Annotated in this window: 49 protein-coding genes and 2 pseudogenes (2 of these 51 cut by a window edge); 21 read left to right on the top strand and 30 right to left on the bottom strand. The window is 69.3% G+C overall.

Translation table 11 applies throughout. The annotated features are described in order from the left end of the window. On the top strand, window positions 1-1,165 hold the 3' portion of the coding sequence (locus tag ACQE3C_RS10080; protein WP_434539049.1) for an AMP-dependent synthetase/ligase. The gene continues 701 nt to the left of window position 1, outside the view; 1,165 of the gene's 1,866 nt are visible here — the last part of the coding sequence; its start codon lies beyond the left edge, outside the window; it ends in the stop codon at window positions 1,163-1,165. Here the strand turns inward: ACQE3C_RS10080 and ACQE3C_RS10075 are convergent. Together ACQE3C_RS10075 and ACQE3C_RS10070 are read right to left on the bottom strand one after the other, a co-directional pair. Further along, a complete protein-coding gene (locus tag ACQE3C_RS10075) occupies window positions 1,147-1,644 on the bottom strand; it encodes an NINE protein (protein ID WP_434539048.1) in 498 nt (165 codons plus the stop codon). The genes ACQE3C_RS10080 and ACQE3C_RS10075 overlap by 19 nt on opposite strands. A gap of 10 nt (window positions 1,645-1,654) precedes the next feature. Further along, window positions 1,655-2,431, bottom strand: a complete 777-nt coding sequence (locus tag ACQE3C_RS10070) for an extensin family protein (RefSeq protein WP_434539047.1) — start codon at window positions 2,429-2,431, stop codon at window positions 1,655-1,657. Window positions 2,432-2,541: 110 nt separating this feature from the next. Here ACQE3C_RS10070 and ACQE3C_RS10065 point away from each other — a divergent pair, with 110 nt between their 5' ends. Together ACQE3C_RS10065 and ACQE3C_RS10060 are read left to right on the top strand one after the other, a co-directional pair. Then, entirely contained in the window at window positions 2,542-3,714 is a 1,173-nt protein-coding gene (locus ACQE3C_RS10065; protein ID WP_434539046.1) for a CaiB/BaiF CoA transferase family protein, read from the top strand. Next, a complete protein-coding gene (locus tag ACQE3C_RS10060) occupies window positions 3,711-5,198 on the top strand; it encodes a carboxyl transferase domain-containing protein (RefSeq protein WP_434539045.1) in 1,488 nt (495 codons plus the stop codon). The genes ACQE3C_RS10065 and ACQE3C_RS10060 overlap by 4 nt, the downstream gene beginning before the upstream one ends. A gap of 35 nt (window positions 5,199-5,233) precedes the next feature. Here the strand turns inward: ACQE3C_RS10060 and ACQE3C_RS10055 are convergent. The 5 genes and pseudogenes from ACQE3C_RS10055 to ACQE3C_RS10035 form a co-directional block, all read right to left on the bottom strand. Continuing rightward, a pseudogene (locus ACQE3C_RS10055) lies at window positions 5,234-5,371 on the bottom strand (DNA-binding response regulator); the annotation flags it as partial. Window positions 5,372-5,446: 75 nt separating this feature from the next. Further along, window positions 5,447-6,760 carry a glutamate-1-semialdehyde 2,1-aminomutase gene (hemL, locus tag ACQE3C_RS10050; RefSeq protein ID WP_434539059.1) on the bottom strand — a complete coding sequence of 438 codons (1,314 nt, stop codon included), beginning with the start codon at window positions 6,758-6,760 and terminating at the stop codon, window positions 5,447-5,449. Next, window positions 6,760-7,758: a porphobilinogen synthase gene (gene hemB, locus ACQE3C_RS10045; protein WP_434539044.1), complete on the bottom strand. Its 999-nt coding sequence runs from the start codon at window positions 7,756-7,758 to the stop codon at window positions 6,760-6,762. Before hemB ends, hemL begins: the two co-directional genes overlap by 1 nt. Before the next feature lie 15 nt (window positions 7,759-7,773). Continuing rightward, complete coding sequence (locus ACQE3C_RS10040) at window positions 7,774-9,108, bottom strand: DUF222 domain-containing protein (RefSeq protein ID WP_434539043.1); 1,335 nt, start codon at window positions 9,106-9,108, stop codon at window positions 7,774-7,776. Between the two features lie 122 nt (window positions 9,109-9,230). Further along, the gene (locus ACQE3C_RS10035) at window positions 9,231-11,516 is read right to left on the bottom strand and encodes a RecQ family ATP-dependent DNA helicase (protein WP_434539042.1); all 2,286 of its coding nucleotides are present in this window, start codon (window positions 11,514-11,516) and stop codon (window positions 9,231-9,233) included. A gap of 63 nt (window positions 11,517-11,579) precedes the next feature. Between ACQE3C_RS10035 and ACQE3C_RS10030 the strand changes: the two genes are divergently transcribed. Next, a complete protein-coding gene (locus tag ACQE3C_RS10030) occupies window positions 11,580-11,861 on the top strand; it encodes a type II toxin-antitoxin system VapC family toxin (RefSeq protein WP_434539041.1) in 282 nt (93 codons plus the stop codon). On the opposite strand, the gene hemC is transcribed toward ACQE3C_RS10030, so the two are convergent. From hemC to hemE, 5 genes are read right to left on the bottom strand one after another with little or no spacing between them, the layout of a single operon-like run. Further along, the gene (gene hemC, locus ACQE3C_RS10025; protein WP_434539040.1) at window positions 11,848-12,738 is read right to left on the bottom strand and encodes a hydroxymethylbilane synthase; all 891 of its coding nucleotides are present in this window, start codon (window positions 12,736-12,738) and stop codon (window positions 11,848-11,850) included. The genes ACQE3C_RS10030 and hemC overlap by 14 nt on opposite strands. Continuing rightward, the gene (locus tag ACQE3C_RS10020; RefSeq protein ID WP_434539039.1) at window positions 12,735-13,943 is read right to left on the bottom strand and encodes a ferrochelatase; all 1,209 of its coding nucleotides are present in this window, start codon (window positions 13,941-13,943) and stop codon (window positions 12,735-12,737) included. The genes hemC and ACQE3C_RS10020 overlap by 4 nt, the downstream gene beginning before the upstream one ends. Window positions 13,944-13,955: 12 nt before the next feature. After that, complete coding sequence (gene hemQ, locus ACQE3C_RS10015; protein ID WP_434539038.1) at window positions 13,956-14,636, bottom strand: hydrogen peroxide-dependent heme synthase; 681 nt, start codon at window positions 14,634-14,636, stop codon at window positions 13,956-13,958. Next, the gene (hemG, locus tag ACQE3C_RS10010; RefSeq protein ID WP_434539037.1) at window positions 14,633-16,075 is read right to left on the bottom strand and encodes a protoporphyrinogen oxidase; all 1,443 of its coding nucleotides are present in this window, start codon (window positions 16,073-16,075) and stop codon (window positions 14,633-14,635) included. Before hemG ends, hemQ begins: the two co-directional genes overlap by 4 nt. Then, window positions 16,072-17,139, bottom strand: coding sequence for a uroporphyrinogen decarboxylase (gene hemE, locus ACQE3C_RS10005; RefSeq protein ID WP_434539036.1), 1,068 nt, complete (start codon window positions 17,137-17,139; stop codon window positions 16,072-16,074). The genes hemG and hemE overlap by 4 nt, the downstream gene beginning before the upstream one ends. 90 nt (window positions 17,140-17,229) lie before the next feature. Here hemE and ACQE3C_RS10000 point away from each other — a divergent pair, with 90 nt between their 5' ends. The 5 genes from ACQE3C_RS10000 to ACQE3C_RS09980 all read left to right on the top strand — a co-directional run bounded on the left by ACQE3C_RS10000 (window position 17,230) and on the right by ACQE3C_RS09980 (window position 21,841). Further along, a complete protein-coding gene (locus tag ACQE3C_RS10000; protein ID WP_434539035.1) occupies window positions 17,230-18,540 on the top strand; it encodes a glutamyl-tRNA reductase in 1,311 nt (436 codons plus the stop codon). A gap of 11 nt (window positions 18,541-18,551) precedes the next feature. Then, window positions 18,552-18,914: a rhodanese-like domain-containing protein gene (locus ACQE3C_RS09995; protein WP_434539034.1), complete on the top strand. Its 363-nt coding sequence runs from the start codon at window positions 18,552-18,554 to the stop codon at window positions 18,912-18,914. 86 nt (window positions 18,915-19,000) lie between these two features. Then, on the top strand, window positions 19,001-19,483 hold the full coding sequence (locus tag ACQE3C_RS09990; protein WP_434539033.1) for a sigma-70 family RNA polymerase sigma factor: 483 nt from the start codon (window positions 19,001-19,003) through the stop codon (window positions 19,481-19,483). Between the two features lie 1,026 nt (window positions 19,484-20,509). Then, window positions 20,510-21,076: a matrixin family metalloprotease gene (locus ACQE3C_RS09985; protein ID WP_434539032.1), complete on the top strand. Its 567-nt coding sequence runs from the start codon at window positions 20,510-20,512 to the stop codon at window positions 21,074-21,076. Between the two features lie 132 nt (window positions 21,077-21,208). Then, window positions 21,209-21,841, top strand: coding sequence for a hypothetical protein (locus tag ACQE3C_RS09980; RefSeq protein ID WP_434539031.1), 633 nt, complete (start codon window positions 21,209-21,211; stop codon window positions 21,839-21,841). Window positions 21,842-21,856: 15 nt separating this feature from the next. Here the strand turns inward: ACQE3C_RS09980 and ACQE3C_RS09975 are convergent, their stop codons facing one another. Next, window positions 21,857-27,349: a carboxyl transferase domain-containing protein gene (locus ACQE3C_RS09975; protein ID WP_434539030.1), complete on the bottom strand. Its 5,493-nt coding sequence runs from the start codon at window positions 27,347-27,349 to the stop codon at window positions 21,857-21,859. A gap of 118 nt (window positions 27,350-27,467) precedes the next feature. Between ACQE3C_RS09975 and ACQE3C_RS09970 the strand changes: the two genes are divergently transcribed. Together ACQE3C_RS09970 and thrC are read left to right on the top strand one after the other, a co-directional pair. Further along, window positions 27,468-27,749: a 4a-hydroxytetrahydrobiopterin dehydratase gene (locus ACQE3C_RS09970; RefSeq protein WP_434539029.1), complete on the top strand. Its 282-nt coding sequence runs from the start codon at window positions 27,468-27,470 to the stop codon at window positions 27,747-27,749. 9 nt (window positions 27,750-27,758) lie between these two features. Beyond that, the gene (gene thrC / locus ACQE3C_RS09965) at window positions 27,759-29,216 is read left to right on the top strand and encodes a threonine synthase (protein WP_434539028.1); all 1,458 of its coding nucleotides are present in this window, start codon (window positions 27,759-27,761) and stop codon (window positions 29,214-29,216) included. 30 nt (window positions 29,217-29,246) lie between these two features. Here the strand turns inward: thrC and ACQE3C_RS09960 are convergent, their stop codons facing one another. Beyond that, entirely contained in the window at window positions 29,247-29,489 is a 243-nt protein-coding gene (locus ACQE3C_RS09960) for a hypothetical protein (protein WP_434539027.1), read from the bottom strand. 406 nt (window positions 29,490-29,895) lie between these two features. Here ACQE3C_RS09960 and rpsF point away from each other — a divergent pair, with 406 nt between their 5' ends. From rpsF to ACQE3C_RS09930, 6 genes are all read left to right on the top strand, one after another. Beyond that, the gene (gene rpsF, locus ACQE3C_RS09955) at window positions 29,896-30,186 is read left to right on the top strand and encodes a 30S ribosomal protein S6 (protein WP_434539026.1); all 291 of its coding nucleotides are present in this window, start codon (window positions 29,896-29,898) and stop codon (window positions 30,184-30,186) included. A 125-nt stretch (window positions 30,187-30,311) separates the two neighbouring features. Continuing rightward, complete coding sequence (locus ACQE3C_RS09950) at window positions 30,312-30,836, top strand: single-stranded DNA-binding protein (RefSeq protein ID WP_434539025.1); 525 nt, start codon at window positions 30,312-30,314, stop codon at window positions 30,834-30,836. A gap of 87 nt (window positions 30,837-30,923) precedes the next feature. Further along, entirely contained in the window at window positions 30,924-31,163 is a 240-nt protein-coding gene (gene rpsR / locus ACQE3C_RS09945; RefSeq protein WP_434539024.1) for a 30S ribosomal protein S18, read from the top strand. Window positions 31,164-31,179: 16 nt separating this feature from the next. Further along, entirely contained in the window at window positions 31,180-31,626 is a 447-nt protein-coding gene (rplI, locus tag ACQE3C_RS09940) for a 50S ribosomal protein L9 (RefSeq protein ID WP_434539023.1), read from the top strand. 70 nt (window positions 31,627-31,696) lie between these two features. Further along, entirely contained in the window at window positions 31,697-32,356 is a 660-nt protein-coding gene (locus ACQE3C_RS09935; RefSeq protein ID WP_434539022.1) for an AzlC family ABC transporter permease, read from the top strand. Beyond that, a complete protein-coding gene (locus ACQE3C_RS09930; protein WP_434539021.1) occupies window positions 32,353-32,658 on the top strand; it encodes an AzlD domain-containing protein in 306 nt (101 codons plus the stop codon). Before ACQE3C_RS09935 ends, ACQE3C_RS09930 begins: the two co-directional genes overlap by 4 nt. Window position 32,659: 1 nt before the next feature. Here the strand turns inward: ACQE3C_RS09930 and ald are convergent, their stop codons facing one another. Continuing rightward, a complete protein-coding gene (gene ald, locus ACQE3C_RS09925) occupies window positions 32,660-33,781 on the bottom strand; it encodes an alanine dehydrogenase (RefSeq protein WP_434539058.1) in 1,122 nt (373 codons plus the stop codon). Window positions 33,782-33,884: 103 nt separating this feature from the next. Between ald and ACQE3C_RS09920 the strand changes: the two genes are divergently transcribed. Continuing rightward, window positions 33,885-34,373, top strand: coding sequence for a hypothetical protein (locus ACQE3C_RS09920; RefSeq protein WP_434539020.1), 489 nt, complete (start codon window positions 33,885-33,887; stop codon window positions 34,371-34,373). Window positions 34,374-34,557: 184 nt separating this feature from the next. Beyond that, window positions 34,558-35,412 carry an FUSC family protein gene (locus ACQE3C_RS09915; protein ID WP_434539019.1) on the top strand — a complete coding sequence of 285 codons (855 nt, stop codon included), beginning with the start codon at window positions 34,558-34,560 and terminating at the stop codon, window positions 35,410-35,412. A 211-nt stretch (window positions 35,413-35,623) separates the two neighbouring features. Here the strand turns inward: ACQE3C_RS09915 and ACQE3C_RS09910 are convergent, their stop codons facing one another. The 14 genes and pseudogenes from ACQE3C_RS09910 to ACQE3C_RS09845 all read right to left on the bottom strand — a co-directional run bounded on the left by ACQE3C_RS09910 (window position 35,624) and on the right by ACQE3C_RS09845 (window position 54,299). Next, window positions 35,624-36,415: a polyprenol monophosphomannose synthase gene (locus ACQE3C_RS09910; protein WP_434539018.1), complete on the bottom strand. Its 792-nt coding sequence runs from the start codon at window positions 36,413-36,415 to the stop codon at window positions 35,624-35,626. Window positions 36,416-36,495: 80 nt separating this feature from the next. Then, entirely contained in the window at window positions 36,496-38,103 is a 1,608-nt protein-coding gene (locus ACQE3C_RS09905; protein ID WP_434539017.1) for a peptide chain release factor 3, read from the bottom strand. A 66-nt stretch (window positions 38,104-38,169) separates the two neighbouring features. After that, a complete protein-coding gene (locus ACQE3C_RS09900) occupies window positions 38,170-38,694 on the bottom strand; it encodes a peroxiredoxin family protein (RefSeq protein ID WP_434539057.1) in 525 nt (174 codons plus the stop codon). A gap of 98 nt (window positions 38,695-38,792) precedes the next feature. Then, window positions 38,793-39,737: a cytochrome c biogenesis CcdA family protein gene (locus ACQE3C_RS09895; RefSeq protein WP_434539016.1), complete on the bottom strand. Its 945-nt coding sequence runs from the start codon at window positions 39,735-39,737 to the stop codon at window positions 38,793-38,795. Next, the gene (locus ACQE3C_RS09890) at window positions 39,727-40,041 is read right to left on the bottom strand and encodes a glutaredoxin (RefSeq protein ID WP_434539015.1); all 315 of its coding nucleotides are present in this window, start codon (window positions 40,039-40,041) and stop codon (window positions 39,727-39,729) included. The genes ACQE3C_RS09895 and ACQE3C_RS09890 overlap by 11 nt, the downstream gene beginning before the upstream one ends. A 47-nt stretch (window positions 40,042-40,088) precedes the next feature. Further along, window positions 40,089-40,409 (bottom strand): metal-sensitive transcriptional regulator, encoded by a 321-nt coding sequence (locus tag ACQE3C_RS09885; RefSeq protein WP_434539014.1) that lies wholly within the window; start codon window positions 40,407-40,409, stop codon window positions 40,089-40,091. Window positions 40,410-40,437: 28 nt separating this feature from the next. Continuing rightward, window positions 40,438-43,209, bottom strand: a complete 2,772-nt coding sequence (locus ACQE3C_RS09880; protein WP_434539013.1) for a heavy metal translocating P-type ATPase — start codon at window positions 43,207-43,209, stop codon at window positions 40,438-40,440. Between the two features lie 200 nt (window positions 43,210-43,409). Then, window positions 43,410-43,634, bottom strand: a complete 225-nt coding sequence (locus ACQE3C_RS09875) for a glycosyl hydrolase family 65 protein (protein WP_434539056.1) — start codon at window positions 43,632-43,634, stop codon at window positions 43,410-43,412. 110 nt (window positions 43,635-43,744) lie between these two features. Next, window positions 43,745-46,477, bottom strand: a pseudogene (locus tag ACQE3C_RS09870) (beta-phosphoglucomutase family hydrolase); the annotation flags it as partial. Window positions 46,478-46,521: 44 nt separating this feature from the next. After that, window positions 46,522-47,400 (bottom strand): DMT family transporter, encoded by an 879-nt coding sequence (locus ACQE3C_RS09865; protein WP_434539012.1) that lies wholly within the window; start codon window positions 47,398-47,400, stop codon window positions 46,522-46,524. A gap of 88 nt (window positions 47,401-47,488) precedes the next feature. Next, complete coding sequence (locus ACQE3C_RS09860; RefSeq protein ID WP_434539011.1) at window positions 47,489-49,960, bottom strand: heavy metal translocating P-type ATPase; 2,472 nt, start codon at window positions 49,958-49,960, stop codon at window positions 47,489-47,491. A gap of 64 nt (window positions 49,961-50,024) precedes the next feature. Next, complete coding sequence (locus tag ACQE3C_RS09855) at window positions 50,025-51,077, bottom strand: type II glyceraldehyde-3-phosphate dehydrogenase (RefSeq protein ID WP_434539010.1); 1,053 nt, start codon at window positions 51,075-51,077, stop codon at window positions 50,025-50,027. Window positions 51,078-51,157: 80 nt separating this feature from the next. Beyond that, the gene (locus tag ACQE3C_RS09850; RefSeq protein ID WP_434539009.1) at window positions 51,158-51,436 is read right to left on the bottom strand and encodes a metal-sensitive transcriptional regulator; all 279 of its coding nucleotides are present in this window, start codon (window positions 51,434-51,436) and stop codon (window positions 51,158-51,160) included. Between the two features lie 67 nt (window positions 51,437-51,503). After that, on the bottom strand, window positions 51,504-54,299 hold the full coding sequence (locus ACQE3C_RS09845) for a heavy metal translocating P-type ATPase (protein ID WP_434539008.1): 2,796 nt from the start codon (window positions 54,297-54,299) through the stop codon (window positions 51,504-51,506). 282 nt (window positions 54,300-54,581) lie between these two features. On the opposite strand from ACQE3C_RS09845, the gene ACQE3C_RS09840 reads away from it, so the two are divergent. Both ACQE3C_RS09840 and ACQE3C_RS09835 read left to right on the top strand, forming a co-directional pair. Then, window positions 54,582-55,391 (top strand): prolipoprotein diacylglyceryl transferase, encoded by an 810-nt coding sequence (locus tag ACQE3C_RS09840; protein ID WP_434539007.1) that lies wholly within the window; start codon window positions 54,582-54,584, stop codon window positions 55,389-55,391. A gap of 5 nt (window positions 55,392-55,396) precedes the next feature. Continuing rightward, window positions 55,397-55,831: a hypothetical protein gene (locus tag ACQE3C_RS09835; protein ID WP_434539006.1), complete on the top strand. Its 435-nt coding sequence runs from the start codon at window positions 55,397-55,399 to the stop codon at window positions 55,829-55,831. 79 nt (window positions 55,832-55,910) lie between these two features. Here the strand turns inward: ACQE3C_RS09835 and merA are convergent, their stop codons facing one another. Next, window positions 55,911-57,103 carry the 3' portion of a mercury(II) reductase gene (merA, locus tag ACQE3C_RS09830; RefSeq protein WP_434539005.1) on the bottom strand. It continues 247 nt past the right edge of the window, so 1,193 of the gene's 1,440 nt are visible here — the last part of the coding sequence; its start codon lies beyond the right edge, outside the window; its stop codon occupies window positions 55,911-55,913.

Raw genomic sequence — 57,103 nt, 5'->3', positions numbered from 1 at the left:
CAGCCTGAGCTTCCTGCCCTTGAGCCACGCGCTGGAACGGGCCTGGACCACCATCGTGTTCGCCCACGGCTGCCTCAACACCTACCTGCCCAACGCGCGGCTGGTGGCCGATGCGCTGGTCGAGGTGCAGCCGACCATGGTCGTCAGCGTCCCCAAGCTGTACGAGACCGTCTACCGCGTGGCCCACGAGAAGGCCGCGTCCTCACCGGTCAAGAAGCGCATCTTCGACTGGGCCTTCCGCGCCGGTGGGAAGGCGCAGCACGCCTACCGCAAGGGTCGGGTGCCCTCGTCCTGGGTGCGGACCCAGGTCGGGCTCGCCGACAAGCTGGTCTTCAAGAATGTGCGCACCGCGCTGGGTGGGCCGAAGACGGTGCTGGCCTGCGGTGGTGCGCCGATCCGCAAGGAGGTCGAGGAGTTCTTCTCGGCCGCCGGCATCCAGGTATTCACCGGGTACGGCCTGACCGAGGCGTCCCCGCTGGTCAGCTTCAACTCGCGCACCGCCTGGAAGATCGGCACCGCCGGGCGGGTGATGGCCGGTGGTGAACTGGCGATCGGCGCCAACGCCGAGGTCCTCTACCGCGGGCCGAATGTGATGGCCGGCTACTGGAACAACCCCGAGGCCACCGCCGACACGATCACCGAGGACGGTTGGCTGCGCACCGGTGACGCCGGTTACATCGACACCGACGGTTTCCTGGTGATCACCGACCGGATCAAGGACATCATCGTCACCCAGGGCGGCAAGAACGTCGCCCCCCAGCAGATCGAGGGGATGGTGCTGGCCGACCCGCTGTTCGAGCACGCCGTGCTGATCGGTGAGGGCCGTCCCTTCCTGACCCTGCTGGTGCGCCCGTCGATGCCGCAGCTGAAAGAGTTGGCCGAGCGGCTCGGCGTCAATACGAACCGGGACGAAGAGCTGGTCGAGCACCCGCAGATCATGGACGAACTGCGCGCCCGCGTCTCAGCGCTGACCGCCAAGCTGCCCAGTCACGAGCAGATCAAGGACCTGCGGGCCTCCATCGAGGAGTTCAGCATGGACAACGGCCTGCTGACGCCGACCCTGAAGGTGCGCCGCCGCGAGGTGGAGAAGAAGTTCCAGGCCGCGATCGACGACATGTACGCCAAGCTCGCCGAGATGCGCCGCGGTCAGGGGCGCAAAGGGTAGCCCTCGGCGTCCTTCGGCTCGCCGACGAGCATCATGATGCCGTCGATCAGCGGCCACAGGGCACCGATGCCGAAGGTCACCCAGGTCACCACGATCTGGGCGATCGCCAGGCCGTAGTGGCCGGTGTAGAACCGGCCCACACCGAAGCTGCCGAGGAAGATGCCGAGCAGGCCGGCGGCCAGCTTCGTCTTGGACGAGTAGGGCAGCCCCGTCTTCGGGTCGACGCCGTAGGGCGCTCCCGGGTGGGGCATCAGCGGTCCGTAACCGGCCGCCCCGTAACCGGGCGCCCCGTAACCGGGCGAACCGTAGGCGGCATAGGGGTTGTAGGCGCCGTAGGGCTGTCCCGGCTGCTGCGCGTAGGGATCACCGTAGGGGTCAGCCGACGGCTGGCCGTAAGGATCATTGCCGGAGGGATTGGCGGACGGCTGGCCGTAGGGGTCGGACTGGTACGGGTCCGAGGGCTGGTTCCAGTTCGACATGTCCCCCATGCTATCCCCGCGCCGTACCGCGGAGGAATCCATGCCAGCCCGCGGCTTCGGCCAGCGGTTCGTCCAGCCCGAGGCGTTGCTGCACCTCACGGACGGCGGCCCGCAGCGGGACGTCCCTCTGCTGGGTGTCGGGCACGTCCAGCCCGAAGACGTGGCGGCAGGCGTTGGTGAGCAGCTGCAGCTGGGTGCCCGAGCGTGGGTTGAAGCGGCTCAGGCCGTCGTGGGAGACCAGGTTGTCGACGTGGACGTGGTTGTGGTGGGCCTGGTCGAAGGTGTGGGTCAGCGTGTAGGCGAAGTGCAGGTGCAATGAGGCGGCGAGCCGCCAGTAGTCGCGCAGTTGGGCGGCGGTGCCCGGCCCCCACTGGTCGTAGCGCAGCGACACCTCACCGCCGGCCTGCACCACCCCGGCGATGTCGAAGGCCTGCCCGACCTGGTGGTAGGAGTGGCACTTGTCGACGTAGCCGCCGAAGTTCGACACCTGCTGCAGGGCCCCAAGCCCGGACAGGCTCGTCCACTCATCGGCCCAGGCCTCGAGCTGGCCCAGGAACCCCGGTTCCAGCCGGACCGGGGCACGGTTCCCGGTGTCGGCGTAGACCAGTTCGGCAGCCCCGAGGTGGGTGACGCTGACCAGCTCACCCGGGGTGCGGCAACCATCGCCGTCGGGCGGAATCGTGTCGGGCGGAATCGTGTCGGGGGGCACCGGGTCCGAGCAGCCGATGAGCAGGCTCGTACTGAGCAGGCCCGCGCCGCCGAGCAGCAGGGCTCGTCGGCTGGTCATGTCCCCACGCTAGCGAGGGTGACCAACTGGGCTCGAGATCGGATTGCTCGATCGCCTCTAGACTCACCCCCAAGAATGACCGTCAACGCCGACCCGACCAGGAGAGCCCTGTGACCAGCCCACTCGAAGACATCCTCGTCATCGACCTGTCCCGTGCCCTCGCCGGGCCCCACGCCGCCATGATGCTGGGCGACCAGGGTGCCCGGGTGATCAAGGTGGAGGCGCCGCAGGGCGACGAGACCCGCAGTTGGGGCCCGCCCTTCGTCGGCCCGGACGAGGACATCTCGACCTACTACCTGGCGGCCAACCGCAACAAGGAGTCGATCACCCTCGACCTGAAGAGCGATGACGGCCGGGCCGTGCTCACCGAGCTGGCCCGTCGCGGCGACGTGTTGATCGAGAACTTCCGCCCCGGCGTGATGGACCGCCTCGGGTTCGGCTGGGAGGACCTGAAGAAGATCAACCCGCGCCTGGTGATGCTGTCGATCTCGGGCTTCGGCCACGACGGTCCCGAGGGCGGGCGCCCCGGCTACGACCAGATCGCCCAGGGCGAGGCCGGCCTGATGTCGCTGACCGGGTCCGGCCCGGACGACCCGCAGCGCGTCGGCGTGCCGATCGCCGACCTGCTCTCGGGCATGAACGGTGCCTTCGGGGTGCTGGCGGCGCTGCACGAACGTGAACGCACCGGCGTGGGTCGCTACGTGCGCACCAGCCTGCTCGCTTCGGTGGTCGGCGTGCACGCCCTGCAGGGCACCGCCTACACCGTGGCCGGCAAGGTGGGCCGCGCACAGGGCAACCACCACCCGGCGATCGCCCCCTACGGCCTGTTCAAGGCCTCCGACGGCGCGGTGCAGATCTCGGTGGCCAACGACAAGCTGTGGCAGACCTTCACCGCCGAGTTCGGGCTCGACCCCAACGCCGAGGGCTTCGCTACCAACCCCGAGCGGGTGACCAACCGCGATGCGCTCATCGAGGTGATCAACGCGGCCTTCGCCGACTACACCGGGGCGGAGGTGCTCGAGAAGCTGTCGGCGGCCGGCATCCCCGCCGGCCGGGTGCGCACCCTCGACGAGATCTACACCTGGGACCAGGTCGCCAGCCAGCACCTGCTCTACGAGGTCGACCACCCGGTGCTCGGCCCCACCACGCTGCCCGGTTCGGCGCTGCGCTACGACGACTTCCCCTATTCCGGCGGACGCGAGCAGCCCCTGCCGCCGCCGCTGCTCGGCGAGCACAACGAGTCGGTCCGGGCCTGGCTCGGGCTGCCGGGGGAACGGTCATGAGCACCGCACGCGAGCTGATCGCCGAGGTCTTCGACGAGGGCAGCTGGACCAGCTGGGACGAGGCCCCGCTGACGATCGCCGAACCCGGGTCGTCCTATGAGGCCGACCTGGCCCGGGCCGGCGAGAAGTCCGGTGAGGACGAGGCCGTGCTCACGGGGGAGGGGACCATCAACGGGCACCGGGTGGCCGCGGTCGCCTCGGAGTTCTCGTTCATGGCCGGTTCAGTCGGGCTGGCCGCCGCCGAGCGGATCACCGCCGCCTTCGAGCGGGCCACCCGGGAACGGCTGCCGCTGTTCGCCGGTACCGCCTCGGGCGGCACCCGCATGCAGGAGGGCACCCCGGCCTTCGTGACCATGGTCAAGATCACCGCCGCGGTGGCCGAGTACAAGAAGGCGAACCTGCCCTACATCACCTACCTGCGCCACCCGACCACCGGTGGGGTGTTCGCGTCGTGGGGTTCGACCGGGCACGTGACCGTCGCCGAACCGGGGGCCACCATCGGGTTCCTGGGGGCGCGCGTCTACGAGGCGCTCTACGGTGAGAAGTTCCCCGAGGGCGTGCAGACCGCCGAGAACCTGTTCGAGCACGGCCTGGTCGACGCCGTGCTCGGGCCCCAGCAGCTGCGCGCGGTGGCCTCACGCCTGCTCGACATCATGGCGCCGATCTCGCACAAGGAGCCGTCGGTGGTGCCCGGGTTGGACGAGGGCCCGGCCAGCGACCTGCCGGCCTGGGAGTCGGTGCTGAAGTCGCGGCGTCCCGATCGTCCGGGTATTCGGACCCTGCTGCGGGTGGGCGCCCAGCCCTCACTGCCGCTCTACGGCACCGGCGCGGGGGAGCAGGACCGCTCGATGACCCTGGCCCTGGCCCGGTTCGAGGGCATGCCCGTGGTCGTGCTCGGCCACGACCGCCGCCACGAGTTCACCGATGCGCCTCTGCAGCCGTCGGGGTTGCGGGTGGCCCGGCGCGGGATGCGGCTGGCCAAGGAGCTCAACGTGCCGCTGATCTCGGTGATCGACACCAACGGTGCGGCGCTGTCGAAGGAGGCCGAGGAGGGCGGCATGGCCGGTGAGATCGCCCGCTGCCTCAACGACCTGGTCACCCTCGAGGTGCCGACCATCTGCGTGCTGCTGGGGCAGGGCACCGGTGGTGGGGCCCTTGCCCTGATGCCGGCTGACACGGTGATCTGTGCCGAGCACTCGTGGCTCTCGCCGCTGCCGCCCGAGGGGGCCTCGGCGATCCTGCACCGCACCCCCGACCGGGCTCCCGAACTGGCCGCCCAGCAGGGTGTGCGCTCACGTGACCTGTTGGCGGCCGGAATCGTCGACCGGATCGTCGCCGAGTTGCCCGATGCCGCGGACGAGCCGAACGAGTTCGCCCACCGGATGGCTGCCGCGATCAGCAACGAGGCGGCGGCACTGGTCGCGATGGACGAATCCGAACGGCTGGCGGCCCGGATGCGACGCTACCGCCGACTCGGGTTGTGAGGCCCGCCTAGAGCCAGCCGCGTTCGGCGGCGGTGTGGGGTGTCCTTCACGACGAAGCCGCTGGCACCGGCCTCGAGCGCCCTGCGCAGGTAGCCGGTGCGGCCGAAGGTGGTCACGATCAGCACCCGGCAGTCGTCGAGGCGCTGCACCTGGATGTCGAGCAGGCACACGTCGACGGCGTGCTTGCCGACCGCGGTGGCCCATCGGGCGATGTCACGAACCCGCCATGACAGATGTCACCCCCCGGGTCACTCCCTGCGGGCGGCGGCCTCTGCGGCGCGGGGGAGGGCCTGGACGACCCGGTCGAGGGCCCGGTTGTCGTGCGCGTCGGAGACGAAACAGACCTCGAAGGCGCTCGGCGGGAGGTAGACCCCGGAGCGCAGCATCTCGGCGTGGAACCTGGCGAATGCTGCGGTGTCCTGTCGTTTCGCGCTGGCGTAGTCGGTGACCGGTTCGTCGGTGAAGAACACCGAGAAGATAGTGCCGATGCTGTTGACCTGGTGGGGGACCCCGGCGGAGGTGAGCGCATCGGTCCAGGCCTGCTTGAGCACTTCGGCCTTGCGGTTCAGCCGGCGGTAGAGGGCGTCGTCCAACAACCGCAGCTGGGCCAGGCCGGCGGCGGTGCCGAGCGGGTTCCCCGACAGCGTGCCGGCCTGGTAGACCGGTCCGCTGGGGGCCAGCAGGTCCATCAGGTCGGCTCGTCCGCCGAAGGCGGCCAGCGGCAGGCCGGCGCCGATGACCTTGCCGAAGGCGAACAGGTCGGGCACCCAGCCCTCTTCGGCGCCGTCGATGCCCCAGTAGCCCTGGGCGGACGAACGGAAGCCGGTGAGCACCTCGTCACTGATCAGCAGCGCGCCGTGCTGGTGGGCGGTGTCGTGCAGGAACTTGTTGAAGCCCGGCGCGGGCGCGATGGCGCCCATGTTCGCCGGGGCGGCCTCGGTGATGATCGCCGCGACCTGGTCGGGGTGTGCGGCGAAGGCTGCCCGGACCGCGTCGGGGTCGTTGTAGGCCACCACGATGGTGTCGGCGGCGGTGGCTGCCGGCACCCCGGCCGAGCCGGGGATCGCGAAGGTGGCCGCCCCCGAACCGGCCTCGGCCAGTAGCCCGTCGGAGTGCCCGTGGTAGCAGCCGGCGAATTTGATGATCTTGTCGCGCCCGGTGGCGCCGCGGGCGACCCGGATGGCGCTCATCGTCGCCTCGGTGCCGGAGTTGACCAGGCGCACCTTCTCGACGGGCATGAGGGAGACGATCGCCGCGGCCAGCTCGGCTTCACCCGGTTGGGGGGCGCCGAAGCTCAGCCCGCGGCTGGCGGCCAGGTTCACCGCCTCGAGCACCGCAGGGTGGGCGTGGCCCAGGATGATCGGGCCCCAGGAGCAGACCAGGTCGACGTACTCGTTGCCGTCGACGTCGTAGAGGTAGGGCCCGCGGGCGTGGCTGATGAACGGCGGGGTGCCGCCGACGCTGCCGAAGGCCCGCACCGGGGAGTCGACGCCGCCGGGGATGAGGTGCTGGGCCTGGCCGAACAGTTCGGCGCTGCGCTTGAGCGGCTTGGGGCGGGCCATCATCGGGCCACCTGCCGGGGTTCGGTGATCCACCGGGCGGCCTCGATCGCGGCGTAGGTCAGGACCACGTCGGCGCCGGCGCGGACGAAGCCGGTCAGCGACTCCAGGATCGCGCGCTCCCGGTCGATCCAGCCCCGCTCGGCGGCGGCCTGGATCATCGCGTACTCCCCGGAGACCTGGTAGGCGGCCACCGGCACCGGGGACGCCTCGGCCACGCGGGTGAGCACGTCGAGGTAGGGCATGCCGGGCTTGACCATGACGATGTCGGCACCCTCGGCCACGTCGAGTTCGAGTTCCCGCAGGGCCTCGCGCAGGTTCGCCGGGTCCTGCTGGTAGGTGCGCCGGTCGCCGGTCAGCGAGGAGTTCACGGCCTCACGGAAGGGGCCGTAGAAGGCGGAGGCGTACTTCGCGGTGTAGGCGAGGATGGTGACGTCGGTGAAGCCCGCCCGGTCGAGGGCGCGCCGGATCACCCCGACCTGGCCGTCCATCATGCCGGAGGGGCCGACCAGGTGGGCGCCGGCCTCGGCCTGGGCGACCGCCATCTGGGAGTAGACCTCGAGGGTGGCGTCGTTGTCGACCCGGCCCCGGTCGTCGAGCACGCCGCAGTGGCCGTGGTCGGTGAACTCGTCGAGGCACAGGTCGGTCATCACCAGCAGGTCGTCACCGAACTCGTCGCGCAGCCGTGCGGTGGCGACATTGAGGATGCCGTCAGGGTCGATGGCCCCACTGCCGGTCGCGTCCTTGGTGGTGGGGACGCCGAAGAGCATCAGTCCGCCGATGCCTGCCTCGATCGCACGCCGGCCCTCGTCGACCAGGCTGTCCAAGGTGTGTTGGACCACCCCCGGCATGGAACTGATCGGTTGGGGCTCGCGGATGCCCTCCCGCACGAAGGCGGGCAGGACCAGCGCGGAGGGGCGCAGCGTCGTCTCGCGGACCAGTGCCCGCATCGGGGCGGACTGGCGCAGGCGGCGCGGCCGGATGGACAGGTGGTCGGTCATGGTCCCACGCTACCGTCAGGCGACCAGCCAGCTCTGTGACGGGGTCTGGAGCCAACTGAACCCCAGTGGCGTGGTCCAGACGAAGACACCCGGTGCGGGTTGGTGGAGTTTCCACCCGCCGAAGGTCTTGGCCCGGTGCACCTTGCGGGAGAGGGGGCCGAGGTTGTCGGCCCGGGTGAGGGGGTCGCCCCGAGTCGGTTCCCACGGGATCGTGTGGTCGAGGTCGAGCCCGGCGGAGCGCTTGGACGACCAGGGGAAGACCTCGTAGGGGTTGCGCAGGGTGACCGCCTGGCGCATGCGAGCGGGGACCTCGTAGGAGTCCACCGGGACGCCGTCCGCGGGGTCGATGACGGGTCGCACGCTGACCCGGTGGTGGCCCACCAGGTCTTTCACCCAGCGTGCCAGCACGGGGCCGACCTGCTCACCCCGCACGACGCCCTTGCCGCGACCGGCGGTCAGGTCGCTGAGGTGGAGCACCAGTGTGGCCTTCGGCAGCAGCTTGTCGGGATCGACGGTGACCCGGCCGCACTCATGGCCGTACTGCCCGGCCCGGCCGCAGTCGGTGGGGTTGTCGGGGTCGAAGTCCTGGGGGAGTTGGTCGACCAGGGAGGCCTGCAGCAACTGCAGTGCCCGGGCCGGGGTGGCCAGCAGCCCCAGCGCCACCGCCCGGAGGTTCTGGTGGTCGCCCTTCGCCCCGCCGGAGCGGACCACCTCGACGAGCCGGTCCAGCGTGCCGTCGAGCACCACGGCATCGGCGGCGGACATCGACCCGGAGAAGCTGGCCACGCCCTCCCAGGATTCATGGATCGTGACGTTGGTGTTCCTGAGGGCCCGCTCGCGATCGGTGTCGGCGACCTCGTCGAGCAGGTCGAGCACCCGGCCCTTGATGAACTCGCGCAGGCGACGCCAGGCCATGGTGGACCACAGGCCCGAGACCTCGGCGTCGAGGATGTCTGCCTGTTCGCGGGTGAGCCGATGGGTCAGGGTCACCACCTCGCGGGCGTGCCAGACGCGCAGGTCACCGGCCATGGTGGTCTTCCACAGGCGGGGCAGCCGGTGCTTTGCGCCGAGGGCGTGGCCGATCAGGCAGCGCGCCGACTCGTCGGTGAGGCGCAGCATCAGTGCGACCTCCATGGAGCAGAACTCCGAGACCGCCGGCGTGCCGTCGCCGCCCCAGTCGACCATCCGTTCCATGCCGTCCAGCACGACGTCCGGGTCGGTCGGTGGGGTGCTGTTCTGTTCCCCGAACTCGGCGAGCAGGCGGAACTCGTCGGCCTCGGCCCGGTTGCGTGTCGCGCGGGCCTCACGGATGGCCAGCAGGGTGGCCTGGGCTGCTGCCGAGCGTGCCATCTGCGCCTCCTGTGACCTGAGCGGGTCGGTTGAATCGAACTGTTGTACTATTCTAATGTCCAGGAATCCCCCACACAAGGGGTCCGGACGACGATTCCGACGATTCTTCCGGGAGGATCTCGTCAGCCGACCGATGCCAGGGCGAGCGGCAGCACGGCGGGAGCCCCGGCCTGACGCAGCAGTCGTCCGGCGACGGTCATGGTCCAGCGGGAGTCGACCAGGTCGTCGACCAGCAGCACCGGCCCCGCGAGCCCGGCCAGCCGGTCCGCCAGCGCCGGACCTACCCGGAACCGGTCCCACACGTCACGCACCCGGTAGGCGCTGTTGGTCGACCCGCGCAGCGGTTCGGCCGCCGGGTTCAGCTCGAGCGGGTCGAGCAGGTCGAGCCGACCGACCTGCGCGATGCCGGTGGCGAGCGAAGAGACCAACTGCGGACGACCCAGGCTGGGCACCCAGGTCACCGCGACCGGGCGCTCGTCCCAGCCCCACCCGGCCAACACCCGCACGACGGCCTTCGCCAGGTCGGGCGGTACGTCGGCGTCGACGGGGCGTCCGTCGCGGTCAGTGGCGAACAGCTCACGCAGCGGCCCGCCCCAGCCGAGGTCGGTCAGGCGCGCGACGGCGCGGCCCTCGTCCACGAGTTCGTCGGGTGACAGTTTGCCCTTGACGGGCTTGCCCTCGACCCGCACCCCCAGGGTGTCCAACCCCGAGGGCCACTGTGCGCGCGGCGGGATCGGGACCCCGACGTGGTCAATGCCGTGCTGGGCCTGTTCCAGCGCGGTGACGGTGATGTCGGTCGGGTACCAGGGCTCGGCGCAGACATCGCAGCGCCCGCACGGGGTCGAGGCGGGGTCGTCCAGCGCGTTGGTCAGGAACTCCATCCGACACCCGCCCGGGCCACCGGAACCCAACCGCTCATAGGCCAGCATCGCCTGCTGCTCGTCGACGCGCGCGGCGGCGATCCGTTCGTAGCGGTCGGCGTCGTAGGTCCACGGCGCCCCGGTCGAGACCCAGCCGCCGGACACGTTCTCGACCGCCCCGTCGACAGCCAGCACCTTCAAGAGCAGTTCGAGTGGGCTGCGGCGGATGTCGACCCGCGCCTCGAGTGCAGCCACCGACAGTGGGGTGGGGGAGTCGGACAGGGCAGCCAGGACCGCATCAGCCCGGCGCTGGGTCGGCATCGCGTTGGTGGCGAAGTAGTGCCAGATCTCCCGGTCCTCGATTCCGGGCAGCAGCAGGACGTCGGCGCTGGCGGTCGCGCGGCCTGCTCGTCCGACCTGCTGGTAGTAGGCGACCGGCGAACTGGGCGCCCCCAGGTGCACCACGAAACCCAGGTCGGGTTTGTCGAAGCCCATGCCGAGCGCAGAAGTGGCGACCAGGGCCTTCACCTCGTTCGCCTTGAGGGCCTGTTCCGCGGCTTCACGTTCGGCGGGGTCGGTGCGCCCGGTGTAGGGGAGCACCCGGTGGCCTGCGGTGGTGAGCAACTGGGCGGTGTCCTCGGCGCCGGCCACGGTGAGGCAGTAGACGATGCCGCTGCCGGGCAGCGAGTCCAGGTGTTCGGCCAGCCAGGCGAGGCGGCGGGCGGGCGTGCCGACGTCGAGCACCCCGAGGCGCAGCGAGTCGCGGGCCAGGGCGCCGCGCAGGGTGAACACCTCGTGCCCGCCGGCCGCCATCTGTTCCTCGACATCGGCGACCACCCGGGCATTCGCGGTGGCGGTGGTGGCAAGCACGGGCACCCCGTCGGGCAGTTCGGTGATCAGGTCGCGGATGCGCCGGTAGTCAGGACGGAAGTCGTGGCCCCAGTCGCTGATGCAGTGTGCCTCATCGATCACGAGCAGGCCGCAGTCGGCCACCAGCCGTGGCAGCTGTTGCTCCCGGAATCGCGGGTTGACCAGACGTTCCGGTGAGACGAACAGCACGTCGACGCTGCCGGCGTTGAGCTGTGCCTCGATATCGCGCCACTCGGTGACGTTCACCGAGTTGATGGCCGCGGCGCGCACCCCGGCGCGCTCGGCCGCGGCGACCTGGTCACGCATCAGGGCGAGCAGCGGTGAGACGATCAACGCCGGGCCGGAGCCCGCGCGGCGCTGCAGCAGCGCCGAGATGAAGTAGACCGCCGACTTGCCCCAGCCGGTGCGCTGCACCACCAGAGCCCGACGGTGATGGGCGACCAGCGCCTCGATGGCCTCGTACTGGCCCGGGTGGAACTCGGCGTCGGCGCGGCCGGTGAGGTCACGCAGCACTGCCAGCGCCTCGTCGCGCAGGCCCTCAGGGGAGCGCTGCACGGCGGTGGCAGGGCCGATGGGCGGCGTCTCGCGCGGCTGGTCGTCCGGCGCCCAGTAGGCATCGTCGGGCGGCAGGTCGTCGGGATCGGGCGGGGGCTCGCTCAACCAAGGGGGGTCGCTCATGGGCACAGCCTTTCACCCCGGTCTGACAAATGCGGCCGCGGAAGGCGGGGCTGTGGACAGGCATTGTCCACAGCAGGTGGTGGACATAAAGTAGACAGGGACGCAGCGCAGGCCAAACGCCTGCAGACCTGGCTCGAGGATGACCTGCTCGAGGTGTTCAGCGGACGACTTCTGCCGATTGATGTCCCGGTCGCACGACGGGCAGCCCAACTCCATGTTCCCAACCCGCGTCCGGCGCGGGATGCCCTGATCGCTGCAACGGCAATGGTTCACGGGCTGACGGTGGTCACACGAAACGTGGCGGACTTCGAACCGATGGGCGTGGCGCTGATCAACCCCTGGTGAGCACGACCCCGGCGCCGTCGTCGAGCAGTTGTTCTGCCAGTTGCGCGCCCACCTCGGCAGCGTCGCCGAAATCGCCGACCCGCTGGCCGGCGAACCGCACGACGCCGTCGCGGCTGATCGCCAGCCCGCGCAGGTGCAGTTCCCCCGACGTGACCTCGGCCAGCGCCCCCACCGGGGCGGTGCAACCGGCCTCCAGGCGCGACAGGAAGGCCCGCTCGGCGACCGTCCGCGCCCGGGTGGTCGGGTCGTCCAGTCCCGCCGCCAACCGAGCTGCCACCGAGTCGAGGTCATCGCTGCGGCACTCGATCGCCAGGGCACCCTGCGCGGCGGCCGGCAGCATGACCTCCGGGTCCAGATACTCGGTCACCTGCTCGGCGCGACCCGCTCTCGACAGCCCCGCCGCCGCCAGCACCACGGCATCCAGCTCGCCGATCTTCGACAACCGGGTGTCGATGTTGCCGCGCAGGCCGGTGATCTCCAGATCAGGACGAGCGGCCAGCAGCTGTGCGGCCCGTCGTGCCGAGCCGGTACCCACCCGCGCCCCCTGCGGCAGCTCGGAAAGCGCCAGGCCGTCGCGGGCGCACAGCACGTCACGGGGGTCCTCCCGTGGCGGCACCGCGACCAGCGTGATCCCGGGCGCCGGGGCGGTCGGCAGGTCCTTCATCGAATGGACGACCAGGTCGACCCGCCCGTCCAGCAGCGCATCGCGCACCGCCGAGACGAACACACCCGTGCCGCCGATCCGCTCCAGCGGGGCCAGGTTCACATCACCCTCGGTGCTGATGAACACCAGCTCGGCCGGCGCCCCCAGGGCATCGGCGATCATCTGCGACTGCGTCCTGGCCAGCACCGACGCCCGCGTGCCGATCCTGATCATGATCGGCAGTCGGCCGCCGAGTCGGCGCCGGCGACGGTCGGCCGCAGCTTCGCACCCACGCAGCAGGCGACGCCGCACACGTCCGGCGTGGCGGGGAAGCTGGTGACGGTCTCGACCGGCCCACGTCGTCCGAGTCGTTCCTCGACCAGGTCGACCAGCGCCGAGACGAAGCGGGGGTCGGTGCCGGCGGTGGGGGTCCGGACGAAGGCGAGTCCCAGCTCGGCCGCGGTCTCGGCGGCCTCGGTGTCCAGGTCCCAGATGACCTCGACGTGGTCGCTGACGAAGCCGATCGGCACGCAGACGACGCCCTTGCAGCCGGCCTCGGCAGCGGCCTCGATGGCGTCATTGATGTCGGGCTCCAGCCATGGCTGGCGCGGGTTGCCCGAGCGCGACTGGAACACGAATTGCGACGCCAGCCGCAGCCCGAACTCGGCCTCGACCCGGGAGTGCACCCAGTCGTTCGCGGCCTGGTGCTGGGCGACGTACCAGCCACCCGAACCGGGCACCCGGGTGTCCTCGGGCCCGGAGGCATCACCCATGGTGTCGGGCACCGAGTGGGTCGAATACATCACCACGATGTCCTCGGCGGCGACCCCGTCGGCCAGCAACCGGCGGACGCCGGCGATGACCCCGTCGAGCACCGGGGCCAGGAAGCCCTCGAGGTTGAAGTAGTGGCGCAGCTTGTCGATGCGCAGGTCATCGACACCGTCGGTGGCCAGCTCGGCCAGTGCGATGCCGAAGTCCTCGCGGTACTGGCGGCAGCCCGAGTACGACGAGTAGGCGCTGGTGGCCAGCCCCAGCACGACACGCCTGCCCTCGGCGTGGGCCGAGCGCAGCACATCGGTCGTGTACGGCGCCCAGTTGCGGTTGCCCCACAGCACCGGCAGGTCGATGCCCCGAGCCGCCAGTTCGGCCTCGAGGGCCGCCTTCAGCGCACGGTTCTGCTGGTTGATGGGCGAGACGCCACCCAGGGCCCGGTAGTGCGTCGAGACCTCTTCGAGCCGCTCGTCGGGAATGCCGCGCCCGCGGGTGACATTGCGCAGGAACGGGATCACGTCGTCCTGCCCCTCGGGGCCGCCGAAGCTCGCCAGCAGCAGCGCGTCATAGGGTGCGCTGACGTGGTCGACGCCGGTGCCGGTGCGCACCGGCACACCGTGGCTGGTCGAGGCGTCGATCGCCGAGGGCGCCAGTTCGTGCGTGCTCACAGATTTTCCCTCTCAGCCCAGCAGGCGGGTCAGTTCATCGGCATTGACGCGCCGGCCGGTGTAGAAGGGCAGTTCCTCGCGCACGTGCAGCCGCGCCTTGGTGTAGCGCAGGTCGCGCATCATGTCGACCAGCTCTAGCAGTTCGTCCGCCTCGAACGACAACAGCCATTCGTAGTCGCCCAGCGCGAACGCACCCACGGTGTTGGCCAGCACATTCGGGAACTTCCGGCCCGCCAGGCCGTGCTCGCGCAGCATCTCGGCGCGCTCGTCCTCGGGCAGCAGGTACCACTCGTGGCTGCGGACGAAGGGGTAGACCGTCACCCACTTCTTCGGTTCCTTCCCGTACATGAAGGCCGGCGCGTGCGCCTTGGTGAACTCGGCCTGCACGTGCACACCGACCGCCGACCAGGCCCGGGTCAGCCCCTGGGCGAGCCCGAGGCGGCGGAACATCTGCCCGGCGACCTGCAGTGCCTCGGGCCGTTCGGCGTGGGTCCAGACCATCACGTCCGACTCGGGCTTGAACTCGGTGACGTCGTAGATGCCGCGCAGGGTCACCCCCAGCCCGGCCAGCCGCTCCTCGTAGCGGGCCAGGTCGGCGGCCACCGACTGTTCGGCCATGCCCGACCCGGTGATCCGGGAGTAGACGGCGTACTCGGTGTAGGCGACCTGCTCGGCGGGATGGGTGTCGGTCACGACTGCTCCTTCAGGGTCGGCGCGGAGGCGCTGATGGGGTGGTAGGGCTTCAGCCCGGCCAGGAAATGGGCGACCCGGCGGGCGTGGTTGGTGATCGCGGCGATACCGGTGCCGGCCATCCAGGCGCCGGTCAGGCCGAGACCGGGGTGGGTCGACAGCCGACCGGCGACCTCGGCCAGCGCCGACTGGTGACCGGGCCGGGCCTGGGTCATGGTCTGGCCCCACAGGGTCAGCTCGATCGCGGCCACGGAGTCGCGGCGGATGCGCACACCGAGCATGCGCCGGGCATCGTTGAGGGCCAGCTCGGGCAGTTCGGTGGGGGTCGGCACCGGGTCACCGGAGCGGCCGTAGCTCAGCCGCAGCACGTGCCGGTGCCGGCCGGGTGCCGACTCCTCGGCGGCCCGGCGCACGTGCTCCCACTTCGCGGTGGCATGGGTGAGCGCCTTGGCGACCAGCCCCGGGGTGTGCGAGGCGACCAGGGCGCCGTTGCCGCGCGGCGAGTCGTCCAGCCTTTCGTCGTCGACGACCATGGTCACCAGGGCGATGGGTGAGGTGGGCAGCACCGGGATGGAGTTGGCGACGTGCGGCACCTGGGCGAGCAGCCGTCGGGCCACCATCGCGGGAGTGGTCAGCACCACCAGGTCGGCGTGGGCGGTGGAGCCGTCGAGGGTCACGTCCCACCCGCCGTCCTCGGCCTCGGCCACACCACGCACCGTCGTGTTCGTGTGCACCCGGCCCCCGGCGGAGGTGATCTCGGCGTCCAGGGACCGGGGCAGCAGGTCGATCACCGGGTCGAGGCTGGCCACCGCGGTCCCCGGTCGCAGCCCCGGGCTGCGCAACGCCGCCACGGCGGCCTGCAGCGATCCGTGCTGCTGCACGGCCGGGAACAACCGGGGGGCGATCGTGTCGAGCTCGAGCAGGTCGGGGGAGGTCGAGTACACCCCACCCACCACGGGTTCCACGAGCAGGCCCCGCACCGCCCGCCCCATCCGGTTGGTGACGTACTCGCCCAACGAAATACCGGGGTGGTAGCCCTCGTCGGGCCTCAGCTGGGCATCCGCCGCGGCATGCCGGGCCGCCTCCACCCCGACCAGCGCGACGACGTCGTCGGCCAGCGGGTTGGCCGGGATGCCCAGGTAGCTGTCGGCCGGGGCCGGGAAGGCGCCGCGCACGTTGATGATCCAGGACTGCGCCGAGCGCGGGGAGACCAGCGCGTCGGTGAGGCCGAGCTCTTCGACCAGCTCGAAGACGTGGTCGGAGGCCGTCGAGAACGCCTCGGCGCCGGAGTTCAGTTCCAGCCCGGCGACATGGTGCGAGGCCAGCGCCCCGCCCACCTCGGGGGCCGATTCGAAGACGTCGACGTCGATGCCGTGGCGAACCAGTTGCCAGGCGGTGACCAGGCCGGCGATGCCGCCGCCGACGACGATGGCGGTGGTCATGCGTGCACCATCGCCACGACCTCGGTGAGCACGGCCGGGTCGGTGCTCGGCGGCACCCCGTGACCGAGGTTGAAGATGTGCCCCGGGGCCTTCGCGCCGCGGCGCAGCACCGTCTCGATGCCGGCCCGGCGGGCTTCGGCGGACGAGAACAGCAGCGCGGGGTCAAGATTTCCCTGCAGCGGGGTGTTCCCGCCCAACCGGGCATTGGCCACATCGAGTGGCAGCCGGTGGTCGACACCCATCACGGTGGCGCCGGCCTCACGCATGGCGACCAGCAGTTCGCTGGTGTTCACCCCGAAGTGGATCCGCGGCACCGGCAGGTCAGCAACATGGTCGAAGACGGCCTTCGAGTGGGGCTTGACGAAGCCGAGGTAGTCCTCCAGCGACAGACCGCCGGCCCAGGAGTCGAACAACTGCACGGCACTGGCGCCGGCCAGCACCTGCGCTCGCAGGAACCGTCCGGACCGATCAGCCACCCAGCTGGCCAGCCGCTGCCACAGGTCGGGGCGGGAGTACATCATCGCCTTGGTGTGCAGGTATTCGCGGCTGGGGCCGCCCTCGAGCAGGTAGGAGGCGACCGTGAACGGTGCCCCGCAGAAGCCGACCAGGGGGGTGGCGGCCAGTTCCGCGACGGTCAGGGTGACCGCTTCGCGGATCGGGGCCAGCGCGGCTTCGTAGTCGTCCGCCGAGGTGGCTTCGAGGGCAGCGATGTCGGCCTCGGTGCGGATCGGGTGCTCAACCACCGGGCCGGTGCCGGGCACGATCTCGACGCCGATGCCGGCCAGTCGCATCGGCACCACGATGTCGCTGAAGAAGACTCCCGCGTCGACGCCATGGCGGCGGACCGGTTGGCAGGTGATCTCGGCGGCCAGGTCTGGGCGCAGGCAGGAGTCCAGCATCGTGGTGCCTTCACGAACCCTGCGGTACTCCGGCAGGGAGCGCCCGGCCTGGCGCATGAACCACACCGGGGTGCGGGGGGTCGGGGTACCGGTGGCCGCTGCGACAAGTGCCGAGGCGGCGGTGCCGTGGGCATGCCAGGGGTGTGCGGGCGACAGTTTGGTCATGATGGGGGTCATTCTCCCCCACACGGTCGCCCGTGGCCGCATCGGGGTCATGTGGTGGTCGGCCCCTTGCTGTCGTCCTAGAATGACCGGGTGCTGTTGGCCCTGACCGCTAGTCATGCCGAGGTGTCCCTCGGTCGGTTGGCCGACCTGTCGGCCGCGATGGTCGGGCTGCCCGAGCGGCTGGCCGCCCACAACCAGGCTCACCCGAACGTGCCCCTGGTCGGCTGGGTGGTGCTGAGCACCTGCAACCGGGTCGAGCTCTACATCGAGGCCCAGCGGTTCCATGACGGCCTCGATGTCGCCGTCGCAGCCCTGGCCGATGTCACCGGGTGGGACCGGCCCACGCTCATCACCAGCTTCGAGGTGCGCACCGGCACTCCGGTCGCCGAACACCTCTTCCGGGTGGCTGCCGGGCTGGAATCGGTCGTGCTCGGCGAGGCCGAGATCACCGGTCAGGTGCGGGCCGCCTTCAACGACGCCCTGCATGAACAGACCACCACCACCGCCCTGAACGAGTTGTTCCAGCAGGCGTTGCGCACCGCCAAGCGGGTCGCCTCGACCACCCCGGTCGGGCGCGCCGGACGATCCAGCGCCGAGGTCGTGCTCGACACCGCCGCCCAGGCGCTGGGGTCCGGCCTGCACGCCGCGCGGGTGCTGGTGATCGGGTCGGGTGCCTACAGCCGGGTCGTGGCCGCCGAACTTGCGCTGCGCCGGGTCGGCGACGTCGGGGTGCACTCCCCGTCGGGACGACGCCCCGGCAGCGTCGACAGTTACGCCTTCACCCACGTTGTTCCCGGTGAACTGGACGAGTGGCTGCGCACTGCCGACGTGGTGATCGCCTGCTCGGGCCGGGGTCGTCCGGTGGTCACCGCCGCGCAAGTCGGCGGCCGTGGGGCCCGGCCGCTGGTGGTCATGGACGTGGCGCTGCAGTCGGACGTCGAGCCGGGCGTGGCCGGGCTGCCCGGCGTCCAGGTGCTGGGGCTGACCTCACTGGCCGTGGGCCTGTCCGATGTCTCGCAGGAGGCCCTGGCGCAGGCCACCCGGGTGATCGCCGAGGGCGTCGCCCGCTTCGAGACCCGGTTGAACAGCCGCCGCGCAGACCCGGTGGTCGTCGGCATGCGCCGCTACGTGCACGGGCTGATCAAGGACGAGGTCGACGGGCTGCGTGGACGCCTTGACGAGCAGACCGTCAGCCAGGTGGAGCAGTCGCTGCGCCGGGTCTACCGCAAGGTGCTGCACGCCCCGACGGTCACCGCCCAGGCCCACGCCGCCGCCGGCCGGACCGAGGCCTACCTGCAGGCCCTGCACACCGTGATGGGCATCGACATGGCCAATGTCGACGCCGTGGCGGTGATCGATGCCGAGGCACTGCCGATGATCCAGGATGTGGAGGTGCACTGATGGGGTGGCGCTTGAAGGGTCCCCAGGGCGGCATCGACGTGGCCACCGCCCTGGACCTGCTCGCCAAGGGCGGGGTGCTGGTCGACGTGCGTTCGATGCGCGAGTACGTCGCCGGGCACGCTCCCGGCGCGCGCCTGGTCGACCCCAAGGCCCTGGCCGAGGACCCGTGGACTGCCGTGCACGGTGACGACCCGCTGGCCGAGCCGGACGGCACCATGGTCTTCATCTGCGACAACGGCCTGCGCGCCTCGGTCGCCGCCAAACTGACCCGCGACAAGGGCTACAACGCCGAATTCATCGACGGCGGAGTGCGGGGTTGGCGCTCTGCCGGCCAGTACCTGATCCCCGGGCCGCCCCGGGACCGCCGCCGCTGAGGGGGGGGTCGGACCACCGGCCGACCAGGGCTTTGTGACAAAACCGGCCCCCCAAGCCATCTATAGCTGTGAAGGGGGCGAGAGTCGTGGATGACCAGGCATATGCAGAGCTCGTCGAGACCGAGCAGGCGCGTCTGCTGGCGACGGCGTGGCTGCTGACTGGCGATCGCGAGCAAGCCCGTGACCTGGTCCAGGAAACCCTCATTCGGGGCTACGTGAAGCGTCGGCTGGTGGGGCGGGCGACGTCGCCACGTGCCTACGTCCGTGCGATCATGCTGAATCTGTGGCGTGGTACACGCCGTCGTTCGGAGTACCCGACGGCAGATATTCCGGAGCAGGGCTCCGAGGACGAGATTCACCCGGATCGTCAGCTGATGGTTCGGGTGCTTGAGCAGCTCACACGCCGTCAGCGTGAAGTCCTTGCCCTGCGTTATCTCGACGATTTCTCCATCCGTGACACCGCTGCCGTGCTCGGTTGCAGTGAGCAGTCTGTGACAACCGAGACCAGTCGGGCGCTTGGTCGTTTGCGCTCACACCCGCTACTCCGCCTTCTGCAGGAGGAATCATGAAGTTGACGATTCGAGACTACGTTCCAGAGCTCACGCCATTCTCGGCGGACGAAATAATCAATGCTGGTCGACGCCGTCAACGCAAACGGCGCCTCAGGGGAGTAGCTGGATCACTGGTCGCCATCGTCCTGGCCGTGATCATTGCTGCCAGGTTGGTCCCCAGTGGGCGAGAGGGGAAGCCAGTCGAGATCGCGGCTTCCACGGTGGTTCCCACTGCGGCAACCCTGAGCCCAGTCCCGTCGGTGAGCAATTCACCCACCTGCCCTTCTCCAACACCGTCTGGCGGTGTGCATGAGGTCGTCGCCTACAAGCGAATGGTGGTGTGGAGGGGTGTGGTGTACGAGTCCGTTGCGGCGGAATCCGGCTCACCAGCGCAGCTGTTGGGTGTTGTACCTTGCAACATCGCCGATATCCAGGATCGCGCCCAGGCGGTCTGGCGAGGGACTTGGCCGGATGGGTCAAGTACCTTCGCCACAGTGGGGACCCAGATTTTCTCCCAGACGGGGGAGGATCAAGCCTGCGCCTTGACCCTTGAGTTTGAGGGAGAATGGGTGCTGTTGCGCAATGGAGACTGTTGAGTGCAGGAGCTCTATGCCCCGGCGTGGAGCCTACGGATGCATACACGTTGCAGAGCCCGAAATGACTGCCTGGCCGACGAGACGATCTGCAGGAGTATGAACGCAATGCGGGCGTCACTCATCGCGGCCTTGAAGGGGACTGGTCCACCCAGGCTGGACCCCGCCGAGGGTTGGCCTTGCGGCGAGGTCGTCTACAAGTGTCGACTCCGGTGGCCAGCCTGGAGGGGCGTCGTCGCCCGGGGCAACATTGCTCCTGTATCCAGATTTCAATCCAACTGTTCCGAGTGAGGGAATCACTGTCGGCGCTGTGCTATTGAAGGCAGAAGGGCAGAGCGGCCCTAGCGAAATTCTTGTTCACACATCTGAGTCAGGGATGGTGGGGGTAGTCATCGACGGGAAGAGCTTTGGTGCCCCAATGCCCTTGCGTTCCCCTACGAAGGCGTCACGCATGGGCATTCTTACCGGATGTGGGAATGGAACATGGAACTATCTCAATTCGTATGCGCCGACGCACCCGGGAAGTCTGTACAACTGGTATTATAATCCGGCGCTCGCTCCGGTCGCGGTCGACGTGGTTGCCCTTTTCAAAATGTCCATGAACTACGCGGTCGCTGATTCCTCGAGCTGTGGTAGCTACTCTACAAACGCAAGTTGGTCCTATAAAGGGACGACCGCAGCAGGAGCGGGGAACATCAATGGAATCAATGTGATAGGATGGTACGATATTGAAAGCCTCGGTGTCATGACATATATCCATGACGGAGGCGTGATGCTCGAAGCAGACATCAGGTTCGACACTGGCACGGCTTGGCATGCCACGGCATCTCTGCCGGTCGCCTCTGGGAAGTACGATTTCCTCTCCGTCGCAAGTCATGAGATTCTGCATGCTTATGGTTTGGGTCACACTCTTAATGATCCTGATAATGTCATGTATAATTTTTTCGGAGCAGGTGCAGGGACTGATCGCCGAACGAAGCGACTGGGTGATCTGTATGGCATGCATTTCTTGAACTAGTATTCGGATTGTCCGGGATGTGTGTTCAAATATCCATGGCGTGTGACGGCGAATAATCCCTCCTCGCAGTGATCGAATCGACGGAATTGTGTCTTTATACCTGATGTATCGGAAACGATCGAGCGGCTTCACATGACCACGCGGCCACGTGAGCTGCTGACTCCCGCTGCCGCGGACAGCCTTCCTCCGCGTCGTGGCAGGGGTTGGTTGCTGGTCGGTGCAGGTGTGGTCCTGCCCAGCGCCATGGCGTTGCTGTGGTGGTTCTGGGGCCGGCCGTGGCGTGCTCCGGTCCTTGCCGGACGAGTCCTGGAGTGGGCACCGGTCTGGGGTGCCGCTGCGCTGGTTCTGCTGACCTGTGGGCTGGTGCTGTTGAGGACCGGGCGGCGCGGCATCGCAGTCATGGTCGTCCTAGCCGTGGCGTGGCTGGCGGGAACCGTCGTCCTTCGTCCATTCGCTGCCGATTCGACGCTGACTTCCCCGAATGCCGATCTGGTGCTCAACGTGCGGCCATTGCCGTTGGGAAGGAAGTTCGACCGACAGATCAATCTGGTGGAACAACGAGGGGTGTGGTCACAGCTGGTCACCCTGGGTTGTCTGGGCAAGGCCCAGGACGTCGATGTTGAGTGGGTGGCAGCCGACCAGGTGCGACTCACCCTGCTCGAGGATGGCCGACCGGTCGGCCCGCCGAGTACCTACCAGGCCGCGTACGGGTCACAGATGATGTACGTCGTCCCTGTGGTGGGCACCCGCCTGCCGTCCTGCTGAACACTTGAGTCCCAATCACCCCTCCTGGGCAGCCTGACGTGCCACAAGCTTGGCCTCGATCGTCCCGATGATCGCCGGGCGCAGTTCGGCCACGCTGATCACCCGGTCAACCGAGCCGACCTCGACTGCCCGGTGGATGTTGTGCACCGCATCGAACTCGGCGGCGATCTCGTTGATCTTCTCGGCCCGCAGCTCCGCCCGCAGGTCGGCCAGCTCGATCGACAGGGCACCACGCTCCGAGCGGGGCGCCGAGGCGAGGCGGCGCTCCACCTCGACCACCCGCGCATCCGCGCTCGTCCGCTTCGCCACATCGGCTGCGAAGACCACGGCCGCGGCTGGGGCGCCACCCAGCACCGAGGCATAGGAGCCCTCCAGGGCCAGCACCGTCATGTCCGGGTTCAACCGCTTGGAGAAGACCACGAAGGCGCCGCCGTGGTAGCGCGAGATCACCACGAAGACGATCGGGCCGCGGAAGTTGACCATGGCCCGGCCGATCTCGGCGCCGTACTCCAACTGCAGGTTGCGCATCGACTCGGGTGAGCCGTCGAAGCCCGACAGGTTGGCCAGCACCACCAGCGGGCGGTTGCCCGAGGCGGCATTGATCGCCCGGGCGACCTTCTTCGACGAGCGGGGGAACAGGGTGCCGGCAGTGAAGGTGTCGGGTCCGTCGGTGGGCGGGAAGCCCTCGCGGGTGACCTGCTTGGACTCGATGCCGATCATGGTCACCGAGTGCCCGCCCATCCGGGTGTCGACCACCACGGCGGTCTCGGCATCGGCCATCCCCGCCCAGCGTTCCAGCAGGTCGGCATCGGCATCGGCGACCGCGGTCATCACGGTGCGAATGTCGAAGGGCTTCTTGCGATCGGGGTTGTGCTCGACCGAGAAGACCTCACCGACGGTCGCGAACTCCTCGCCGGGGTGCGGGTGGGTCGAGACGTCGCGGTCGCTCGGGTCACTCGTCCGGGCACGGCGGGGGCCCAGCTCGCCGGGGGCGACGTAGGTGTACTCGTAGTGCTCCAGGACGATGTCGAGGGCAGCGGCCAGGTCGGGGGCCCAGTACTGGGCCTGCCCATTGGGGCCCATCACCCGGTCGTAGCCACCGATGCCGAAGTTGTCCTCGGCCGAGACCCCACCGGAGAAGTCCAGCGACTGCTTGCCGGTGAGCACCATCGCCGAATCCGGGGTCATCACCAGGATGCCCTTGGTGTGCACCAGCATGGTCGCCTCGGCGTTCCAGTACGGCTGTGCGCCGACGTTGATGCCGGCCACCACGATGTTGATCTCGCCGCCGGCCTGGGTGAACTCGACCACCCGCTTCAGCGCCGCGGCCACCCAGTCCATGTTCTCGGTGCCAGATTCCATCGACACCCGTGCACCGGAGGAGACGGCGTACCACTCCAGCGGCACGCCCAGCTGTTCGGCCAAGTCGAGGGCGGCGATCACCCGTGCGCATTCCGGCTCCGACAAGGCACCCAGCGCCTTGGTCGGGTCACCGCAGAGCACCACCCGGGTGATGCCCTCGGGGTGCAGTGCGGTCGGGGTGGTCACCACGGCCACGATGATCCCGGCGGTGTTCTGCCCGTGCGGACGATTGACCGGCACCAGCTGGCCACTCTCGTCCAGGTCATGCTCGACCAGGCTGCCACCACGGCTGAGGGTGTCGGCCAGTTCGTAGGGGTAGACCAGGCCGCGCCGCTTGGCGCGGGCAACCTTGCCGGCGTAGTCGTCGACCGGGGCCAGCGGCTCGGTCGGCGGGGCGATGATGTCGGCGGCCACGCCGCCACCGGGGCGGGCGTGGAAGCGGATCGCGGCCGGGCGGGTGCGGCCGGTGGCGTTCGCGACCCGGCCCTGGGCCAGCACCTCCTCGATGCCGGTGCCCTCGGTCAGCGGACGAATGCGTCCCTGCAGGGCCGTCAGCTGTTCCAGGTTCGCCTCGAGGGTGGGCCAGACGGTGATCCAGACGTGGTTCTTCTCCAGCTTGGACCCCTCCCGGCCACGGGCGGTCCGCACCCGACGGATGGACTCCAGGCACTGCAGCACCGCCCGTTCGGCGTGCGGCAGCGAGACGACCTTGCCGCCCGACTCACGCACCACCGACATCTGCCGCACCTGCGCGATCGCCACCAGGCGACGGTCGTTCGGGTTGGAGCGGGCCACGCACTCGTAGAGCAGCACGTCACCGGGGGCATCGAGGCGGGTCAGGTCGAAGTCCCGCAGGCGCCACAGGTTCAGGCGGCGCGCCACCATCGGGTGGACCCCCCGCACCAGGCGGTCCTCGACCAGGTCGCCGGTGGCCGCCCCGGACTCGTCGGGGCGGAAGGTGAAGTAGTCGACCCGCCGCTGCCCGGTGGGGGCGATCGTCACCGCGATCCGTCGGGCGCGGGCGGCGAAGCCGAGCCGCGCGAGCTGTTGGCGCAGGGTTTCGGCGGTGGCGTCGGCATCGCTGACCGGCTCTGCGGCTAGGTACAGCTCGACGACGGTGTCGTGGTCCTCGGCGAACTGGGCACAGACCCGTTCGTCCAGGGCGGTGCCCTCGGCCAGTTCGTCGGCGGTGGCGGCGGTCACCAGCACCCGGGTGGTGCCGTGCTCGCGGCTGCTGAACTCGGCGCTGACCAGTGGCCAGGTCGAGGCGGTCCCCTCGACGTGGCTGATCCGGCCCAGGTCGAACTCCTGGTACTGGCGGCGCAGGATCACCTCCAGCAGGGGTTCCTCACGGCGGGGGCCGGCGGCGAGCCGGTCACCGATGAAGGCCACCAGCTGTTCGGGGATCGCGGCCAGGGCCTCGATGCGAGCCGGCTTGTCGGGGGCATCGGCAGCAGCCAGCGCCTCGACCTCGTCGGCGACGCCGGCCAGCACCAGTTCACGTTCGGCGTCGACGGTCGGCTGGTCGAACCAGACGAAGCGCACCGAGCGGGCCAGTTCCCCGACCAGTGGGAAGCGTCGCTGGGTCGTGCGGACCAGGCGTTCCAGCAGGCCCCGGGCCTCGTCGGCGGTCGCCCCGGTCGGGGCAGGCTGGGTGAGCCAGTGCTGCAGCAGGCCGACCACGATCTCGACGTCGGTGGTGGAGCGTTGCGCCACGAAGATGCGGAACAGCGCACGTTCCAGCTCCGGGGTGCGGTCAAGGTCATCGACGCCGTAGTGGGCCAGCACGCGCAGCAGCTTCGTCCGGAAGTGGCTGGGCAGGTTGCCCCGGTCGGGGTCCATGGTGTGCAGGAAAGTGTGGAAGTGTTCGCGGGCCGAGTGGACGCGCAGCTCGCTGCGCTGGTCGTCGTCGGCCGGTCGGTCGCGGGTCAGCTCGGCCAGGTCGGCGAACAGGTCGACCAGGCCCATCTGGGTGGCCAGCTCGGTGTCGTCCTCGATGGCCCGGCGGACGACCGACTTCGCGCCACCGTCGACCGCGTCGTAACCGAGCAGCAGGTCACGCAACTGGTGGGCGGCCTCGACATGGGTGCTGTCGTCGGGCAGGTCGACCTCCCCACCGCTCACTTCGGGGGCCTCGGCCTCGTCACCGATGGGTTCGAGCCGGGCCAGCGGTTCGCCGGTGCCGACCTGGGTGCCGGTGCGCACCAGCAATTCCTTGACCCGACCCTCGACGGGGGCGCGCAGCGCCACCTCCATCTTCATCGCCTCGAGCACCACGACCGGGGCGCCGGCGGCGACCACGTCACCGACGGCGACGGGGGTGCCGACCACCAGGGCCGGGGCGGGGGAGCGCAGCACGCCACCCTCGTCGCGGCTGATTCGGTGGGTGATGCCGTTGACCTCGACCAGCTGGCTGGGGCCGTGGTTGGCGGTGACCACGCGGTAGGTGGTGCCGCCGATGCGCAGGCGTGAGTGGACCCCGTCGACCCGGTCGAGGTCGGCAACCAGCGTGACCGGCCCGGCGGCGGTCTCGAGGCTGACCTGGTAGCGGCCCAGCCCGATGCAGCTCACGTGCAGGGTGTGGGCCGACCCGCGCAGCTTCAGCTCGACCTTGCGGCTGGGCTCGTGGCTGACCTGCGGCCGGCCCCCGCGGGCGGTGTCGAGCAGTCGGCCGATCTCTTCGCCCTCGTGCTCGGCGTAGATCTCGATGCCCGCCGCGACCAGCGCGACGCCGGCGTGGTCGTCGGCGACCAGCCCGCCGTCGGCGCGGGTGCGGTCGATCCAGCCGGTGTCGGCCCAGCGGGGTTCACCGCGCAGCACCTCGGGGGCGTCGAGCAGTTCGAGGATGAAGCTCTTGTTGGTGGCCCCGCCCTCGATGACCACGGTCGTCTCCAGCAGGGCGCGACGCAGCCGGGCCAGGGCCTGGTCGCGGTCGGAGCCGTAGGCGATGACCTTGGCGATCATGGAATCGAAGTCGGCGGGGATGGTGTCACCCTCGCTGACCCCGGTGTCGACGCGCACCCCGGGGCCGGCGGGGAACTCCAGCCGCGCGATCCGCCCGGGGGCGGGGGTGAAGTCGTGGTCGGGGTCCTCGGCGTTCAGCCGCGCCTCGACGGCGTGGCCGCGTTCGGTGGGTCGCTCCCCGCCCAGGGGGATGCCGGCGGCGACCTGCAGCTGCAGCGCCACCAGGTCGAGCCCGGTGACCAGTTCGGTGACCGGGTGCTCCACCTGCAGGCGGGTGTTGACCTCGAGGAACGCGAAGCTGCGCTCGTCCGGGTGGTAGAGGAACTCGACGGTGCCCGCACCGCAGTAGTCGACGGCCAGGGCCAGTCGTTCGGCCGAGGCCTTCAGGTCTGTGGTCTGGGTCTCGTCGAGCAGTGCGCAGGCCGACTCCTCGATCACCTTCTGGTTGCGGCGCTGCACCGAGCAGTCCCGCACGCCGACCGCCCAGGCCTGGCCCTGGCCGTCGGCGATCAGCTGCACCTCGACGTGGCGGGCGCCGCTGACCATCTTCTCGAGGAAGACGGTGCCGTTGCCGAAGGCCCGTTCGGCCTCGTCGCGGGTGCGCTGGTAGGCGTCGACCAGGTCTTCGTCACGGTCGACCCGGCGGATGCCGCGGCCGCCACCACCGGCCGAAGCCTTCAGCATCAGCGGGTAGCCGATGCGGGCCGCGGCGGCGATGGCCTCCTCGAGGGTGTCGACCGGGCCGTTCGACCAGGGGGCGACGGGCACGCCGGCCTGCTCGGCGATCAGCTTGGAGCCGATCTTGTCGCCCAGGCGGCGCATCGCCTCGGCGCTGGGGCCGATGAAGGTGACCCCGAGCCGGGTGCACAGGTCGGCGAAGGCAGGGTCCTCGGCGACAAAGCCCCAGCCGACCCAGGCACCGTCGGCGCGGGTCTCGACCAGCGCCTGCTCCAGGCGGGCCAGGTCGATGTAGGGACGATCAGCGGCCGCGCCCAGGTCGTAGGCCTCGTCGGCCTCACGCACGAAGGTGGCGGAGGCATCGACGTCGGTGTACAGGGCGATCGTGCGGATCGGCTCGGCGTCGTCCCACTGCCGGCTGGCATTGAGGTCACGGACGGCATGGATGAGGCGCATGGCGGCCTCACCCCGGTTCACGATGGCAATACGGCGCAGAGAAGTCACGCTCTCGACTCTGTCACCTCTTCGGCGAGCGCACCGTTGTCCGACGAGGCCAATGTCTGCCCCGGGGCTTTGGTGGGATCAGTGCATGCCCGGCTGACGACGTGATGTGCTGGGGGACATGACTGACTCCTCCGTGGACGGCCTGGCCGACTGGGTGCAGGTCGACGACAGCCTGCGCGCGACCTTCCGGACCAGCGACTTCGTGTCGGGGCTGGCCTTCGTCAACCGCGTCGGCGAGGCCGCTGAGGCCGCCAACCACCACCCCGACATCACGCTGACGTACTCGTTGGTGTCGATCACCACCACCAGCCACGACGTCGGTGGTCTGACCAGCCGCGACTTCGACCTGGCCCGCTCGATCACGCTGATCGCCGCGGAACTGGGGTTGGTGGCCGACTAGTCTGGACGGGTGCGCTACGTCTCCACCCGTGACCTCGACGGCCAGTCGGCAAGCTTCAGCGACATCCTGCTGACCGGGCTTGCCCCCGACGGCGGGCTCTTCCTGCCCGAGCACTACCCGCAGGTCGACTCCGCCACCCTGGCCCGCTGGCGTCGCGTCCTGGACGAGGACGGCTACGCGGCGCTCGGTACCGAGATCCTGTCGCTCTACATTGACGACATCCCCACCGACGACCTGCGGGGCATCTGCGAGCGGGCCTGGAATGGCGAGGTGTTCGCGACCGACGAGGTCGTTCGGGTCTCGAAGCTGCCCGAATCGTCCGACGAGAACGGCGGCATCTGGCTGGCGCACCTGTCGGACGGGCCGACCGCGGCCTTCAAGGACATGGCCATGCAGCTGCTCGGGCAGTTGTTCGAGTACGAACTGGCCCGCCGTGGCACCACGATGACGATCCTCGGTGCGACCAGCGGCGACACCGGCTCGGCTGCCGAGCACGCCATGCTGGGTCGGGAGGGCATCGACGTGTTCATGTTGACGCCGGCGGGGCGGATGACCCCTTTCCAGCAGGCGCAGATGTTCAGCATCGACGACCCGCACATTCACAACATCGCCGTCGCCGGGGTCTTTGACGACTGCCAGGACCTGGTCAAGGCCGTCAACGGTGATGCGGAGTTCAAGCAGCGCCACCGCCTGGGTGCGGTCAACTCGATCAACTGGGCCCGGCTGGTGGCCCAGGTCGTCTACTACTTCGCCGCCTGGCTGCGCGTCACCAGTGCCCTGGGGTCGGACGACCGCGACACCCGGCAGGTCAGTTTTGCCGTGCCCACCGGCAACTTCGGCAACATCTGCGCCGGCCACATCGCCCGCCAGATGGGCCTGCCCATCAAGCACCTGGTGCTGGCCACCAACGAGAACGACGTGCTCGACGAGTTCTTCCGCACCGGCGTCTACCGGGTGCGCGCCTCGTCGGAGACCGCCCAGACCAGTTCGCCGTCGATGGACATCTCCAAGGCGTCGAACTTCGAGCGGTTCGTCTTCGACCTGCTCGGACGAGACGTGGCCCGGCTGCGCAAGCGTTTCGTCGACCAATTGGGCAACGAGGGGGAGTTCGACCTGTCGATGACCCCCGAGTTCGCCACCCTCGGTGAGAGGTTCGGGTTCCTGTCGGGAAGTTCCAACCATGCCGACCGGGTGATGACGATGCGCGGGCTGCACGCCGACGGTGTGCTGGTCGACCCGCACACCGCCGACGGCATCACCGTGGCGCGCGACTTCCGGGCCGAGGAGCCCATGATCGTGCTCGAGACCGCACTGCCGGTGAAGTTCGCCGAGACGGTGGTCGAGGCCACCGGGGTCGAACCCGAAGTTCCCCAGCGGTTCGCCGGGTTGCTCGAGGCCGACCGCCACGTCGACGACCTGCCCAACGACGCGGCTGCGCTGAAGGAGTACATCGCGGCCCGGGTGTGAGCGCCGGTGCAGCCTGCGGGGGGGGGCGGTTCACCCATTGTCGACCGGTGCCGTCGGCTCCCCGGTGAACACGCCGCCGGGCAGCCGGACGAACCAGGGTTCGAGCGGGTCGCCCGAGAAAAGCTCGAGCCAACTGCCGTCCGACAACCGGAGAGCCGGGTCGATCCCAGCCACCCGGCCCTGCTGCACAGCGAGGCCCTCCAGCGACCGCACCGCTTCTTCCACGGCGGGGGTGCTCCATGAGAAGGCCAGCGTCCGGTCGGCCGCCAGCACCCGCCACCCGGGACCCGCCGTGAGCAGTCGGCGAAGGCCAGGAACTCGGCCTCGTTCCAAGGGGTCAGCCCAAACGAGCCCCCGCCCGCGTGGGAGTGGTCGAGCCGGGTCACGATGTCGTCGAACAGCGCCGGGTGTTGCCCCAAGTGCTCGACCGGCATGGCCCTGAGCGCGCGGATCACGGCGAGCTCGGCCGAGGCGGTCATCACGGTCGGCAGGTCACGCCATTGGTCCAGTCGCTGGGGGAACGCCATGCCCCAGTGTCGCGCAGGCGCTTTGGAGACCCGGGCACCCGACCGGTAAGGTGGTCGCTTGGTCGCCGCCACCTGGCGGAGGCCAGGCATATCGCCCTCCTGCCACGGGATCGACCCGTGGCCGTTTGAGACCAGAGGAGGTGGAGAACGCGATGCGCAAGTACGAAGTCATGGTCATCATTGACCCCGACGTTGACGACCGCCAGGTGACTCCGCTCGTGGAGAAGCACCTGAAGACCATCACTGATGGCCAGGGCACCGTCGACAATGTTGATGTGTGGGGCAAGCGTCGCCTCGCCTACGAGATCAACAAGAAGCCTGAAGGCACCTACGTCGTGCTGAACCTGACCGCTGAGCCTGCCGTCGTCCAGGAAATGGACCGTCTGATGACGATCGACGAGCAGATCATGCGGACCAAGGTGATGCGTCCCGACGCCCACTGAGCCCAGCTCAGCACCACCCGGAAACCGAGAGGTTATCCACAGGGTGAGCAGAGCGTGCAGCTTTTGTCCGCCCCGCGTGGCAGGCTGAACGCACGAGCTCATCCACGTCCGACTTGGAGACACACATGGCAGGCGAAACTCCCATCACGTTGATCGGCAACCTCACCGCCGATCCTGATCTGCGGTTCACCCCTTCGGGTGCGGCCGTGGCCAACTTCACCGTGGCCTCGACCCCCCGGAACTTCGACCGTCAGACCAACGAGTGGAAGGACGGCGAAGCCATGTTCCTCAACTGCTCGGTGTGGCGCCAGGCAGCCGAGAACGCGGCCGAGTCCCTCACCAAGGGGATGCGGGTCGTGGTCACCGGCCGCCTGAAGGCGCGCAGCTACGAAACCCGTGAGGGTGAGAAGCGCACCGTCTTCGAGGTTGAGGTCGACGAGGTCGGTCCCTCGCTCCGGTACGCGACCGCCAAGGTCACCCGCACCTCCTCCGGTTCCGGGGGCGGCCAGCAGGGTGGCGGCGGCAACTGGGGCGGTGGCAGCCAGCAGGGCGGCGGCGACAACTGGTCGTCGTCCGGCAGCCAGGGTGGCAACCGTGGCGGCGGCAACGATCCCTGGGCCCAGGCCCAGACCGACGAGCCCCCGTTCTGATCCACCCACCACGTCCATACCCCCTGACCACCAGGGGGCCCAGGCACATTCCGGCGAGAGCCGGGCTTTCAGAAGGAGAGCACCACAATGGCCGGTCCACAGCGCAAGCCTGTGAACAAGAAGAAGATTGTCCCGATGAAGTCGATCAAGATCGGCACCATCGACTACAAGGACACCGCAACCCTGCGGAAGTTCATTTCCGAGCGCGGCAAGATCCGTGCCCGTCGCGTCACCGGACTGTCGGTCCAGGAGCAGCGCAAGGTCGCCATCGCGATCAAGAACGCGCGCGAACTGGCCCTGCTGCCCTACGCCTCTACCGCTCGCTGACAAGGGGGAACAACAGATGAAGCTCATCCTCACCAGCCCGGTCGAGAAGCTGGGTGTCCCCGGCGACGTCGTCGAGGTCAAGGACGGCTACGGCCGCAACTACCTGCTGCCGCAGGGCCACGCCATCGCGTGGACCCGTGGCGCCGAGAAGCAGATCGACGGTATCAAGCGGGCCCGCGACGCCCGCGAGATCCGCGGCCTGGAGCACGCCCAGGAAGTGCGTGCCCAGATCGAGGCCCTCACCGTCAGCCTGCAGGTCAACGCCGGCGAGACCGGCAAGCTGTTCGGCGCGGTCACCCCGGCCGACATCGCCACCGCGATCAAGCAGGCCGGCGGTCCTTCCGTCGACAAGCGTGCTGTCCAGATCGCCAAGCCGATCAAGGTCGTCGGCACCCACACCATCGGTGTGAAGCTGCACGAGGGTGTCACCGCCCACGTCGCGCTGCAGGTGGAAGCCGCCTGACCCGGCGCACCTGAGATCCCCTGTCGGTCCCCGTCTCCCCAGGAGGCGGGGACCGCCTACACTCACCCGGGTGACCCCAGTTGCCCGCACCGCCTTCTCCGTGGCCGTGGCGACGTCGCTGTACGGCATCTCTTTCGGGGTACTGGCGGTGGCCGCCGGCCTGTCGGTCGTCCAGGCCCAACTGCTCAGCCTGCTGATGTTCACCGGCGGCTCCCAGTTCGCCTTCGTCGCCGCCCTCGGTGGCGGGGGTTGGGCTGCAGTCTCGGCGGCCTCCCTGATGGGTGTGCGCAATGCCTTCTACGGCGCCCAGATGAACGCCGAACTGCGCCCCCGCGGCTGGCGCCGCGCGTTGGCGGCGCACCTCACCATCGACGAGTCGGTGGCCGTCTCGATGGCCCAACCGGCCGGACCCGACCGGGCCAAGGGGTTCTGGCTCACCGGCTGGGGGGTGTTCATCGGCTGGAACCTGCTCACCCTGGCCGGGGCGCTGCTGACCAGTCGTATCGACCCCGCCGCCTGGGGCCTCGACGGGGCAGCGGTCGCCGCCTTCGTCGGGCTGCTGTGGCCCCGGCTGAAGAACCGCGAGGCCTGGTCGATCGCCGGCCTGGCGGCACTGGCGGCGATGCTCGCCACCCCGCTGGCACCGGTCGGCACCCCGATCCTGGTGGCGGCCCTGGTTGCTGCGTTGTTGGGCTGGCGCTGGGCACGGGTACCGGGGGGTGCGCGATGACCTGGTGGATCCTGCTGGCCTGCCTGATCGCCTTCGCGACGAAGTTCGCCGGCTACCTGCTGCCCGAGTCGGTGCTCGAGAACCCGACCATGGTCGCGGTGACCTCGGCCACCACCATCGGCCTGCTCGGGGCACTGATCGCCACCAATGCCGTGACCCGGGGGCAGGCGCTGGTGCTTGACTCCCGCCTGCTGGCGGTCGTGGTGGCCCTGGTCGCGCTGCGGCTGAAGGCCCCGTTCATCGTGGTCGTCGTGCTCGGGGCCGCGTCGGTGGCGATCGGACGAGCCGTCGGCCTGCCGTGAACTACGGGGTGCGCAGCACCTTCTCGGGTTCCACCGCCGGCAGGTCGTGGGCCTGCCCGACCGCCCGGTTTGTGAGGATGCCGGCGTGGGTCGACAGGCCCTGCGCCAGCGCCGGGTCGCCCGCACAGGCCATCCGCCAGCCCTTGTCGGCCAGTTCGGTCACATAGGGCAGGGTGGCATTGGTCAACGCCGAGGTCGAGGTGCGCGGCACCGCCCCGGGCATGTTCCCGACGCAGTAGAACAGCGACTCGTGCACCCGGAAGGTCGGGTCGGAATGGGTGGTCGGGCGGCTGTCCTCGAAGCAACCGCCCTGGTCGATGGCGATGTCGACCAGCACCGAACCCTCCCGCATGGCGGCCACATCGTCATTGGTGACCAGCTTGGGTGCAGCCGCGCCGGGCACCAGCACCGCACCGATCACCAGGTCGGCAGTGGCCACGGCCTCGGTGACCGCCATCAGGCTCGACGCGATGGTGCGCACCGCCCCGTTGAACTGCTGGTCGATCGCTCGCAGCGTCGGCAGGCTGATGTCGAGCACCGTCACGTGGGCCCGCTGGCCGAGCGCGATCTCGGCGGCCCGGCGACCGGCCACACCACCGCCCAGGATGACTACATTGGCCGGGGCGACACCGGGCACACCGCCCAGCAGCACCCCTCGTCCGCCTTCGGAGCTGAGCAGGTGGTAGCCGCCGACCGTGGGGGCCAGTCGTCCGGCGATCTCACTCATCGGGGCGAGCAGCGGCAGGGTGCGGTCGGGCAGCTGCACCGTCTCGTAGGCCAGGGAGTTGACCCCCGAGTCGAGCAGCGACTCGGTCAACTGCTTGTCGGCGGCCAGGTGCAGGTAGGTGAACAGGGTCAGGTCCTCGTGCAGGTGCCGGAACTCCTCGGCCTGCGGCTCCTTGACCTTCAGCACCAGCTCGGCCTCGCCCCACAGCCGGTCGACGTCGGCGACGACATCGGCCCCGACCTCGCGGTACTCCTCGTCGCTGAACCGCGACCCGGTGCCGGCACCGGACTCGACGGCCACGCTGTGCCCGTGCTCGACCAGGTGGTGGGCACCCGAGGGCGTCAGCGCCACCCGGTTCTCCTGGTCCTTGACCTCGCGTGGCACCGCGATGCGCATGCTGTCTCCTGACGAGTCGGGGAAATGTCTGCTGAGCATCCTTGCACTGTCGGCACCCGCAGCGCAGCCATCCCATGTTCGCCCGGAGTAGCACACTGACCTCGTGCACCCCGTTCTCGCCGTCAACAAGGTCTCCGGCCGCTGGCCGGTGGCGCTGAAGGCAGCCATCGTCGTGGCCGGGCCGGTCTTCGTGGTCGCCGCCATCGCCTGTGGTGCGTTGAAGGTGGGCCCACCCGGCTCGTACTTCTTCGTCCTGGTCGCCGGGGTCGGGGCCTACATGACCCAACACGGCCAGCCGCCGACCCGGGTGATCGCGATGACCGCGCTGGGTGGTCTGCTGGCCGTCGTGGTCGGCCTGCTCGACCTGACCTGGGCCCCCCGCGGGCCGGGAACGCCGATCCCTGGCCGCGGCCACCGCCGCGCTGGACACATTCGAACGGGCCGAGGGCGACGGGCTGGCCGAGGCCCGGGCGCTGGCCTCGCAGTCGCTGCACCACGCCTGGACGACCGTGCGGGACGGGGCCAGCGGGCCGCGCGACCGCCACATCGTCGGGCTGTTGGTCGACCTGCAGCAGTCGCAGTCGCGCTATGAGCGTCGCCAGGCCCAGCTCTCGGGGGAGTTGGCCGGTCTTGAGGTGCACCCCTGGGCGCCACCCAGGGCGAGGAGGCCCCCGATGCCTCCCAGTTCGCCGACTTCAGCACCGAGCAGTTGCGTGACTCGTCCCTCGGCCGGCCCCAGGCCGGCTACCTGCTGCGGGGGGCGCTGGCCCTCGCCGATGCTGCTGATCGGGCTGCGGGTGGGGCTGGCCATCGCCATCGCCGGCTCGATCGCGCTGCTGGTCGGGGTCGACCACCCCTACTGGGCCGCCGCGGTGGCGATGCTGGTGCTGCACCAGGGCGGGTCGCGCAGTTCCCAGTTCGTGCGTGGCATCCAGCGACTGCTGGGCACCGCGGTCGGCCTGGGCGTCTACTGGCTGGTGATCACCTGGAACCCCGAAGGCCTGTGGCTGGCGGCGCTGATGTTCGTGCTGCAGTTCTGCATCGAACTGCTGGTGGTGCGCAACTACGCCATGGCGGTCACCTTCATCACCCCGCTGGCGCTGACCATCGCGAGTGCTGCCGCACCGGCGGTCGACCCGGCAGCCGTGGTGGGGGAGCGTGCCCTGGACACCGTGGTCGCCGTGGCGGTGGCCTTCGCGGTGCTGGCGCTGGTCGGGCGGGGGCTCTCACTGCTCTTCGCCCGGGGTCAGGGCCGCCGCGTCGTGGTGGCCATTGACCCGGTGCTCGGGGCCCTGGCGGCCGGCGAGGTGACCACCCCGCGCGCCGCGGAGGACCGACGCCACCTCTACTACGAACTGCTCGAACTGCAGCACGTCACCAACCAGTCCCTGGTGGACGAGCCGGAGGCGGTGGGTCCGTATCGTCCGATGTTCAATGCGCTGGGCGACCTGGGCTACTCGGTGCTGGGCGCCTGCTGGCACCCGGAAACCTTCCGGGTGCGCCGCGCGGCGGGCCGCGCCTCGTCGGCGGTGCGGGCGATCATGTCGCACCCCGTGCAGCGCTACCGCTCTTCCGACGACATCCTGGCCGAGGTCGACTCGGCCCGGGCATCACTGGCCGATTGGGAGTAGGACCGTGGATTCAGAACAGCAGGCAATCAGGTCGCTCGGCGACCCGGTCCAAGCCGCCTATGAGGTGGCGTGGCAGGAGTGGGAGGCCGAGGGTGAGGCTGAGGCCTGGGAGTCCGTCACGAGCGACGGTCTCGCCAGCTGCGTGTCCGGTGAATGACATCCGTGTAGTTCTCCCCAGCTGTGGACAGGGCTGTGGACAACTCCCGGTCCGTCAGCCGGCGTCGAGCTCCCGCCGGCCGCGCAGGCGGTTGAAGAAGCGCTTGACCTGACCCCCGCGATGCCGCAGGCCCATGAGGGTCGTTGACTTGATCGCCTCCTTGACGACGTGGCTGCCCATCTTGGAATCGCCGCGCTCACGCTCGATGAAGTCGATCGGCACCTCGACGATGCGATACCCCTTCTGGTAGGCCTGCCAGGTCAGGTCACGCTGGATGCCGTAGCCCTGCCGGTCGATCGCGCCGCCGCTGATGATGTCACGCAGCACCGGCGCCTTGAAGGCGTTCAGGCCACCGGTGACGTCCTTGATCGGCATGCCCAACATCAGTTGGATGTACAGCGATCCGCCGCGGCTGAGGAACTCCCGCGACTTGGGCCAGTTCACGATGGAGCCGCCCGGCACCCAGCGCGACCCCTTGACCATGTCGGCGCCCTCGACCAGGGCCTTGAGCAGACGGGGGAGTTGCTCGGGCTGGTGGGACCCGTCGGCGTCGTGCTCCACCACCACGTCATAGCCCTGTTCCAGGGCCCACTCGAAGGAGTCCAGGTAGGCGGCACCCAGCCCCTCCTTGCCGCGACGGTGGTTCACGTGGACGTGGTCGTCGGCGGCGGCCAGGTCGTCGGCCAGGCGGCCGGTGCCGTCGGGGGAGTTGTCGTCGGCCACCAGGATGTGGGTCTCGGGCACCGACGTGCGCAGCCGCCTGACGATGGGCTCGATGTTCTCGACCTCGTTGTAGGTGGGAATGATCACCAGCACCTTGCCCAGACCGGGGTACTCATCAGCCATGTCGTGCTCCTTCCAGCGGCGGTTTGCCTCGGCCCCACGCTACCGGGCCGCGGTGTCTCGGCGCGCTGGCACATCGCCTTTCACTGCCGGGGCGCGGTCCCGGGGGGCAGTCCTGGGCCAATGGCCTCCAACAGCACCTCCGGATGATCACGCCTGACCCACTTCACCTGCCATTCATCGGCGAACAGGGCCAGCAGGACCCCGTCGGAACGGGCCGCCACCTCGACGCCCTGGCGTAGTTCCACCACAGGGGCGTCGGCAGCGGTCGTGGCCAGGGCCAGGGTGTAGGGCAGGTTCTCGAGCAGCACCGGGCAACTGAACTCGCTCTCCATGCGGTGGGCGGCCACCTCGAACTGCATCGGGCCCACCGCGGCGAGGATCGGCGCGTTGCCGGGACGACGCTCGGAGCGCAACACCTGGATGACGCCCTCCTGGTCGAGCTGGTCGATGCCGCGCAGGAACTGCTTGCACCGCGACGGGTCCCGGGGGCTCGCCACCCGGAAGTGCTCGGGGGCGAAGGGCGGGATGGGTGGGAAGCTGACCGCCGGACCGGTGTGGAGGGTGTCCCCGGCACGCAGGTCGCCGGCATTGACCAGGCCAATGATGTCGCCCGGGTGAGCAGTGTCCAGGGTTTCGCGCCCGCGACCCATGACGCTGTGCACGTACTTCGTGGCGAAACCGCGTCGGGTGCGGGCATGGGTGACCACCTCACCGCGCTCAAAGCTGCCTGAGCAGACCCGTGCGAACGCGAGGCGGTCGCGGTGGGCGCGGTCCATCCCGGCCTGCACCTTGAACACCTGGGCGCTGAACGGGGCGTCGAGTTCGCGGACCCGGCCCTGGGTGTCCGGACGGGGGCTGGGAGAGGGGGCGAGGCGTTCCAGGACGTCCAGCAACTGGCCGACGCCGAAGTTGAGGGCAGCGGCGGTGAACAGCACCGGGGTCGAGTCCTGGGCCAAGAAGGAGTCCTGGTCATGGTCGTAGTCGTCAGCCGAGAGCAGTTCGTGCTCCTCCTGCGCCGTCGTCCAGTCCGGCCCGACCTCAGCCAGTGCCTGCTCGGGGCTGAGCCGTTCCTGCGCTGCCAGGGTGCTGCCGCCCGCGGTGCGGGTGAACCGGATGAAGTCGCCGGTAGCGCGGTCGACGACTCCCCGGAAGTCGCCGGCGATGCCGACGGGCCAGGTCAGCGGAGTGGGACGCATGCCCGTGCGCACCTGGATCTCGTCCAACAGTTCGAGGGCCTCCAGGCCCGGGCGGTCCCACTTGTTGACGACGGTGATGATCGGGATGCGCCGGGCCCGGCACACCTCGAACAGCTTCATGGTCTGGGTCTCCATGCCCTTGGCGGCGTCCAGCAGCATGACGGCGCAGTCGACGGCGGTCAGCACCCGGTAGGTGTCCTCGGAGAAGTCGGCGTGGCCGGGGGTGTCCACCAGGTTCAACAGCGCCCCGCCATGGCTGAACTGCAGCGCCGAGGAACTGATGGAGATGCCGCGAGCGCGTTCCATGTCCATCCAGTCCGACACGGTGGCGCGGCGTCCCGCCTTGCCGTGGGTGGCGCCGGCCTCACCGATCACCTGGGCGTGCAACAGCAGCGCCTCTGTCAGGGTGGACTTGCCTGCGTCGGGGTGACTGATCACCGCGAAGGTGCGACGGGTCGATGCCTCGACTGCTGCATGCGATCCGTGTGCCACGCGGTGGCCTCCTTTCGCCAGTCGCCCAGCATACGCCGATGGCGGCGGGGGACCGCTCACTCGGCGTCACAGCCGACTCGTGGCCTCCTGCAGCAGCGAGCCCGGTTCGAGCCACATGGACGGGTAGTTGCCGTGCCACAGCTTGTTCCCGTCCTCGTCGATGAGGACGAATCCGTGACCCGGCAGGCCGGGGTGCATCCCCTTGTCGAGGGTGTCGTAGGCCTTTGACACGGTGCCATCGTCCAGCAGGTACGGGGTGGTGACCGAGAAGGTGTCCAGGTCGGGCTGGATCTGCTCGCGGGTGTTCATCACGATCGGCAGCACGACGATTCCAGCCTGCTTGAAGCCGGGCTCCTTCTCGATGGCCGCCATCTGCTGCGTGCACGAGCCGCATCCGGCGCCTTCATTGAAGTACAGCAGCACCGGCTTGCCCCGATAGTCCGACAGCGACACGGTCGTGCCAGCCGTCGTGGCGAGGCTGAACCCGGGTGCCTTGCCCGAGGCCTCACCCTGTTCGGGCTGGGCACTCCACAGGCCATAGGTCACGATTCCGATGATGGCCAGGGTGACGACGCCGGTGACGAGCCGCATCCACACTTGCAGACGCCTCTGGCGCGACGCCTGCTGGACCTGCAATCTGTGAAGGCGGTCTCGTCGGCTGATGGTGGTGGTGTCCTTGGTTGGCATGGTCAGTCCCTCACTGTAGCTGTGGTGTCGTGGCAGGACGGTGCTTCCGCTGCCGTGGTGTCCGGTCCGGTGAGCGGGGCCGGACGCCGCCTGTCACGCAGGGTGAACCAGACGAGCAGGCCGACCAGCATCAGCAACCCGATGCCCAGGAGCGGCTCGGGCACCGGGGACAGCCACCGCAGAGTGGTCTGCGCGGCCCCGGTGACCCCATCGCCGGCTGCCCGCTGGAACCAGTTCCCCGATCCCGTCATCGTCGCCGCGCCCGCCAGCGTGATCACCCACACGCCCATCACGATGAAGGTGACGGCCACCAGCAGGTTCACCGTGTTGGTGCGCAAGGTGCGGCCCGCCACGCTCAGCCGAATCGGGCGGGCCTTGCCCCAGCCCCGTTCCCGGACTCGCGCCGCGTCCCACACCAGCGCCATCACGAACAGCGGCACGACCATGCCGAACACGAAGGCCAACCCCAGCAGCAGCCCACCGGCCGGGTTACCGGACAACGCCGACAACGTCATGACGCCGGCCAGAACAGGGGCGCAGCAACTGGACGCGATGCCCGAGAAGACGCCGAGGCTGAAGAACGTGGCGGTATCACCGCGGTTAGCGTCCGGGGCCCGCAGCACCGACGGCATCGACCACATCCGCCCGCTCAGGGCCAGCAGACCAAGCCCGATCATGAGCAGTCCGCCAGCCCAGTAGAGCACCTGATGGTACTTCGCGATGGCGCCAGCCAGCAGGCTCACGCCGAGGGTGATCGGGACGAGGACGAGGGCCAGGCCGCCGGCGAAGACGAACGTGAGTGGCAACAGGCGCCAGCGGTTGTTCTTCACCGCCGCTGCCAGGTAGGACGGCGCCAGGAAGACGATGCAACAGGGCGCGAACAGGGCGACTGCACCGGCGAAGAACGCGGCCAGGATGCTGCCGGTGGCGAGCAGCTCAGATCCCATGAACCGCACCTCTCGAGGCGAGCGCGCGGTCCAGCTTCCGGCGCGGCATCCTGCCGGAACTGAAGAACGCGCCGTCCAGCAGGACGAGGGGGAACATCTGGGGCCGGTGTTCCGACAGCAGTACGCGTCCTCGGTCGGAGTCGGCGGGCACCACGTCGAGGTGCAGCACTCCGCTGGCCGCGCGCTCGTCCAGATCCGCGTGGGTGTCCTCGCACCAGTGGCATCCCTCGCTGGTGACCAGGGTGATGGCCGGGCGCGTGGCGATGGCTGTGTCGCGGACGGGTGGTGCTGGATGACGATTCACGCTCACCATGCTTCATCGGTCTGCTCGGACAGGCGATCAAGCGAGGGTCAAGATTCGATCAGGGTGGGTGTGACTTCGGTCACGGCTCCGGGTGGGTGGAGCAGCCCCGCGATCGCGAGCGCGGCCTCGTGCGTTTGCCCGGCCAGCTCAGAAGCATCAATGTTTGGGCGCGACGCACATCGGTGAAGGTGCTGGTGAAGGAGTTTCAGAGCCAGCGAGTCGAGCGCGTGGGTGACGGCGCTTACCTGCGTGAGGATGTCGACGCAGGGATCGTCCCTGCTGATCATGAGGGCCAGACCACGGACCTGGCCCTCGATGCGGCATAGACGGGCGATGAGCATGCGCCGGTCCGTTCCAGAGTCGGGCATGCTCATCGCCTATGTCGCTTGGTGGGGATCAGTGGTGACTGCCGCTCACGTGCCCGTGAGCGTGCTGGTGGGGATCAGCGTCGAACGTCGCGGCGCAGTGGTCGGAGCAGAAGTAGAAGGTGGTGCCCTCGTGCTCCCGCTGCGCGGCTGCTGTGGAGGGATCGATCTTCATGCCGCAGATGGGGTCGACGACCTTGCTGGAGTCATGCTTCTTCTTGCCAAACAGGGACATGGTTGCTTCCTTTGGGTTGGGTTGGGTGTGGCCGGTAGAGGGGGTCGCGCCGCCGATCTCGACGATGGGCGGGTCAGCGCTGAGGTTCTGGGTGGCCGCGCCGAGGGAGTGTGGTGTCCATCGGCGCAGACGGTTGGCGTTGGTGACCACCGACAGGGAGGACAGTGCCATGGCTGCGGCGGCGACCATGGGGCTGAGCAGGATGCCGAAGAAGGGGTAGAGCAGGCCGGCTGCCACCGGGATGCCCAGGGTGTTGTACAGGAACGCGAAGACCAGGTTCTGCTTGATGTTTCGCATGGTGGCCCTCGACAGGTCGACTGCGGTGACCACACCGGACAGTGCGCCGGAGATCAGGGTGATGTCGGAGGACTCGATGGCCACATCAGTGCCGGTGCCGATGGCCGAGCCCACGTCTGCCTGGGCGAGGGCCGGGGCGTCATTGATGCCGTCGCCGACCATGCCGACGATCTTGCCCTCGTCCTGCAGGCGGCGGACCTCGGCAGCCTTGTGGGCCGGCATGACTTCTGCGACCACGCGACGGATTCCCACCTGGGTGGCGATGGCGGCGGCAGTGGCCCGGTTGTCGCCGGTCATCATGATGACCTCAATACCGCGCTCCTGCAGGGCTGCGACGGCGTCGCGGGACCCGTCCTTGATGGTGTCGGCGACGGCCACGATGCCCGCTGGTAGGCCATCGACGGCAACCAGCATCGGGGTCTTGCCGTCGGAGGCCAGCGCATCATGCAGAGCCAACAGCACGTCTGAGGGGACGCGGGACTCGTCGAGGAGGCGACGGTTGCCCACGAGGACCTCGTGGCCGTCGACGACGCCACGAACGCCCTGTCCGGTGATCGAGTCGAAGCCGGTGACCTCGGCCAGGGTGAGCCCGCGGTCAGTCGCGCCGGTGATGATCGCGGACGCCAAGGGGTGCTCGGAGCTCTTTTCCACGGCGGCGACCCAGGCGAGCAGGCGGTTCTCATCGATCCCCCCGACGGTGGCGACGTCGGTGAGGGCCGGCACACCCCGGGTGATGGTGCCGGTCTTGTCGAGAATGATCGTGTCGAGCTTGTGGGCGGTCTCCAGGGCTTCGGCGGAGCGGATCAGGATTCCGTGTTCGGCTCCCTTGCCGGTGCCGACGGTGATCGACATCGGGGTGGCGAGGCCGAGGGCGCACGGGCAGGCGATGATCAGCACCGATACGGCTGCGACGAGGGCGAACACGAAAACAGGTGGGGGACCGACGAGCAGCCAGATCGCCAGGGTCCAGACCGCGATGATGATGACAGCGGGCACGAAGTAGCTGGACACCTTGTCCACCAGGCGTTGGATGGGGGCCTTGGACCCCTGGGCTTCGCGGACCAGTTTGATGATCTGGGCGAGCAGGGTGTCGGAGCCGACCTTGGTGGCCGTGTAGCGCAGCGCACCAGTCGCGTTGATGGTGGCCCCGATGATGGGGTCACCGACGGACTTGGCGACGGGGATGGATTCTCCGGTGACCATGGACTCGTCGACGGCGGAGGATCCGCTGACGACTTCACCGTCGACGGGCATCTTCTCGCCCGGGCGGATGAGGATAACATCGCCGACGACGACATCCTCGACGCGGACCTCGACTTCGGTGCCGTCGTCGCGCAGGACGCGCGCAGTGCGGGGCTGCAGCCCGATGAGTTTGCGGATCGCCTCGCCGGTGCCGGCCTTCGCCTTCGTTTCGAGAAGCCGGCCCAGCAGGATCAAAGTGATGATCACACCCACAGCTTCGAAGTACACGTGACGCAGCTCCACGGGAAGGACGCCAGGTACAAAGGTGACGAGCAAACTGTAGCCAAATGCCGCGACAGTCCCGAGGGTGATCAGCGAGTTCATGTCCGCGGTGCGGTGCGACAGGGCACGCCACCCGACGCGGTGGATCGGCCACCCCGACCAGAGCATCACCGGGGTGATCAGCGCCAGTTGCAGCCATGGGCTCATCAGGACCTCAGGCACCCAGGTGGCGCCGAACAGCTCGACGGCCATCACCGCGATCAGCGCCGGGGCGGTGAGGATCGCGCCGATGATCACCCGGCGGGTCAGGTCCCGGATCTCCGCAGCCCGCTCCGCCTCATCGTCATCGGCGCCGTCCGCCGACAGTCCGGCCACCTCCGGAGAAGCGGTTTCCACCTGACGCTCCGGTGTGGTGCTGGATGCTGGGGTGGTGTGGGCGTCACCGGTGACGCGAATCAGGCCGGAGATCATGTTCATGCCGCACGCGAACCGGAACTCACCAACCTCGGTGGGGGTGAACTCGACGGCGGTCGTCCTGTGCGCGGGAAGACTCGCGTTGATCTTGAAGTCCGGCATCACCACACGCGAGGTGCACTCACCCCCCTCTTTACGGTCGAACAAGATCCGCACAGGCATCCCGGGGCGCACCCCGTCGATCACCCCGGGGCTGTAGCCGCCGTCGACGGTCACATCGACTACCTGGACACCGTCCTCGATGCGGACCCTGCCGGCCCGTTTCGGACCGAAGAAGAACCACAACAGCAACCCGGTCAGGACGACCGCCCCACCTATGATCAGCCAAAGCATCACAATCTCCACTTCCCCTCGACTCCCACCCGGTTACCCCGGGGGGGTATATCCCAAGGGTAGACCTCGTGATGTCCGGAAGCGACCCCGATGGGGTCAGGTTTCGGTCAAGATCCCGGCGGCTGGGGCTCCTCGTCGGGCCTGTCCCGGCCCCCGCCGTACTGGAACAGGCGGCTCTGGCCGCCCACCAGGGTGGCCGATTACTGGGCGACCCGCACCGACACCGTGGAGTTGGCCGCGCACGGGTCGGCTGCGACGCGCGCCCCGTCGGGGTCGAGGTCCACGAGCAGGCGTTGCCCGCGGTGCTGGACCTGGAAGCCAGCCGCACCCAGTCCCCGCGGCAGGAGCGGGTCGAGATGCACGCACTCACCGTCCGTGCGGCAACCGGCGAAGGCCCGGGTGATGATGTCGAGGGTGCCGGCCATGGCGCCGAGGTGGATACCCTCCTGGGTCGTCCCGCCCTGGGTGTCGTCGAGGTCAGCGGCCAGGGCCTCCCGGAAGGTGGCCCACCCGCGGCCGGGTCCATGCGGGCGAGTACGGAGGCGTGCACGACCCGGCTGAGGGTGGACCCGTGCGCCGTGCGGGCGAGGTAGTAGTCCACAGTGCGGATTAGCGCCTGCCGGGTGGTGGGGTAGCCGAGCCGGTCGAGCATGCCGAGCAGCTGGTCCGGCCCGAGGAGGTAGACGAGCATGAGGGCGTCGGCCTGCTTGGCGAGCTTGTACCGGTTGGTCGAGTCCCCTTCCGCCTCGAGGATGAGGGCGAGGCGCCCGATGTTGCCGTACGTGCGCCGGTAGCGGTCCCAGTCCAGCTCGGCCAGGTCCTGATAGCCGGCGAACTGCGCGCTGATGCCGTCGGGCAGGAACGGTACGGCCAGGCGCCGGCTCACGCGCTCCCAGGCGCCCGGCTCCTCCGAGCGGACGCCGAGGCGGGCGTGGACGTCGTCGCACTCGTGGCCGGCGACGACGGCGAGTACGTCGACCGCCCGCCGGCACACCCACGCGGCCATGACGTTGGTATAGGCGTTGTCGACGAGGCCCTGCCCGGGGGTGTCGGGGTAGCCGTCGTGGTACTCGTCCGGGCCCATCACCCCGCTGATGTGGTATCGGTCGGTGGCGGCGTCGTGGCTGGCGAGGGCGGTGAAGAAGCGGGCGACCTCGATGATGAGGTCGGCGCCCCGCTCGGCGAGCCAGGTGACGTCGCCGGTGGCCTGGTAGTACTCCCAGGCGTTGACCGCGACGGCAAGGCTGACGTGTCGCTGTCGGCGGGAGTTGTCCGGCATCCACCGGCCCGAGCGGGTGTTGAACAGCTCCACGGGGGTCTCCTCGCGCCCGTCGCTGCCGGACTGCCAGGGGAACATCGCCCCAATCAGGCCCGCCGCGGCGGCCGCCCGGCGGGCGGCGTCCAGGCGTCGCCAGCGGTAGTCCAGCAGGCCGCGACTGACCTGGGGCAGGTGGGCGGTGAGGACGGGCAGCACGAACAGCTCGTCCCAGAACACGTGCCCGCGGTAGCCTTCGCCGTGCAGGCCGCGGGCCGGGAGACCGGCGTCGAGCTCGGCGGTGTGCGCGGAGAGCGACTGCAGGAGATGAAAGACGTGCAGGTTGATCACCAGCCGGGTCTGGGTGTCGGCGTCCAGCTCGATCCTGAAGCGCTTCCACAACCTCGCCCACGCCTCCTCGTGCTGGGGGAGGAGGTCGTCGAACCCACCCGGGACCGTGGTCAAGGCGTCGAGCGCCGCCAGCGTCGGGGAGGCGATGGCCCGGTCCCGGGAAGTGAAGATCGCGGCCGTCTTGTCGATCACCACCGGTGAGCCGTCGGTGAGCCTCACGGTCAGCACGTGGGTGAAGAGCTCCCCGTCCTGCTCAGCGGCGCCCACCGGCGCGGACCCTCCGACGCTGGTTCGGGTCGCGGTCGCGATCCTCATCTGACTCTGGGTGGTCTCCACCTCGACCACCAGGGTGCCCGACCTGTTCTCCTCGGCACCGGTGGTGCGCAGGTGGCGGCTGGCCAGCGCGGCGTACTCGGCGACGTTGGCGTTGACCACCTCCGCGTCGATCCCTGACCGCACCTGCACGGTCCCGTCCCACCCCTGCGCCACGAGCGTGGTCTCCAGTGCCGCCAGGTGGGGCCGGGCCATGGACACCATGCGGCGCTGGGTCAGGCGCAGTCGGCGCCCGGCGGCGTCGGTGAGCACCGCGGTGCGGGTGAGGACCCCCCGGCGCAGGTCCAGCTCACGGCGCTCGCGGGGGGTGGTGAGGCCGCCGGCGGACCACCACGCGCCAGCGTCGATGCGCACGTCCAGCGGCAACCAGTCGGGCGCGTTGACCAGGTGCTCGTCCTCCATCTGCCGGCCGTGGACCGACGACACGAGCCGGTTGTAGACCCCGGCCAGGTAGGTGCCGGGATAGTGCACGCCGTCTGCCGCGCGCTCCGGGGCCGCACCCCGAGTGCCGAGATAGCCGTTACCCAGGGTGGTCAGCGCCTCCCGGTGCCCCTCGTGGGCAGGGTCGAACCCCTCGTAGACGAGCGTCCAGGGATCCGCCCGCAGCGCCCCGAGGTCGAGCTGCCCAACGTCCTCAACGACGACGTGCGCCCCGGCCGCCTCCAGCTCGGCCCGCTGCCCAGCTCGAGCCACCCCGACCACCAAGCCGAATCCGCCGCGCCGGGCCGCCTGGACACCGGCCACGGCGTCCTCCACCACCGCAGCGCGGGCTGGGGCGACCCCGAGCTCGCGGACTGCCTGCAGAAACATGGCCGGGTCGGGTTTGCCCGCCAGGCCCAGCTCGGCAGCGCGTTCGCCGTCCACGACGACGTCGAAGAGCCCCTGCAGGCCGGTCGCGGCGAGCAACGCGTCCGCGTTGCGACTAGCGGTGACAAGCGCCACGGGCACGCCGCCAGCCCGCAGCCGGTCGAGAAGGTCCACTGTGCCGGGAAAGGTCTTTGCGCCGCGCTCGGCGAGCAGGTCGAGATAGAGTTCGTTCTTTCGCGCGGCCAGACCGTGCACGGTCCACGCCCCCGCCTGGTCCTCCACCCGCCCGAGGGGCAGGTGGATGCCGCGGGCGGCGAGGAAGTCGGCCACCCCATCCTCTCGTGAGCGCCCGTCGACGTACCGGCGATAGTCCCGCACGGCGTCGAAGGGGTCGTGCGGTCCGCCCGCCCGAGGGTCGGGGAGCACCGCCTCGAAGAGCTGCCGCCATGCGGTGGCGTGCAGAGTGGCGGTGTCTGTCACGACGCCGTCCATGTCGAAGACGACCGCCTCCTGGGGCGGCACCGCCCCGGTCGGGGCAGGCGCCGCTGTGGATGGTGTCGGGTGTGTCACGGTTTTCCTTCGGTCTGCAAGCTGTCCGCCGCTGCCGCAGGCGCGGTGGTTCGGTGTGGTGGTCGCAGGGTGATCCACATTGCCGCCAGCACGGCGAGGAGCCCGGCCGCGGTCCACCTGCCCGGCCGTTCACCCAGCAGGACAGTGGCCAGGATGATGCCAAGGACGGGGGTGAGAAAGGTCCACGTGGTCAGGGTGTCCAGACGGCTGCGGCGGGCCTCGGCGAACCACGCCACCGTTGTCGCCGCGGTGCCCACCAGGGCCAGGAACGCAAGAGATAGGACGAAGCGGGGGGTCCAGGCGATCACAGGTGCGCCCTCCACGGCCGCGGCCAGGACCGCCAGCGCCACCCCACCGATGACCAGGTGCCAACCGGAGGCGGTGACCAGGTCCATTCCAGTGAGCCGGCGGGAGAGCAGGGTGCCGGCGGTCACGGCGACCGCGGACAGCAGCGACAGGACCGCGCCGCTTCCCCCGCCGCCGGGCAGCGCGACCAGGACCAGCCCGGCGAAGCCGACGACCAGGGCGGCCGCCGTCCGGGTGGAGAGCCTCTCGCCGTAGAGCCACCAGGCCGGTAGGAGGATGAGCAGGGGTTGGGCGTTGGCCAGGACTGCGGCAGTGCCGGTCGCGCCGCCCGCGACACCGCCGAACATGGTGGCGAAGGCGAGCGTGACGTTCAGCAGGCCCAGCACCGTGATCAGCCACCACGCACGAGCGCCACTGGGGGTCCGGCGGCGCTGGACGGCGCCCAGGGCCAGCAACGCAGCGCCGGCCACCAGCGCACGCAGCGCGGCATACCACAGCAGCGGCGCGTCGCGCAGACCCCACTCGATCGCGACGAAGCACGCAGCCCAGGCCGCGGTGATCCACAACATCCGCCACGGCTTCGGCTGCCGGGGTACTGCTCCGGCCGCCGAAACGGCCGGAGCAGTGGTGGCGACGGGGATGTCCACGCCTGTCCTCTCAGCGGACGCCGGCTGGGAGCGGTGCGGCCGGTTCGGGCGCCCGGACGGCACGCTGGGGTGCTCCCGGGGTTTGTTGGGCGGGAAGGCGGAGCCGCTTGAGCAGCAGGGCGTTGATCGTGACGATGACCGTGGAACCAGACATTGTCAACGCTGCGATCTCCGGACGCAGCATCAGACCAAAGGCGGGGTAGAACACCCCTGCCGCGATGGGCAGCGCAAAGACGTTGTAGCCAATCGCCCAGGCCAGGTTCTGTCGTTCCTTTCGCACGGTGCCCTTGCCGATGCGCAGCGCGACGGAGACGTCCAACGGATCGGAGCGCATTAGGACGATGTCGGCTGTCTCGATCGCCACGTCCGTCCCGGCCCCGATCGCGATGCCGATGTCGGCCTGGGCAAGAGCCGGGGCGTCATTGACGCCGTCCCCGACCATTGCCACCGTCTTGCCAGCCTGCTGCAGCTCGGTGACCTTCTGAGCCTTGTCCCCGGGCAGCACCTCGGCGATGACGGTGTCGATACCGAGTTGCTCGGCGATGCGCCGAGCGGTGGCCTCGTTGTCGCCGGTGAGCATGGCCACCTCGATCCCGGACTCGTGCAGGGCCGCGACGGCCGCGGCCGCCGTGTCCCTGGCGGCGTCGGCCAGCGCGATGACACCCACTGCACGCCCGTCCACCGCGACCATTACCGCGGTGCGTCCGGAGGCGGCCAACTCGTCGCGCCGCCCGGCCAGGTCGCCCAGGTCGACATCTTCGGTGGTCATCAGACGCAGGTTGCCCACCAGTACCCGGCGGCCGTCGACCGTGGCAGTTGCCCCATGGCCGGCGACGTTGAGGAACTCGCTGGCTGAAAGCACGGGAACGCCGAGCCCAGCGGCGTGGCTGTCGATGGCTCGAGCCAGCGGGTGCTCGGACTCGCGCTCGACCGCGGCGACCAGAGCCAGCATCTCCTGTTCACTCATTCCTGCCGCGATGACGTCGGTGACCTCCGGTTCGCCCTTGGTCAGGGTGCCGGTCTTGTCCATCACCACCGTGTCGATCTTCGCCGTCCCCTCCAGGGCGGTGGCGTTCTTGAACAGCACCCCCCGCTTGGCGCCCAGTCCGGTGCCGACCATGATCGCCATCGGTGTGGCCAGGCCCAGGGCGTCGGGGCAGGTGATGACCACCACGGTGATCGCGAACAGCATCGCCAGGGGCACACCGACGCCGGCGAGCATCCACACGGTGAAGTTCAGGGTGCCGCCGATGAGGGCGACGAACACCAGCCAGAACGCGGCGCGGTCGGCCAGGCGCTGACCCGGGGCCTTGGAGTTCTGGGCTTCCTGGACCATCTTCACGATCTGCGCCAGCGCGGTGTCGGCCCCGACCTTGGTGGCCCGGGCCCGCAAGGTGCCGGTGGTGTTGATCGAAGCGCCGATCACTTCGGCGCCGGGTGCCTTTTCCACCGGCATGGACTCTCCGGTGACCATCGACTCATCGACCTCGGACTCGCCCTCCTCCACCATCGCGTCGGTGGGGATCTTCGATCCCGGCCGGATCAGCAGCAGATCACCGACGACGACCTCGGCGGTGGGTACCTCCACGGGCTGGCCGTCACGGATCACGAGGGCCTGGGAGGGGGCCAGTTGCAGCAGCGTGCGCACCGCGTCGTTCGCGCCGCCCCGGGCCCGCATCTCCAGCCAGTGCCCCAGCAGCACGAAGGTGGTCAGCACGGTGGCCGCTTCGTAGAAGACCTCACCGCCGCCGGTGAGGGTGACCACCAGACTGTAGAGCCACCCCGCTCCCACACCGACCGCCACCAGGACCATCATGTCCAGCGTTCTGGCTCGTAGTGCCCGGCAGGCGCCGTCGAAGAAGATCCACGCGGAGTAGAAGATCACCGGCAGCGACAGGATCAAGGTGAAGACGTCGTCGCGCAGCCCGAACGCCAACGGCGGGTTCAGCCCCAGGACATCGCGCCCGAGCGGGGACCAGATCGTGATCGGGACAGCCAGGATCAGGGCGACGAGGAACCGGTTACGCATGTCGCGGACCATCTCCTCCATCGACCCGCCATGGCCGCCGTGGCCCATTGCCGCCTGCGCGGAACGGTCCAGTTCCTCGCCATCCCCATGGCCGCCGTGCGCCTCGTGCCCGGCGTGCGCCTCGTGGCCCCCGTGCCCGGGCTGGGCCTGGTGGCCGGCATGCGCCTCGTGTCCGGCGTGGGCGTCGGTTGCGGCCGGTTCCGCCATCGGGGCGCACATGTGTTCTGGCATGGACTGCCCGGCGCAATGGTAGCCACAGTCGTTGACCCAGCCCACCAGTTGGACCACCGACGTCGTGTCTGAGTCGTAGGTGACCGTCGCGGTCTGGGAGGCGGCGCTTGCTTCGACCGCCAACACGCCGGGGCGGCCCAGCAGCGTCTTCTCGATGACAGGCTCGGAGGTGGCCCAGTGCAGGCCACCGACCTGCAGGACCGTCGTGTGTGATGTGGTCATGATCGTCTCTTTCCCGGCCGCACGGCCGTGATGGAGGTGCCGGTCGGAGCCCGCACCGCTGGTGTCAGTGGATCACGGGAACAGGGCTGGGGAGGAACTCGCGGCGCATCCCGAGCACCTTGTCGGTCAGCGCCATCGACGTTGCACCGTCGACAGCGGTCTGGGTCAGGGCTCGGATCGCGTCGATGTTCTCGGGGATGACGATGGCTTCGTTGTTGACCTGGTAGGTCAGGTAGGCCTCGTTCCCCTCGACGGTCAGGACGTCCTCCCACACCGCGACCTCCCACATGTCACCGCGGGGCCGGCCCAGGTCGCTCATCAGCTCGACGGTGGTGTTCAACGCGGTCAGGCCGTCGGCCATCCGGATGAACGCGATTCTGGGTGCTGCCCGCAACGCGTCCAGGACCTCTTCGCGGGTGGTGGGGCGGGTCAACTCCAGGGTCCAGAAGTGGTTGTGGGTCTGGGTGTGGGCTGCCTTGGCGGCCATGGTGACCACGTCCAACTCCGGAAGGACAGTGCGTGCATCGGGGCCCTGGTGGGAGGGGATGGACCCCTCGGGGACCACGGTGTTCATGATCCCGCGCTGGTGGGACTGGGCCGGGTCGGTGGCCCGCCTGATCAGCACCCCCCGAGCGCGGGCGAGCAGCCCCGCATCGTGCACCGCACCGAGCACCCGGACGATGCTGGTGGTGTTGCAGGAGACCACCCGGGTGGCCTGCAGACCCAGGGCGGTGGCGTAGTTTGCCTGGGCGACGAACGAGTGCCCGGTGGTGGCATGGGACTCCCCACCCTGGAACACGGCCTTGACCCCGGCCGCGCGGTAGATGTCCAGGTTGGTGGCGGCGACACTCTTGGGGGTGGTGTCGACCACCACATCAGCCCGGGCGAGCAGCTCGGCCAGGGTGCCGCGAACCGGCACCCCGGCCTCGGCCATGGCGGCGCCGGCGGGTTCGGTGGCGGCGAAGACGGGGATGCCTCGCTCGGTGGCCGTGCGCACGCGCCAGTCGCTGGCCACGTCGGCCACCCCCACCAGGTCCATGTCGGGCATGGCCCGCACCGCGTCGGCCACTCGTTTGCCAATCACACCGTAACCGTTGATGGCTACTTGGACGTTCATCTCAGTTCTCCTTCGTTTCGTTGTTCGGTTGGCCCACGGCGTGGTGAGCCAGTCTGTGCGGGTCGGGGGTCTCGCCCTGCTCAGCTGCGCACCAGGCGTGCGATCGCGTCGGAGGCTTCCTTGAGTTTGACCTCCTGCTGCAGCTCGCCGGCCCGTGCGGCGTCCAGCAGGCAATGGGCCATGTGATCCTCGAGCAACACCAGGGCCACGCTCTGGAGTGCCCGGGAGGCGGCAGAGACCTGGGTGAGGATGTCGATGCAGTACTGATCGTCCTCCACCATGCCCGCGATGCCGCGGACCTGGCCCTCGATCCGGCGCAGCCGGATCAGCAGCGCTCGTGTGTGCTGGTCGTTGGTCATGCTGATCGCCTCCGGGGATCGGTCCGGGGCGCACCGGATGATGCCGGTGCGCCCGGGGTTGTGGGGGTCAGGGAGCCATCGCGGTGGCATATTGGGCAGGGTCTGCGCGGAATGTCTGGGCGCAGTGGGTGGAGCAGAAGTGATAGGTCAGGCCCTCATGCGTGGCGGTTTCGGCCGCGGATGCGGGGTCGATGCTCATCCCGCACACTGGGTCGGTGGCCTTTTCAGAGCTCTGGGACATGGTGTTCTCCGTTTCTTGTTCGTCGTCGTGCCAGACCTCCACCACTGGGTCGGCGGCGAGGGCGTTGGTGACCTCGGGGATGGGCCGAGGGGTGAAGGCGCGCAGCCGGTTGGCGTTGGCCACCACCGACAGGGAGGACAGTGCCATCGCGGCCGCGGCGATCATCGGGCTGAGCATCAGGCCGAGCGCGGGGTAGAGCACCCCGGCGGCGATCGGGATGCCGATCGCGTTGTACATCCACGCGAAGACCAGGTTCTGCCGGATGTTGCGCATCGTGGCTCGGGACAGGTCCACCGCGGTGACCAACCCGGACAGTGCGCCGGAGATCAAGGTGATGTCGGAGGACTCGATCGCCACGTCGGTACCCGTGCCGATCGCTGAACCGACGTCGGCCTGGGCCAGGGCGGGGGCGTCATTGATGCCGTCACCGACCATGCCCACCACGCGGCCCTCACCCTGGAGGCGCTTGACCTCGGCGGCCTTGTGCTCGGGCATCACCTCGGCCACCACCCGGGTGATGCCGACCTGGCGGGCGATGGCCGCGGCCGTGGCCCGGTTGTCCCCGGTCATCATCACCACGTCAATGCCGCGCTTCTGCAGGGCGGCGATGGCGGCCACAGACCCGTCCTTGAGCGTGTCGGCCACGCCGATCACTCCCGCGAAACGCCCGTCGACGACGGCGAACATCGGGGTCTTGCCGTCCGCGGCCAGACGGTCGGCCGCGTCGGTGCGCGGCTGCACACCAACACTGCCCAGAAGGCGCCGATTACCGACCAGGACCTCCCGGCCCTCGACGAGGGCACGGACACCCTGCCCGGTGACCGAGTCGAACGCGGCCACTTCGGGAAGTCGCAGGCCGCGGTCCTTGGCACCAGCGACGATGGCGCTGGCCAGCGGATGCTCCGAGGAGCGTTCCACGGCCGCGACCAGGGTCAGCAACTCGATGTCGGTGAAGCCCTCGGCGGGCAGCACGTCGGTCAGGGCCGGGGCCCCCTTGGTGATCGTGCCAGTCTTGTCCAGCACCACAGTGTCGATCTTGTGGGCCGTCTCCAGCGCCTCGGCCGACCGGATGAGGATGCCCGAAGTGGCACCCTTGCCGGTGCCCACGGTGATCGACAGCGGTGTGGCCAGCCCGAGCGCGCAGGGGCAGGCAATGATCAGCACGGAGACCGCGGCGACCAGGGCGAAAATGAGTGCCGGTGTGGGACCCACGAGAGCCCAGACCACGAACGCCCAGATCGCGACGACCATCACCCCGGGCACGAAGTAGCTGGAGACCTTGTCCACCAGGCGTTGGATCGGAGCCTTGGAGCCCTGCGCCTGACGCACGAGGGTGATGATCTGGGCCAGCATCGTGTCCGCGCCGACCTTGGTGGCGGTGTACCGGAAGGAACCGGTCTGGTTGATGGTGGCACCGATGACCTCATCGCCGGCGGCCTTCGTCACCGGGATGGGTTCCCCGGTGACCATCGACTCATCCACCGCCGAGGTACCCTCCACAACCTGCCCGTCCACCGGCAGCTTCTCGCCGGGGCGGACCACGACCACGTCACCGGCGATGACCTCGTCAATGGGAATCTCCAACTCCTGGCCGGCGCGCACCACCCGGGCGGTGCGCGGCTGCAGACCGATCAAGGTGCGAATCGCTTCCCCGGTGCCCGCCTTGGCCTTGGTCTCCAACAACCGGCCAAGCAGGATGAGGGTGATGATGACACCGACCGCCTCGTAGTACACCTCCCGGGTCTCCGGGGGCAGCAGTCCCGGGGCGAACGTCACCACCAGGCTGTAGCTGAAGGCGGCGATCGTACCCAGGGTGATCAGCGAGTTCATGTCCGCAGTCCGGTGGGACAAGGCGAGCCACCCGGTCTTGTGGATCGGCCAGCCGGTGTAGAACATCACCGGGGTGATCAGCGCCAACTGAACCCAGGGGTTCATCAACAGCTCCGGAACCCACATCGCGGAGAAGAACTCCACCGCCATGACAGCCAGCACCACCGGCAGACTCAACACAGCCCCCAGCAGTACTCGCCGGCGCAGGTCGGTGATCTCGGCGGCCCGCTCCTGCTCCTCGGCGTCCTCCTCCGGCGCCACCCGCGGTGACACCGTCACCGGTCGTGGCGGGTCCTCTGCGGTGAAATCATCATGGGACATGGCTCCGGCCACCTGCTCACCGTGCCCAAGCTCCCCGTACCCGACCCCATCCCGGTCCGGCCGTTCGGCCACGGCAACCGCAGTGCCGCCCTCGGCCCCGGCGACGACCCGCACCCGGCCCTGGAGCATGTTCATCCCGCAGGCGAAGCCGTACTCCCCGCTGGAGGTGGGGGTAAACTCCACCGCGGTGACGGTGTTGGCCGGCAGGCTCTGGTTGATCTTGAAGTCAGGGAACATCACCCGCGAGGAGCAGTCCCCGCTTTCCTGCCGATCGAACAACAACCGCACCGGGACCCCGGCCTCGACCTCGATGAGATCGGGGCTGTAACCGCCCCTGACTGTCACCGTCACTTCCTGCACACCGTCGGCGACTTCCGCGCGGCGCGACTTCTTCGGGCCGAAGAAGTACCAGATCAGCAACGCGGTCAGCACGACACCGCCGATGATCATTGACCAATCGAGCACATTCATGACTCACACCTCCGTGGATGCTCATATACCCCTACTGGGTATGGCTGCCATACAAGCATGGGCATGTGAACATGCTCCGAAGAACCATTCAAGAATCCATGAAGACATCTGCAGAAGACTGCGGAGGTTGCGTCGAGCATCACACCCGCGCCGCCGAAGTTCTTGACCAAACCTTGTCCGGCTCGCACCTGTGCCTTCATCTGACCGGGTGACTCTTGGACATTGAGGCCGTCGCGGCCAACCCGCGGTGCCCTGACAAGTCTCGATCCAAGGGAGTTCGCTGTGTGGCCGGAGCTGTTTTCGATATTCGGTGTGGGAATTCAGTCCTATGGGGTGAGCAAAGCACTGGCCCTACTGGCAGGTGCCTTCCTCCTGGGCCGCGCCTTCACGCGGCTGGGCTTTGACAAGGACCTTGCCCACTCCATCGCCGTCTGGGCGACCGTTTGGGGCTTCGTCGGTGCCAAGGTGTACTTCGTCGTCGCGAACCTGGACAATTTCAGTTGGCATGACCTCGGTGGGTCGGGCTTCGTCTGGTACGGCGGTCTGATCGGCGGAGCCATTTCGGTGGTGGTGATGACACGCCGCCATGGTCTGCCGCTGGCGCTGGTGGCGGGGGCGATGGCGGCGCCCCTGTCGGTGGCCTACGGCATCGGCCGGATTGGCTGCTTCCTGGCCGGTGATGGCACCTACGGCAAGCCGACAGATCTGCCCTGGGGGATGGCCTTCCCCAATGGTGCTGTGCCGGTGGACGTTCCCGTGCATCCGGTGCAGTTGTACGAGGCGGCCGGGGCATTTCTGATTGCTGGCGTCCTGTGGGCGCTGGGGCGCCGACTGCGACCAGTGGCGGTCTTCGGGTCCTACCTGCTTCTCAGCGGCGCGGCTCGTCTGTTCGCCGAGGTCGTGCGGGTCAACCAACGCGTCCTGTTCGGTCTGACCGAAGCGCAGCTCATCGGCCTCGGCAGCGTCGTGATCGGCGTCGTCCTCATCCTCGGCGGTGTTCGCCCTGACGCCGACCCAGGCCATGACGCCGACCCAGTCGTCGCAGGCGAAGCGCAATCCGCTGTCCTCGGCCCAGAACCCGTGGGGCGGTGAACGTCATGGACACGAGCATTGGCACCGCTGCTGCGGCGTCAGGCTCTGGTCGAGGATTCTGGGGCGGCCTGTGGGCCGGGACGAGAGCGGTCATCGGAGCGTTGATGGGGCTGGCTCCGCACGTGATGCATCACATCGGGTTCCTGGCCGGCGCTGCGATCCTGACCGGCTTCTTCGGCAACGCGGTGTTGTACGTGGCCGGCTTGTTGTTGAGCATCCCGCTACTGCGACGGTTGCGTCGCCGGTTCGGCAGCCTGGCTGCCCCGGCGATCGGGATGGTGGTGTTCACCGGGTTGTTCGCCCTGTCCGCATTCGTGATCGGCCCGCTGTTCAACCCGGCCGCCTCCACCGAGCCAGGCACGCCTCCATCGGGGGTCAGCCCCAGCGCGACCAGCTCCGAGGACCACGCCGGGCATCACAGCGCCTCGCCCCCCACATAACCAACCGCCTCATAGCTTCACAAGCCCTGATCGCGTCTCGGTCAGGTTGCCGCCTGGCCTGAGGAGTCCGCCTGCCGCGTCATCCGGCACAGCAGGAGAGCCTGGCGACGTCAGCGGTGAAGGACTGAGCCGTGAGTTTGAGGCCTTCGGCCATGGTCAGGTACGGGCTCCAGAGGTTTGCGACCTGGTCCACGGTCATGCCGGCCTCGAGCATGTAGACACCGGCAGCCGCAATGTCCCCGGCATGCTGCGCTACGGCTGTGATCCCGAGGATGCGGCCGGTGTCGGCGTCGGTGACCATCTTGATGAGACCGCGCGTGTCCCTCTCCACGATGGCGCGCGGCACGTGCTCCAACGCCATGACGCGGCAGTCGCACCTGATACCAGCCTCGCGGGCCTGCTTGTCCGTCATCCCGACGGCGGCGAGGGACGGGCTTGTGAAGATGACGCGGGGAACGTGACGGTAGTCGATTCGGCGATTGGCGTCCATGAGGGCGTTGTTGACAGCGAGGGTGCCGTGGGCGGCGGCCACGTAGACGAACTGCGGGTGGCCGGTGACGTCGCCGGCAGCCCAGATCTGCGGGTTGGTGGTGCGCAAATGATCGTCGACGACGACCTCGCCGTGGTCGCCGACCTTGACCCCGACTGCCTCCAGGCCGAGCGTTGCGGTCACCGGCCGTCGACCGGTGGCTACGAGCAGTTCGGCGGCCCGCAGTATCTGGCTGTCGCCGCCGATCGTGGTGGTGACAACGACTTCACCAGAGACCGCGTCGCGATGCACTGCCGTCGGGACTGCTCGACGGATCACGCGGATGCCCTCGTCGGCCAGGACCTCCTGAAGGGCCTGAGAGGCTTCGGGTTCTTCGCCCGAGGCCAGGCGCGAGCGGACCAGCATGGTCACGGTGGAGCCCAGGCGGGCGAAGAGCTGGGCCTGCTCGAGCGCGACGGATCCGCCGCCGATGACCAGAAGGGACTCGGGGACCCGGCCGAGCTCCATCGCGGTCGTTGAGGTCAGGTAGCCGATGTCTTCAAGGCCGTCGACCCGTGGTACCCACGGTGCGGCGCCAGTGGCGATGAGGTACTGGTCCGCGTGGACTGTCCAGCTCGAGCCGTCTGCCGAGGTGATCTTCAACCGCGGGCTCTCGGCAGCGCCGTAGAAGGCAGCGTCGCCTCGGTGCAGGTCCCAGCCGTAGTCGGCGGCGAGATCAAGGTACTTCTTGCTTCGCAGGGTACCGATCAATTCGTCCTTGCCGGCGATCAGGGCGGCCATGT

The sequence above is a fragment of the Aestuariimicrobium sp. Y1814 genome, from assembly GCF_050113895.1.
Classification (GTDB): Bacteria; Actinomycetota; Actinomycetes; order Propionibacteriales; family Propionibacteriaceae; genus Aestuariimicrobium.
This window is presented reverse-complemented; position numbering and strand designations above follow the sequence as displayed.

Excerpts from the sequence above, each read along its gene's own strand:
- ACQE3C_RS09980 (WP_434539031.1), top strand. The coding sequence starts at position 21,209 with ATGACCACGCGGCCACGTGAGCTGCTGACTCCCGCTGCCGCGGACAGC.
- ACQE3C_RS09860 (WP_434539011.1), bottom strand. The coding sequence starts at position 49,960 with ATGACCACATCACACACGACGGTCCTGCAGGTCGGTGGCCTGCACTGG.
- ACQE3C_RS09875 (WP_434539056.1), bottom strand. The coding sequence starts at position 43,634 with ATGGCCGGCACCCTCGACATCATCACCCGGGCCTTCGCCGGTTGCCGC.
- ACQE3C_RS10075 (WP_434539048.1), bottom strand. The coding sequence starts at position 1,644 with ATGTCGAACTGGAACCAGCCCTCGGACCCGTACCAGTCCGACCCCTAC.
- hemE (WP_434539036.1), bottom strand. The coding sequence starts at position 17,139 with ATGACCAAACTGTCGCCCGCACACCCCTGGCATGCCCACGGCACCGCC.
- hemB (WP_434539044.1), bottom strand. The coding sequence starts at position 7,758 with ATGACCGACCACCTGTCCATCCGGCCGCGCCGCCTGCGCCAGTCCGCC.
- ACQE3C_RS09850 (WP_434539009.1), bottom strand. The coding sequence starts at position 51,436 with ATGACCAACGACCAGCACACACGAGCGCTGCTGATCCGGCTGCGCCGG.
- ACQE3C_RS09970 (WP_434539029.1), top strand. The coding sequence starts at position 27,468 with ATGACTGACTCCTCCGTGGACGGCCTGGCCGACTGGGTGCAGGTCGAC.
- ald (WP_434539058.1), bottom strand. The coding sequence starts at position 33,781 with ATGCGCATCGCGGTGCCACGCGAGGTCAAGGACCAGGAGAACCGGGTG.
- ACQE3C_RS09835 (WP_434539006.1), top strand. The coding sequence starts at position 55,397 with ATGGACACGAGCATTGGCACCGCTGCTGCGGCGTCAGGCTCTGGTCGA.
- ACQE3C_RS09900 (WP_434539057.1), bottom strand. The coding sequence starts at position 38,694 with ATGCGGCTCGTCACCGGCGTCGTCACCCTGGCCATCATCGGAATCGTG.
- ACQE3C_RS10060 (WP_434539045.1), top strand. The coding sequence starts at position 3,711 with ATGAGCACCGCACGCGAGCTGATCGCCGAGGTCTTCGACGAGGGCAGC.
- ACQE3C_RS10040 (WP_434539043.1), bottom strand. The coding sequence starts at position 9,108 with ATGGCACGCTCGGCAGCAGCCCAGGCCACCCTGCTGGCCATCCGTGAG.
- ACQE3C_RS10070 (WP_434539047.1), bottom strand. The coding sequence starts at position 2,431 with ATGACCAGCCGACGAGCCCTGCTGCTCGGCGGCGCGGGCCTGCTCAGT.
- rpsR (WP_434539024.1), top strand. The coding sequence starts at position 30,924 with ATGGCCGGTCCACAGCGCAAGCCTGTGAACAAGAAGAAGATTGTCCCG.
- ACQE3C_RS09845 (WP_434539008.1), bottom strand. The coding sequence starts at position 54,299 with ATGAATGTGCTCGATTGGTCAATGATCATCGGCGGTGTCGTGCTGACC.
- ACQE3C_RS10035 (WP_434539042.1), bottom strand. The coding sequence starts at position 11,516 with ATGAGCGACCCCCCTTGGTTGAGCGAGCCCCCGCCCGATCCCGACGAC.
- rpsF (WP_434539026.1), top strand. The coding sequence starts at position 29,896 with ATGCGCAAGTACGAAGTCATGGTCATCATTGACCCCGACGTTGACGAC.
- ACQE3C_RS09910 (WP_434539018.1), bottom strand. The coding sequence starts at position 36,415 with ATGGCTGATGAGTACCCCGGTCTGGGCAAGGTGCTGGTGATCATTCCC.
- ACQE3C_RS09895 (WP_434539016.1), bottom strand. The coding sequence starts at position 39,737 with ATGGGATCTGAGCTGCTCGCCACCGGCAGCATCCTGGCCGCGTTCTTC.
- ACQE3C_RS09865 (WP_434539012.1), bottom strand. The coding sequence starts at position 47,400 with ATGTTGTGGATCACCGCGGCCTGGGCTGCGTGCTTCGTCGCGATCGAG.
- ACQE3C_RS09930 (WP_434539021.1), top strand. The coding sequence starts at position 32,353 with ATGACCTGGTGGATCCTGCTGGCCTGCCTGATCGCCTTCGCGACGAAG.
- ACQE3C_RS09950 (WP_434539025.1), top strand. The coding sequence starts at position 30,312 with ATGGCAGGCGAAACTCCCATCACGTTGATCGGCAACCTCACCGCCGAT.
- hemL (WP_434539059.1), bottom strand. The coding sequence starts at position 6,760 with ATGGCCCGCCCCAAGCCGCTCAAGCGCAGCGCCGAACTGTTCGGCCAG.
- ACQE3C_RS09915 (WP_434539019.1), top strand. The coding sequence starts at position 34,558 with ATGCTGCTGATCGGGCTGCGGGTGGGGCTGGCCATCGCCATCGCCGGC.
- ACQE3C_RS09880 (WP_434539013.1), bottom strand. The coding sequence starts at position 43,209 with ATGCTTTGGCTGATCATAGGTGGGGCGGTCGTCCTGACCGGGTTGCTG.
- ACQE3C_RS09985 (WP_434539032.1), top strand. The coding sequence starts at position 20,510 with ATGGGCATTCTTACCGGATGTGGGAATGGAACATGGAACTATCTCAAT.
- hemC (WP_434539040.1), bottom strand. The coding sequence starts at position 12,738 with ATGATCAGGATCGGCACGCGGGCGTCGGTGCTGGCCAGGACGCAGTCG.
- rplI (WP_434539023.1), top strand. The coding sequence starts at position 31,180 with ATGAAGCTCATCCTCACCAGCCCGGTCGAGAAGCTGGGTGTCCCCGGC.
- hemG (WP_434539037.1), bottom strand. The coding sequence starts at position 16,075 with ATGACCACCGCCATCGTCGTCGGCGGCGGCATCGCCGGCCTGGTCACC.
- ACQE3C_RS09855 (WP_434539010.1), bottom strand. The coding sequence starts at position 51,077 with ATGAACGTCCAAGTAGCCATCAACGGTTACGGTGTGATTGGCAAACGA.
- ACQE3C_RS09885 (WP_434539014.1), bottom strand. The coding sequence starts at position 40,409 with ATGCCCGACTCTGGAACGGACCGGCGCATGCTCATCGCCCGTCTATGC.